The following is a 57,671-nucleotide window of genomic DNA, read 5'->3' on the forward strand; positions in this document are numbered from 1 at the left end:
CAGCTATTTGTTTATATGCTGCCATATACTGACTACGTCTTCCACCAAAGTCATCAAAAGCACCTGCTAAAATCAAACTTTCTACACAGCGTTTATTGACATCTTTTGAATCCATTCGGTTATAGAAATCTGTAAGACTTTTAAATGGGCCATTTTTATCCCGTTCTTCTACTATACGTTCTATCACACTACGTCCTACATTTTTGATAGCTGCTAATCCGTACATGATTTTATTACCTTTTGTACTAAAATAAGCGTACCCTTCATTAATATGAGGCGCTACTACTTCTATGCCTAGTTTTTTACAACTATCAATATACTGTCTTACTTTCGGTGTGACATCCATAATAGATGTCATAAGAGCAGCCATAAATTCTACTTTATAATACGTTTTTAAGTAGGCTGTTTGATAAGCTACTACAGCATAACAAGCCGCATGAGATTTGTTGAAGGCATATTTCGCAAAGTCAATCATATCATCAAAAATTTGATTGGCTACATCTTGTGGAATACCATTTGCAACAGCACCTGGTACCTCCCCCCCATCACCATTCAAGAAGATTTCACGTTCCTTTGCCATCACATCTGTTTTCTTTTTCCCCATAGCACGACGTAGTAAGTCACTTCGTCCTAAGCTATAACCTGCAAGATCTCTTACAATTTGCATTACCTGTTCTTGGTACACAATACAACCATAAGTATTTTCTAAGATTGGTTCTAGAGCTGGATGAGTATAAGTAATACGTTCTTTATCACGTTTTCCTTCTACGTACTTAGGTATAAAGTCCATTGGACCTGGACGGTATAAGGATACCCCCGCAATAATATCTTCTAAGTTCTCTGGACAAAGTTCTTTCATGAAAGACTTCATTCCTGCACTTTCTAACTGGAAGATCCCTTCTGTATTTCCTGAAGCAATCATTTGATATACTTTTGGATCTTCATAGTCTATAGTGTGCACATCGATCTCTACACCATGATTTTGTTTAACAAGCTTAACTGCATTATCAATAACAGTCAGAGTTCTAAGTCCTAAGAAGTCCATCTTCAGTAGGCCAAGCTCTTCTAATGTAGTCATTGGATATTGAGTTGTTACCGCACCATCACTGGCACTGAGTGGTACATACTCTACTACTGGTTTTTTAGAGATTACAACCCCAGCGGCATGAGTTGAAGAGTGACGTGGAAGACCTTCTAGCTTAAGGGCTGTATTAATAAGATAAGCTACTTTTTCATCTGCCTTATAAAGGTCATCTAGCTCATTGTTCATGTCTAGTGCCTTTGTAATGGTCATCTTAAGCTCATTAGGAATCATTTTGGCAATGCGGTCTACTTCTGGATAAGGCATATTAATGGCACGGCCTACATCCCTTATAACCGCTTTAGCAGACATGGTTCCAAAAGTTACAATCTGTGCTACACGTTCTTCACCATACTTACGAATAACATAGTCGATAACTTCTTGACGTCTCTCATAGCAGAAGTCGATATCGATATCAGGCATGCTGACACGTTCTGGATTTAAAAAACGTTCAAAGAGTAAGCTATATTTAATCGGATCAATATCTGTAATTTCTAGTGTATAAGCTACAATGCTTCCTGCTGCTGACCCACGTCCTGGCCCAACTGGAATATCATTTCTTTTTGCATATTTAATAAAGTCACTTACAATAAGGAAATAATCTACAAATCCCATTTGAATAATGACATCTAATTCATATTCTAAGCGCTCGCGAAGTTCATCATTCACTTCTTCATAGCGCTCTTCTAGACCTTCAAAGCAAAGTCTTCTTAAATAGTCCTTTGGTTCTTCATCCGTAGGCACATCAAAGCTTGGTAATTTCAGATCATGGAATTCAAAGCTTACATTACAGCGCTCAGCAATAGCTACTGTATTTTGAAGGGCCTCTTTTGCATATGGGAAGAGGTCATACATTTGCTCAGGGCTCTTTAAGTAATATTGCCCCCCTTCATAAATCATACGATCATCATCCATCATGGTCTTTCCTGTCTGAATACAAAGAAGGACTTCATGTGGGTTCGCATCTTCTTCTAAAATATAGTGAACGTCATTAGTTGCTACCATTGGCAATCCTGTTTCTTCCGCTAAGCACATAGTCAACTGATTGACTTTAGCTTGTTGCTTCATACCATGGTCTTGAAGTTCTAAATAGAAGTTATCTTTACCCATAATTTCACTATAAAGTAAAGCTTGAGATTTTGCCTTTTCATAGTTATCTTCTAAAAGAGGCCTTGAAACGGGTCCAGCTAAACACGCACCGAGTGCAATAAGCCCCTCATTGTGTTCTCTTAAAAGGTCAACATCTATACGTGGCTTACGATAGAATCCTTCCGTAAAGCCTTGTGATACCATTTTAATAAGGTTTTGATATCCGGTATTATTTTTTGCAAGTAACACTAAGTGATTGTATCTTCCATCTTCTTTTTCTTTATCAAATCGTGTTCTAGGAGAAACATACACTTCACAACCAATAATAGGCTTAACCCCTATATCTAACGCTGCTTTATAAAAATCAATAGCACCATACATAACCCCATGGTCTGTAATGGCTAATGACTCCATCCCTAGTTCTTTTGCTTTTTTAAGTAAATCTTTAATTTTTGCCGATCCATCTAACAAACTATATTCAGTATGTACATGGAGATGGGTAAATGGTTGATTCATAAGAGCCTCCTTTCACTTTATAACTCGTGCTCTTTTATATTAAATATATCTTTTAATTTCTTGAATTTAAAGGATAAGCTTATTATAGCATTTTTTATAATATCCTAATAGCAAAGTCCCTTAAAAAGAAGTAAGGATCGTCAAAAAACGATCCTTACTTCTTTATTACTTGATAAATTATTTATTTACTTACCATAATCCAAGTTCCTTCTGCACATATAGGATTTGGAGGTGTACTTAAAATCCCTCTTTGTATACACCCCTCTACAACCCAATCCATCAATCTTAATTGTGTCATTGTTACAAACATCTTATATTCATTCAAAAGATGCTTGGGTACAAGCTTTTTAATAAGTGGATAGAGATCATCTACCGTCTCCTCTACTAAGTCTTTTAGCTCTTCTTGTATTTTATAAGATAGCTCATAAAACTTTTGCTCATCCTTTGTGTTCATCACTAAAACTTTAGGATATAAATACCCTTCCTTAATCTTTAAATAACCCGCTTCAATAGCTTTTGCTGCAACTTCTTGCTCTTGCTTAGATAATTCATCACGCTTTATACCCTCTATTGCCTGTAAAGTTAATAATAATTGCTGATCATTAGCTATATCATGCCCACAAGCAAAATGTTTATCTAGACGTGTTCCATAGATATTTTGGCACTTCACCATCTTATAGCCACATACATTATAAGCCATTATGCCATCTGAGCCATAGAACCCCTCATATATACTCCCCTTACTGTCGCCCACTTCTCCACATGTAATATATTTTTCTTGTCTTTCTTCAATATGACTGAAATATTGTTTTTTTAGGCACTTACTTACTTGTTCCGCATATCTCCAAAACATCATGGAAATAAGAGACCATGCCACAAAAGATAGGTCTACCTGTTTATTTAGGAAAGGAAAATCTAAAATTTCTTTTTCATTCTTCTTTAGATAGGCGCCAATCTTCTCCACAAAATAATCAACTTTTGGTTGGTACATTTGATTAACTTGTTCTATCCCTGTTTTTTCTACCATTATAAAGTTGGCAATATATTTTCCATTCTCTGTTTTTCTTAATAATCCATATTCTCCATTTGCTCCTGCGCATTGAATCTCTAATTCTTCCTCTATAAAAGGCATTGGTACATTTAAAATGTCTGCTAGTTCTTTTGCACTACGTGGTATATCTTTGCAAAGATATATCAAATTTTGTGAGAACATGCGCTCTGCCTTTACTGTTGGATCATTTCCAATAGGACTTCCTGTCCCCATAAAATCAATATGAATAGGTTGTAAAGTTAAATCTCTGCTTTCCATCTTCTCTACCTCTTTCTTAATTGTATTGCGGGCTGAGAACAAACGTTGTTTAACTGTGGTTTCTGTAAGACTAAGTTTGGCTGCAATTTCAGACACTTTCATCTCATCTAGATAATACATAATCATAACATCACGGTACAATTTAGAAAGGAAGCCTATCTCCCTTTTAATCTTTGTATATTGGCTACGATCTTCCTGATTTTCCATATACTCTTCAATAGAATGTGTTAGCATGCTTGTACATTCATTCTCACTGTAGGACTCCATACTTATACGTTCTCTTTGCTTTCTACGTTTTTCACAGTAGTCTGCATAGGTATGGTGAGCTATTGTCCATACATAGCTATTGAAGTTTTCAATTTCGCTTACTTGATTTATACCTTTTAAAATCCTTAGAACAATATCCGAGCATAAGTCTTCTGCTTCTTCTGAATGATTACATCTCTTATAGGCAAATCCGTATAGTTTATCTAGAAAAAGTTTGTCTTCTATTTGTTTTCTTACGTTTTCTGTTCTCATAATTCCCCTCAATTTAATTTTCTTTCACTTGTATAGTCGGTAGAAAATATATCTGGTTAGCACCTTACCCTAAATTTTATTATTTTTTATATGATATTACCTGTATATAAGAAAAAGCCTAGAGCAATAAGTCATCTTATTGTCTAAGCTTTCCCCAAACCGTGTTCCATTAACAGTTCTAATTTGTCCTAGCCTATTATAACCTAAAGTTGTGCCTATGACTATATGTAAAATCATACTTTTTCATTTTCCGACATTTGCGTGGTCCGTATACCTTTTTACAAATATGGTTTATATTAAAGGAAGCTATATTGATCTTTCATTTCATATAAGGAGTTTTTATCATGCATTTTCTTGATTTCATACGTACTAAACTTTGGACTTTACTCATTTATATAGGTCTTATGCTCTTTACAAGTTTATTTTTTGTTGTTATGCATCTACCTTTATATTCCATTATTTTCTTTAATTTAATTTTTCTTGTAGCTTATACTACTTTATTACTTCATGAATTTTCCAAGAAATCTAGTTATTACAATAATGTCCTAGATGAACTAGAGCTTCTTGATCAAAAGTATCTCTTATCAGAAGTTATTTCTGAACCTGACTTTCTAGAAGGTAGATTGCTTTACACTATCTTGAAATCTACAAATAAATCTATGAATGATAGAATTGACTATTATCAAAAACTTCAATCTGAATACGAAGAATACATTGAGCTTTGGATTCATGAAATTAAAACGCCTATTGCTTCTGCTAAACTTATTGCCCAAAATCATAGAACACCTGAAATCCGTAGTATGGATGAAGAAATTGATAAGATTAATAACTTTATAGAACAGGTTCTCTTTTATTCTAGGAGCCATTTAACTGAGAAAGACTATATTATTAAAGCTTTATCTCTAAAAAAAATAATTAATACTGTCATTAAAAAGTATTCTAAGACTTTTATTTCTCTTCCTATTACATTGGAGCTAAATATTCCTGACTATACAATCTATAGTGATTCTAAATGGGTCGAGTTTATGCTGAGCCAAATTATTAGTAACGCTGTTAAATACTTAGATAAGCCTCATAAAATCATCTCTATTTCTGCTATTGAAAAGGAAAACAGTATTCATCTTACTATCCAAGATAACGGGGTAGGTATACCAGAAAGCGACTTGCGTCGTGTCTTTGACAAAGGCTTTACAGGTGAAAATGGGCGTAAATACGGAAAGTCTACAGGTATCGGACTTTATCTGTGTCATACACTTGCCAACAAGCTTGGACTAAGTCTCTCACTTACTTCTACTTTATCACAAGGTACTACTGTCACTCTTATCTTTCCCAAAAGTAAAATGCACCTTCTAGAAAGCTAACTTACAAATTTGTAAGTTAGCTGTTAGTCTAATCTATCGCAACTTCTTTTAGACTTCTGTATGATAAATCTATCTTAACGAACTCATTACGGAGGTATTCAAAATGGATTTTATTAAAAAAGGCCTAACTGGCTTTGATCTTAAATTACTCGCACTTATTTTTATGACATTTGACCACATTCAACAAATGCTTATAGGGATTATCCCTATCCCATTTTGGTTTGGAATTATTGGGCGTATTTCTGCACCTATCTTTATTTTCATGGTTGCTGAAGGTATGTACCACACTCGTAACCGCATGAAATACATGAGCCGCTTATATATAGCCTCTATAGGTATGGCACTCCTTAACAACCTTGCCAACACCTATTTCCCTATGCCAAATGGTGGTATGATTATCAATAATATTTTCGCAACGATGTTCCTTATCACCTTCTTTATCCACTTTGGTGAAAAAACTATTGTTGCTTTTAAAGAACACAAGCTCGGTCAAGGACTTCTTAACCTCCTTGCTATACTCACTCCTATTCTTGCTTCTTTCATTGTTTTGATGAGTATGGAAACTCTACCACTTTGGGTACTTAGGATTGTACTTGTAGCCATTCCTTTACCTTTATTAGTAGAAGGTGGTATTCTTTGGATTGCATTAGGTATTGGTTTCTATTTATGCCATAACAATAAAAAACATATGGGACTTTTCTATACTGTTTTCTGTATCATTACCTTCTATCTGACAACAGGTATGATACTCTCAGTAGAAAACCTATTTTATATTAATTACCAATGGCTTATGATTTTAGCTCTACCTTTTCTTCTTCTTTATAATGGCCAAAAAGGAAAAGGTATGCGTTCTTTCTTCTATATCTACTACCCAGCTCACCTCTATATCTTACTCGGTGTAGCTTATCTTATAAACGGATTCAAATAGGAGGCTTTTATGGAAAAACTATTAAGTGTACAACAAATCCAAAAATATTATGGTTCTCGTGGTAATGTTACCAAAGCTCTAGACCATATTAACCTAGATGTAGACAAAGGAGAATTTGTAGCTATAATGGGGCCTTCAGGGAGTGGTAAAACCACTCTCCTTAACTGTATTTCAACAATCGATACCGTTACAAGCGGACATATCATTATAGACGAACAAGATATTACAACTCTTTCTCAAAAGAAGCTTGCTACCTTTCGTCGTAATCATCTAGGTTTTATCTTCCAAGATTTCAACCTACTTAATACCTTAACTGCATTTGAAAATATTGCACTTGCACTCACTATTCAAAAAGTAAATCCTAAGGAAATTGAAGAGCGTATCCATACATTAGCTACTCAACTAGGTATTACCAATATCCTCTCTAAATATCCTTATGAGCTTTCTGGTGGCCAAAAACAGCGTGTTGCTTGTGCGCGTGCCATCATCACACATCCATCTCTTATTTTAGCTGATGAGCCTACAGGTGCTCTTGATTCAAAATCTTCTAGGCTTCTTCTTGAAAGCTTAGAGTTTTTAAACACCAAACTTAACGCTACTATTATGATGGTTACTCATGATGCTTTTACAGCAAGCTATGCTAAGCGTATTCTCTTTATTAAAGATGGCAAAATCTTTACTGAGCTTATAAGAGGTAATAATAACCGCAAAGACTTCTTTAATCGTATTATAGAGGTCGTAACCCTTCTCGGAGGTGACACCCACAATGTTCTTTAAACTCTCTTTACGTAATGCTAAACGTAGTTTTAAGGATTATATGATTTATTTCCTAACACTAACATTTGGTGTATGCATTTTTTATATGTTTAATGCATTAGATGCTCAACAAGCTATGTTGGAGATTACTACTTCTAAATTAGAAATCATCAAGAATCTCTCACAACTTATGGGGATTATTTCTATATTTGTAGCATTTATCTTAGGCTTTCTCATGATCTATGCTAACCACTTCCTCATTAGACGACGCAAAAAGGAGTTAGGTCTTTACCTGACTTTAGGCATGAATCGTCACACTGTTAACTTCTTACTGGTTATAGAGTCTTTGATTATTGCTATCTTTGCTCTTATAAGTGGGTTAGTTTTAGGTACCTTTTTGTCTCACGGATTATCTATTGTGACAGCACAACTCTTTGCCGTAGACTTAAAGTCTTTTACCTTTATTTTCTCTACCAGTGCTGCTTGCAAGTCTATTGTATTCTTTGCAATACTTTTTGCTATAGTTATTATTTTCAATACTATTAGCATTGCAAAATATAAACTGATTGATCTCTTACAAGGAGAAAAGAAAAATGAAACTTTAAAAATGCTTAATTTCCCCCTAGCATGCTTCTTCTTTATTCTTTCTCTTGTCATTTTAGTAATTGCTTATACCTTGGCAAGCATTAATGGACTTCGCTCTTTTGATACAAGCTTACTTAGTGCCATTCTCCTTGGTTGTATAGGAACTTATTTATTCTTTTATTCTATAGCTGGAATTGCATCTAAGCTCTGTATTAAATACAAAACCTTTTACTATAAAAATATTAATCTTTTTATTGTGAATCAAGTGATGAGTAAAATTAAAACACATCATATTTCCATGAGTGTTATTTGCCTTATGCTTTTCTTTACAATTGGCGTACTCTCTACAGGACTTAGCATGAGCAAAACACTTACTTCTACTCTAGAGGCTACAACACCTTATGATGCCACCTTATATGTGTGGGGTGAGGAAGACCAGGAGTCTCTCATCAAGCAACTTGAAAGCTATAACTTTCCTCTTAATGATGTTGCAAAGGAATATCTAGAGTTTAACCTTTACCAAGCACCCATTCATTATAGCGATCTATTTAATCAAGAAATTATGGCAACCTATAGCCACCTGTATAATTTTAACGAAGACCTTAATCTCACTGCTATTAAGCTTTCAGATTTCAATAAGGTACTTGAGTTACAAGGTGCTACCCCTATTACTTTAAATACCAATGAATATGCGATTTCATCTAATGTAGATACCTATATTAATCTTTGTAAAGAACCCTTAGGACTTCAAAAGAAACTTACTATTGGTGGTCAAGATTTATCTCCAAAATATAGAGACCCACTTAGCTACTCTCTTGAGAGCAGCTACTTTACAAGTAACCAACTCACTTTAGTTTTAAATGATGAGCTTTTAGTCAATGCACCTGTCTCTAGCATGTATTTAAATATTAATTTCTTTAATAACCAAGAAGAATGTGAAGCACTATTCACTCAATCTCTTGAAGATATAGGACATCATAATCCAGGTTTCTTTATACCCTATACAACTAAAATCAGTACCTATGAAACTTCTCTAGGATTATCTACAATCGTTACTTATATAGGTATCTATATCGGTTTTGTATTTTTAATTGCTAGCGCAGCAATTCTTGCTCTCCAACAACTCCTTGAGATTACAGACCATACAGCCCACTACGAAATTCTCCGCAAACTGGGTGTACCTTATGATACCCTTAAACGCTCTCTATTCACTCAGATTGCCCTCTATTTCTTCGCTCCACTAAGTCTAGCCCTTGTACACTCAATAGTTGGACTTAATATTACTAATAACCTTATAGCCCAATTTGGTAGCCTCTCCTTAGGTGTTACAACCTTTATAACAGCCTTCTTCCTTGTTGTTATCTACGGTGGCTACTTCCTTACAACCTATATCACCGCTAAAAATGTTATTTTAAATAATGGCTATGTTAGATAATATTGAGGATATAGCCGCATATCAAATCCCCCTAGCATTTAAATTAAAATGGTAGGGGGATTTGAAGTAAGGAAATAACTATTTGTTTTATTGACATTACTGTTGTAATAGCTTTATAAACTAGAACTTGCTAAATTACATTCGCTTTTGGAACACAAACATTCCCTCCCCTCCATCACCAATAAAATCTTCAGATGTACCTAATGATGGATTATGTTCATTTTGAAATTCCACTATATGAAAACCACATTTATTTATATAAAAATGAATATTTCTTTTGTCAAAATAGGGAGTACTAGTTTCCCATACCTTTGTATTGGGATGCAATTTCTCAATTTCACTCCAAATTGCATAGCCAATTCCTTTTGTTTGAGCGCTAGATTTTACATAGAGCAAATCAAGGTGATTGTTTTGTGTTTCATCATCAATAACTACGACAGCACCCCCACACATTTGGCCGTCAACAATTGCTTTATATGCGATAGCACCTTTCTCCTTCAAGGAACAGTCGATATCTTTTTCAGGAAGAATAATACCTCCAGTCTTACCAAAGACATCTTCAAACCCTTTCTGAAAGGCCTCCTGCATGTCTTTCTTATATTGCATTAAGTCTACATCATTAATCTTCACAAGTGAAAATTCCATTATTGCACCCCTTTTCGTTTTTCAAATATAAACATTCCACATTCCTTTTCTTTATCATATTCATTTCATACCTCCTAAAAATAAAAATACTCGGCTATTACATATATGTAATAACCGAGCTCACTCGACATCTTTTCTAACAGGCGGCCTGCAAGCGGTATGCTTACTATCCCCTACACTATGGTGTACTGTCCTCCGATGACATTATTTACTTTTTTATTAGAATACCATTTGTCTTTAATAATGTCAATTACCTCGCTTCAGAGACTACACCGGTAGAGGCACTAATCAAACTGCATGAGTTATTCTATAAAGTAGCCTTGTCCTCTTTTTGTTTGAATCACATTTTCTACACCAATACTTTCAAATTTTTTACGTAATCTATTGATATTAACAGTCAAAGTATTATCATCTACAAACCATTCACTGTCCCATAAATAGCTGACCAAGTCTTCTCTTGAAACAATACATCCTTTATCTTTTGTAAGGCAGGCAAGAATTTTTATCTCATTTTTCGTAAGTTCTACTTCTTGTCCATCATTTATGAGTATGCCTTTAGAGAAGTTTATTTTAAAATTATTAAATTGTACCACCTCTTGGTACCCTGCATAGGTTCTTTTTAGGAGTACACTTATTCTAGCTAAAAGTATTTGAGTATTATAAGGCTTTGTGACGAAGTCATCTGCTCCTAAATTCATACTCATCAGTTCATCCATATCACTATCCCTACTTGTAACAATAATAATAGGCGTATCTAAAGTTTGCCTTATTTCCTTACAAATATAGTACCCATCATATACTGGTAAGTTTATATCTAATAAAATAAGATGTGCTTCTGCCTTTTTAATATCTTCTAACACATTTTCAAACTCTTCTATTATTACTACTTCATAGCCATATCGTCTTAAAAGTTCACCTAATTCATTACGTATTTTCTCTTGATCCTCTACTATAAGTATTTTATACATTTCTTCCTCCAGTATATATGTAAGTTTTACATCGATTACTCTTAGTCTACCATAATCTTTTCCTTTTATCCCCTCTAGAACTTTTACATAAATAGAAGAGACTATCACCTAACAATTTGCGATAGTCTCTTCTATTTACTTATTTATATTTAAAATATAGTTGTATTTTGTCGCATGTTTGAGCTCATCTGTTAAAATTTCAAAGACTGCATCTCTATAATACTCTGTTGGAAGTCCAGCACGAATGTCACGATATCTTTCTACTGCTGTTAATTCTCCAAATAATGCTTGCTTAACACCATCAATATATGATTTTGGCTTTGTAAATTCTACATCTTTTGGTTCTGGAATTTGCTGTCCTGTAAAGTTTTGATAAATTTGTCTAAGCATTTGATTATGCTTTTTTTCATCATCACGAATTGTAGTAATAATAGCTTTTTCTTCTGGTGTTGGTGCTGCACCAATTAAGTAATTATAGAAGAGTTCATCTTCTTTTTCATCTTGAACGGAATCATATATAGACATAAGTGCTTGATCTAATGATTTATAAGTTGCAGGTACATTCGTTGTATCATTCCGCATTTTGTTAAGTTGTGCTCTATTATAATGAGGGTAAGAATTTCGCATTTTAAAGCTCCTTTATAATCATTCTTCCTTATAGTCTATGGAAAAATTAGGATAAAAGTGCATATTCTCCTCTAGTTAAGCTATAACATAGACATTTTACTTCTTGTTTCTCTAAAAGATTTAATCTCTTATTTTCTGTAAAACTATATTTAAATCCACATCTTTCTATAACATGTTTTGATCTTTCATTAAACTCAAAATGACTACACCATACAACATCCATGTGTAACGCCTCAAATGCATAACTAAGTACTGCCTTTACCCCTTCTGTTATATATCCCATCCCCCAATATTCTGGATGAAGTACATAGCCTACTTCTCTTTGTTCCATCACACCAAATTCATCTTTCTTACTTATCTCATGCAGCCCAATACTCCCTATAACTTTATGATGAGATTTTAATTCTATGGCATAGACATCTCCTGCTTTTATAAAGCTTTCTACTATTTTCTTACTCATCTCTTCATCCTTATGTGGTGGCCATCCTGCATTGGGCCCAACTCTAGGATCTTTTGCATAATCATATAAATCATCTATATCTTCTAATGTCCATGGACGTAATACAAGGCGCTTTGTTTCTAATACTTTCATCTCATTTCCCCTTTCACAGCTTCTATTACCTTAACTTTTTAAATTTTATCATATTTTCACACTCTTCACACCTAATAAAACTATCCTATTAAATATTCGTATGAAGTGTTCTGTTACCTTCTTAATGCTAAATAATAGAACCTCCCTAAAAGCCTCTACCAATAACTCTTAAAATATAGACGTGTATACAAAAAAACTGCTACACCTTAATGTAGCAGTTTCTTCTATATTATTAAATTTCCATGATAATCGGTAAGATAATTGGATTACGTCTTGTTTTTTGCCAAATGAATGTTCTAAGATCATCTTTAACAACACTCTTAATCTCTGACCAACTTACAATGCCTTGATCTTGGCAGTGGTCAAGTGAACGTTGAACAACACGTTTTGCTTCATTCATAAGTGGTTCTGCTTCTCTTACATACACAAATCCACGTGAAATCACATCTGGTCCCGATACAACAGCTTTAGAGTCGCGCTCTAATGTCATAACAACCATGATGAGACCATCTTGTGAAAGAAGTTTACGGTCGCGAAGAACGACATTTCCTACATCACCTACACCAAGTCCATCTACTAGAACTTGCCCTGATGGTACACGTCCTACAACTTTACAACCCTCTGCATTCATCTCAAGCACATCTCCAATAGAGAGAATCATTGTATTTTCTTTTTCCATTCCTAGCTCTACAGCAAGTTCTGTATGTTGTTGTAAGTGTCTATATTCACCATGCACTGGAATAAAGTATTTTGGTCTTACAAGTGCATGAATGAGTTTAAGTTCTTCTTGAGTTGCATGGCCTGATACGTGAGTATCTTCACGTACAATAATAGTTCCTTTTTTCGCTAACTCATTAACAACTTTTGATACAGTTTTTTCATTCCCAGGAATAGGTGTTGAACTAAGTACAATAACATCTCCTGGTTTTAAATCAATTTGTTTATGTTCTGAGAATGCCATTCTAGATAGAGCAGCCATTGGCTCACCTTGGCTTCCTGTCATAATTGTTACAAGTTCTTCATCTTTATAACGATTAATTTGATTTGACTCAATTAAAGTCTTTTCTGGAATATCTAAATATCCTAATTCATTCGCTGTACGTACAATGTTGACCATACTACGACCTAGTACTGCTACTTTACGATTATGTTTGTGTGCTGCAGTAATTACTTGTTGCACACGGTCAATATTCGAAGCAAAAGTAGCAACCATAATACGTCTATCTTTGTATTGGTTAAATACCTTATCTATAGTTTCTCCAACTTTTCTTTCTGATGGGTTATGGCCTAATTTCCCTACATTTGTACTATCTGCAAGTAAGGCTAAAACACCTTGTTTTCCAAGTTCTGCTAAACGATGTAAATCTAATACACTACCTCTAATTGGTGTGTAATCTACTTTAAAGTCACCTGTGTGAATAAGTGTACCTACTGGTGTCCAAATTCCTAGCATAACGGCATCTGCTATACTGTGGTTAGAACGGATAAATTCAATTTTAAAGCTGCTTCCGAGTTTAATTGTATCCCCTTGTTTTACAACAATTCTAGTTGTTGTATTCATCATCTTGTGTTCAATTAATTTATTTTCCACAAGTGCAATAGTAAGTTGTGTTCCATAAACAGGTACATTTAATTCTTTTAAGATATATGGTAATGCACCAATATGATCCTCATGTCCATGTGTTAAAACAATACCCCTAATTCTATCTTTGTTCTGTGTCAAATAAGTAATGTCTGGAATAACTAAATCAATTCCTAGCATATCATCTGTTGGGAATGATAATCCACAGTCAACGATGATCATATCTTCCCCATATTCAAAAACAGTCATGTTTTTTCCGATTTCTCCTAGTCCCCCTAGGGAAATCATTTTAAGTTTTCCTTTTGTGTGTCGTGTTGTCACGCATTTACCTCCATATTTCTCTTTCTTTTTTAATGTATTTATATTTTAGTCTCATTTTTTGCTATACTTATAAATTTGTATCGATTTTTAAGAATATTTCTCTTTCAAAAATACTATTGTTCTCGGTTTTTAAAATTAAATTTACGTTTATTTCATTTTGTCTAATAATAGGTACAATATTCAGGTTAAATCGTTTAATTTGCCGTTCCGATTTCCTTTTTATACCCTTAATATTTACATTTGACCGTTCCATTCAGGTAGCTTTATAAGCTTACTTAACTCTTTTAGTATATAGGTCCACGCCCTAATTGTCAAACCTCCATCTTTTGACAATATAAAAAACTAGATAAAACTTTAATTTTATCTAGTCTCTTTCGTTTTATTCAAACCCTAAGAGTTTGAGAATTAAAACTGCTACATTCCGTTCTTTACCTTTATAAGGGAAAGAATGTATATGGATGGCTGGATTAAAATTGAGTTCAATAATCCCATAACTAGCTTTTACATCTTCTATATTCTCTAGCATCATATCAACGCCACAAATCTTAGCTCCTACTGCCTTAGCGCTTGCTACAGCAATCTTCTTGAAATACTCATGTACTTGATCTGTATAGTCAATGCTATCTCCACCTGTACTAATATTTGAGTTTTCTCTCAAAAAAACTACTTCTTCTAACAAAGGTACTGTTTCAAAATCTTTATTTTGTTGCTTTAGGAAAAGTTTTGCACTTTCATCCAACTGAATCTTTTCCAGCGGTGTTTTATAGCCTTTTCCTCGTAATACATTCTGGTTCTTTATTTCTACTAATTCCCGAATTGTATGTGTACCGTTTCCTATAACATTTGCCGGAACACGATGTAATATACCTACCACTTCATCATTAATCACTAGGAATCGGTACTCTTTTCCAGGAATAAAACGTTCTACTAGCACTGCATCATCATGAGAAAATGCTATTTCTAAAGCTTTTTGCAAGTCTTCCTTACTTGCACCTGTAGGAAAAATACTAATACCTATACCAAAATTTGTTGATTTAGGCTTTATTACAATTGGCTTATTTATATATAAGTCTATTTTATCTTTCGCTTCATCTATATGACTAAAACTTTCACCTTCAGGTACACGTATCCCTTTCTGCTTAAGCAACTTTTTAGTAACAATCTTATTTTCCATCATAAGTGCTGTTATATAGTTGTCTGCGCCTGTCTTAGTCGCCTGTTTGATGTATTCTACATGATTTCTCTTTTTAAGAGCAATAAAGTTTTCCTCTCTATCAAGGATTTCTATTTTAATCCCTCTCTTGACTGCCTCTTTCATTAAAATTTGAGTAGAGAGCTCCATATCTTCATAACCTTCAAACTTGAAACGTTTTTGATAGGCATCATTTTTATAGTTCCTTGCAAGCTCTATACTTGCCTTAAGGTAGCCTTTTTCTTTCACCATTTCTACTATTTGATGGGCATAAGTTAGGGTATAATCTTCAACCTTTTTAATCATTTCGTTTAAGACTTCTTCTTGCCCTAATTCTAGAACATAGTTAATTTCTTGCATGCGTTCTAATATTTCTATACCCCATTCTTCTTTACTAACTAACTTCCCTTCTCTTAAAAGAAGATTCTCTTTTTGACCATACTTCGCTATACAGCGTTGATTCTTAAGTGCTTCTTGTTGCCATTTGGTATAGTCTGATTCTTCTTCTAATAATAAAAACAGATTAAATAGATGCATGAAATATAAATCATCTAACTTAATCCCCGATTTTTCAAAAGGATTAATATCAATACTCCTATATTCTAAATAGGCTATACCTTCTTCTTGTAAAGATTCTAGTAGGCTTTCATTGTCATAAGCTTTTAATCTAATTTGGCTATAGAGTTCTTTAGGGCTTTCAATGAGTCCGTCTGTTACAAACTTCTCTAGACTTTTTGTATAGTCTTCTATAGTTTGATAGTTTGGAAATAGCTCAACCTTATTGGTATAACCATACTCACTATTTCTATAAGAAAGGGCACCATCATTGGTATAACTATCTTCTGCCACTTCCTGTAATTGCTTAACACATTCTTCTACATAACTTTCATGCATAACACTACTACTACCTAATAGGTAAATTAAAAGCCAACGATAACGTAAATAGTTTCTCGCAACCTTTAAATAGAGATAGTCTCTAAATTCTCTATAGCTTTTATCCTTAGGTCCATGTTCATATAACTTTCTAATAAAATCCTCATTAAATGAAAAATTATAATGGATTCCTGAAACAAGCTGGCGCTTGCCTCCATATTTAGCTAATAACTTTCTTCTATAGGCATAAGCTTTTTCTCCTGAAGGACATTTACAAAATTCTGCAAGTGGAATCTGCTGATCATCAGGGATATTACAAGGCATAGATTGAGGCCATAGATACTCATCTCCTAACTCTAATGCTGTAATATCATATAAAGCACATAAAAACTTGTGTGTTTCTTCTATTGTTTCAAAAGCAGGTGTAATAAGCTCTACCTGACTCTCAGAAAAGTCTGTTGTAATATAAGGATTAAAAAGCTTAGCTCCAAATACTTCTGGATGAGGTGTCGTTGCTAAATTTCCATAACTATCACATCTTAAACTTTCACGCTCAATTCCAAAATGTCCTTTAAGAAGTTCTTTTCCTTTAAATAATTGTTTGATTTCATTTAGCATTGTTGCTCCTCTTTCTTCTCATACAATTTAGGTCATTTAATTTTATTGTGTCCTAAACTCAAAAAAACATGAAAAAGCGTCCCTCATTCTATAGAAGGACGCTATACTATTTATTTCATTTTATTATTACTCAAACAATGATAATTGTAAACTCCCATATCCTTTTTTAGCTAAATGTATAATGTCTTGCATCCTATATACTATCCCTCGTGTTTCACATTCTGTACTAAATAGCTTCCACAAGGCCTTGGCATTAGGAGAAGTACACATATAATTTTCACCGTAGTAGGACATATATTTTTCTTTAATGCCTGGAAATTCTTTATCTAAATGCTCATAAAAATACTCTCGTTGCTGTTGCCTAAGTGTAATCCCCATAGCTGGATAAATAAACTTGGCTCCATTCGCATGCGCTTGCTTTACAATTTGATAAATATTTTCTTCAGTATCTTCTATAAAAGGTAAGACTGGCATCATCAATATACCAGTAAAAATACCTTCTTCACTTAATGCCCTAACAGCTTCAAAGCGTTCAGATGAAGGACATACATAAGGCTCTACCTTTTTAGCCAGTCTATCCTCTGCAGCTGTTACTGTAATTTTAGCTATAACAGGTGCGTGTTGTTTGATTACTTTAAGGACATCTATATCTCTTTTTATCAAGCTACTTTTAGTAGCAATGGCTACACCAAAATCATAGGCACTTATAAGTTCTAGTGCATATCTTGTAAGCTGTATTTTTTGTTCAATAGGATTATAAGGGTCTGACATAGAGCCTGTTCCTATAATACCTTTTTGTGTCTTACGCCTTAATTCATTACGAATGAGAGTAAGGGCATCTGCCTTTACTCTCACTTCATCAAAGTTCTCTATTTGATAACAAGCACTTCTACTATCACAGTAAATACATCCGTGACAACATCCTTTATAAATGTTCATATTATAACGTGTACCAAACCAACTTTCATCTTTTGTTCTTGTTATAATGGTTTTTGCCGGTATTTCTTTTATTTCCATCTTTTAAGTGTTGGGAAATAGCCTCTCATTGCTTGCTTAGCTGCTTCTACATCTGGGTAAACCTTCTCTTTTACAACAATAGGTGCACAGAACTCAATCATCTCATCCATTGTCATCTCACCTACAAACTTTCCTTCATTAAAGCAATATTTACAATACGCTTCATTTAGGCTACCATCTGCATTTGTTCCCAGTTCCTCCTCATTTGTTAATGGCATTGCACAAGACTGACATACTTTCATTTCGCTCATTGTATTAAGCTCCCTTCTATTTTTTAAATGACTACCTCATAGTCTATAAGTAGCTTAACATTACAAATACGACAACTGTATGTCATATTTAATAACTATATTTTTTTAATATAGCATGAGCTTGCTGTCTGAGCTGTTCTTTTATCTCTAATGGTTCTATAACTGTGACTTGATCTCCAAAGGACAGAAGATAACTCCATACCCATTCACCTCTTGGATAGCGTACATTGACCTCTAGGCTACCATCTTTAAGAAAGCTGACATCCTCTTCTTCAAATTGATCAAACACTCTAAATGCCATATTAGGGTTAAAATGAAGTTTAAGTTGAATCCACTCTTCAGGTCTTACTTCCTCTACCTGTTTATCTATTGTAGGCGGTAGTATCTGTTTGATTTCAAATTCATCCTCTAATAGCTGAACCTGTCTCATTCTTGTAATTTTAAAAGTACGATAGGCTTCCTTATTCCTACAAAAGGCCTGCACATACCAATTTTGCCCTTTAAAAGTCATTTTTACAGGCTCTACTATCCTCAAAGTCTTTTCCCCATAACTACTTAAATATTCAAACTGTAGGCATTGATTATTTATAATTCCTTTTTTAATGATTGTAAATTTATCCTTTTCCTCTTTTGGACTTCCCCAATGTGAAAAGTCTACCTCTATCCAATCCTCTTGTACCTTATCAAAAAGGCTTCCTAATTTCTCTATAACTTGATGAGCATCAGGGTATCTTGCTCCCTTTAAAGTTTGCAATCCCATTAATACTTCACTTTGCTCTTCCTCCGATAAGATAGATTTATTTAATGTACAGCGTTCTAAAAGTTTGATTCCACCCCCAACGCCCTTAGTCGTATAGACAGGTATGCCTGCACCACTTAATGTATCCAAATCTCTATAGATTGTTCTAGTGGATACTTCAAAACGTTCTGCTAGTTCCTTAGCTGTCACACTTTCTCTATTTAATAAAATATATAATATCTCAAACAAACGATTAACTTGCATAATCTTCTCCCCATTCTTACTTGCTCTTTCTTTTATAGTACCTTATTTTCATTTGCTTTTCCAAGCCAAAACTTCTATACAACAGGGTCTAAAAATAAAAAGGTTGCTACGTTATAAATGTAGCAACCTTTTCTTCTTAATAAGACGTTCTCTTCTATCCCATTAAGAAAGATATTGTTTAAACACTTGTTGTAATACCTTTTTCTCTTCCTCTTTCAGCATTTTAAAAGGTTCTCTACACCCATTATCCTCAAATCCATAGCACCCAAGCAACACCTTAACAGATTGCATAACACCATACTTTACAATGTATTCTATTACATGATTTGCTTTACTTTGCAGTAATTTAGCCTCTTCTATATCCCCTGCTTTAAAATGATCTAACAAATTGATATATAGTTGTGGCATACAATTATAAGTACTTCCTATACCACCATCTGCTCCAGCAATGAGCCCCGAAAGAAGCATTTCATCAAAGCCATTATAAACAACTAAATCACTTCTTCTATTCTTGATACGTTCTAATTGATATAAATCTTGTGATGTATGTTTAAGACCTTTGATTAATGAATGACTTAGTAATCCTTCCAACTGCTCAATACTAAACTGGGTACCAACTAATGATGGAAAGTTATAAACAATCATAGGCAGCTCACATGCATCTGCCACTCGGTCATAATAGCTCTTAATTTCTCCATAGGAAAACTTATAATAAAAAGGTGACACTGAAGAAATTGCATCTACGCCAACTGCCTTCGCATGTAATCCAAGTTCTATTGTCTTTCTAGTTCCTATATTCCCTATATGTGCTACTACTGGTACCCTACCAGCTACTTGATTCACTACTACTTCTACGATTTTCTTACGTTCCTCATCTGTTAATAAGAATGCTTCACCTGTACTACCACAAACATAAAACCCATTCATTCCTTGACGAATTAGAAACTCTACAATCTCTCTTAGTTGTTTATAATCTATTTCACCACTAGGTGTATAAGGCGTAGTTAGTGCTGCTAGTAATCCCTTTATATCTTTACCCATTGTTATTAATCTCCTTCTCCTTTATTAAAATCACTCTACTTATTCTTTAACGCCACCTACTAAAAAGCCTTTAGCAAAATATTTCTGTACAAAAGGATAGATACACAAAATAGGTATTGTACTAATCACAATAACCGCACACTTAATCGACTCTGTTGGTGCACTCATTGCAACCTCTGCAATATTCAAATCTGATGCACTTGCCTGTATCATAATACCTCTCATTATATTTTGCACCGGTAATTTAGATGGTGTATTAATAAAGATAGAAGCATTAAACCATTCATTCCAATGCCACACAGCATACATCATTCCAACAGTTGCAATAGAAGGGACACTGAGTGGTAAAATAATTTTACTAAAGAGTTGGAATTGATTGCATCCATCTATTGTTGCTGCTTCTTCTATACTTTCAGGTAACTGTTGAAAAAATGCCTTCATAATAAATAGATAAACAGAGTTAATCGTAAACGGAATAATCATTGCCCACAATGTATCCATCATTCCCATTGATCTTACAAGTAAGAATAGAGGCACTAAAGGTGCTGGGAATACAATTGCTAAGTTAACAAGAGCAATAACAAACTTTCTCCCTGGTAAATGCTTTTTAGATATGGCATAAGCCATAGAGCATGTAAATATAAGTTGTATCAATGTTCCTACGACTACACGAATGATTGTTACAACATAAGCACCATAAATACGAGACCCCGAAGCAAGAATCATCTTATATGCAGATAAATCAAACTGTTCTGGGATTAAAATAAATCCTCCCCTTCTAATAGCCTCTTCTTCTGATACAAAAGATGTCATAAGCACAATAAATAATGGTAATATAAAGAATAATGAAATAATCACTAACATAGTGTTATTAACTGCATCAAGTGTTTTCTCACCTTTAGTTCTTGCTATCATCTTAGTTCCCCCCTCTATGAATACATATTTTCATGACCTAGTTTTTTGGCCACTATATTTGTAATCCACACTAACATTAATCCTATTAGAGACTTAAATAAGTTGACGGCTGTAGCAAACGAGTACCTTAAGTCTTCAAGGCCTGCTCTATATACATAGGTATCAATAATATCTGCTACGTTATAAACTGCTGGTGAATAAAGTAAAAGTGTTTCCTCCCACCCTTCATTCATGATGACACCAATTCTTAAGATAAACATAATCATAATAGCAAAACCAATGCTTGGTAATGTAATCTTCCATATTTGTTGCCATTTACTCGCTCCATCTATACTTGCAGCCTCATATAGTTGTGGATCTATCCCTGACATGGCAGCAATATAAATAATGGAGCACCATCCTATATTCTTCCATGCAATTGAAGTTAATAATATCCCTCTAAACCATCCTGGGTCTGTTACATAATATCCTGGTTCTCCTCCAAAAAAGGATACAATACTAGGTATAATCCCTCCGCTGGTTGAAAAAAGCATAAATACTATTCCGGCAAGTACTACGTTAGAAATGAAATATGGCATATAGGAAATTGTTTGTACAACCTTTTTAAATTTAGTATGTATAACTTCATTAATCATAATGGCTAGAATAATAGGTAATGTAAATTCTATAAGTAATCTCCATAAAGCTAAAATAACTGTGTTGTTAAAAATGTTCCAAAAATAATAAGAGCTTGTAAAATCTTTAAAATGCCTTAATCCAACAAATGGTGAAGTAAACATCGCCTCTAATCCCTCAAAAGGAGCTAAATCTTTAAATGCTATAACATATCCTAGTATAGGGATAATTCTAAATATCAAATAATATATCAGACCTGGTAATAACAATAAATAGAGCAATTTATTATCCCATATTCTTTTTCCTAAACTAGATTTTATACTTTTTTCAAGTCCTATAGATGTATTATTTCGTTTTACACGTATCACTTAAATCCCCCCCAACTTATTAATTAAGGCTACTGCATATAAAGCAGCAGCCTTAAACTCTACCTATTTCTTTTGGTCAAGATACATTTGTGTATAACACTCAATCCATTTATCTAATCCTGCTTGATATAATTGATCTACGAATTGGTCAAATTCATCTATCGGACGTTTTCCCATAACAAATTTAATCGTTTCTTCATCTATCATTCTTTGAATATCAGATGCACCCGGCACTTTTTCTTTAATAATTGCTGGGTCATATACTATACCTGCATCTACTGGCATTTTAGCTCTTACTAAATCAGTACCATCATTCTTAAGGTAATCTTGGTGAATGGCTTGTTGTGGATTATTACCTACAACTGCTGTTTCCATAGGTAAACCAATGGCGAAGGCATACTCTGCATAATACCCTTGCTTTTCACCTATTGTTTCATATACATATTGATCTTTATCTTCCCATTTCCAGAACATATCTTCTGGCCCATACCATGAAACCATATGATTTTCTGGATTTGCATAGATGAAGTTAAGCATTTCTATAGCTGCTTTTGGGTCGTTACAATTAGCAGAAATCATAGCACCTTGTGTATCTGCACCTTGTGCTGTCTCTGCTTTACCTTTAGGACCTTCTAAGCCACCTAATGGAAAAGCATAAGTTGCTGTTGGAATATTTTTTTGTAAATCATAAGCTGATAAAGTAATATTTGAATACCATACCGCTGCTGACCCTGCTCTACCTTGTTTAATGATTTCACGAATCTTATCTTTGCTAAGTGCAGCAAATTCTGGGAACATATACCCTTCTGTATACCATCTATTCATGGTAGTGAGGAAGTCTTTAAAGCCAGGTTGTAATTCAGCTGGTTTCACTTTTCCATCTGTTTCATCGTACCAATTACTATATCCATATTCTGTAAAGGCACCTAAGAATGTATTATGTAGCCCCTTAGATGAATGTTTTCCTGCTATATCTGCAAGAAGTGGTATTGTACCTTCCCCACCTGGTTTTTGTTCTTTAAAAGCTTTAAGCACTTGTTCATACTCATCTATTGTCTTTGGCATTGGAAGTCCTACTGCTTCTAACCAATCTTCACGTATCCAAATAGGATTCCCTAAGAATGGTGTCATACGAGGTATCCCCCATATATTTCCGTCTTTGTCTGTCATACAATCCCATGACTCTTGTGGCCATGCAGCTTTAATATCTTGACCTACAGTATCTAAATATTCATTAAGAGGTATAATCATCTTCTTAGATGCATACTCTGGCCACTTACCCCAAAATACATCTATTTGTTCATTAGCTGCAAGTAAAAGATTAAGCTTTTTCTCTTCTTCTCCTGCCGGTGGAACAACAACATCTACTTCATGCCCTGTACCTTCTTTAAACCATTCTTTAACTTGTGCCATAATTTTAGGATCTGCACCAGATTCTGAACCCGGTCCTGCAATTGAGCCACTATTGTTATAAACAACTAGCTGACTTGCAACATCTTCTTTCTTTTGTGCACTTTCCTCTGCCTTAGGCTTACTTTCTGTTTGTGGAGTAGTTGTAGTTGGTGTACTTCCTGTACTACATCCTGCTAATGATCCTGCACATAGAGCAACACACAATCCTTTTAGAGCTAACTTTTTAAACATAACATTCCCCCTATTATATTTTTTCAAGTTAAAGCTTCGCTAAGCTTCTATCTCCTTTTTAACATAGTAAATACTCCTACGTAAATGCTATATTCTCCACACTAATATAACACTTTTTACCCAGCCTTCATTTTACAACGCTCAAGAGTATGTATATTTTCAACATCTACACCAACTATCTACTCTCTATTTTTATTATTTTTATACTATATATCATTTTTGTTCTATTCTATTTTTTTATTTCCATTTATTTTTCTGTATTCTCCAGGTGTAATAGAGTAATACTCTTTAAATACTTTAATAAAATAATTTGTATTAGGATAACCTACTTCCATAGCAATATCTTTGATTTTGTACTTTTCATCTGCTAATAGTTGAATGCTATGGTCTATTCTAACTTTAGTTAGATAATCAATAAACTTCTTACCTGTTACTTCTTTAAACACTCTACTAATATAAGTTGGATTAAGTCCTAAATCCTCTGCAAATTTATCTAAGGATATTGCACTACCACAACTTTCTTCTATTTCTTTAATAATATAAGAGACATACTTATTTTTATGGTCTATAATTCCTTCATCAATATAGTTAGTTGCTACTTGAAAAATTTCATTGAACCAACAATTTATCGCACCTGTATTATAGTGATCGATTAGCTCCTGATATAAGTTTCTATTCACTCCATACACTTGTGATATTTCTAACCCCATCGATGTAACTGTATTAAAAACTTGGCTCAATACTTCAAAATAGATAAGCTGAGCTTGTTCATAACTTATCTTTTCTTGCTCTAATGTTCCTTCTGCAAGAATTTGCTCAAATGTACGCTTAGTAGAATCAAGATCCCCATTTCGTAAATATCCACCTAATATATCTAACTTTTCCTTTGGATAAATAATATTTTTGCTTGTACTTAGTTGACTCTCTCGTAAACCACTTACCCCTACTTTATTATTGACTACTAAGTATTTAAAGAACTGGCTCACTTCTTCAAATTCTTCTTGTACCTCTGTAATACAAGTTAGACATCTACTCACTGCAATAATAGGTTGAATCATTAATTCAGCTTCTAAATGTTTACTTAAGCATTCTAATCTTTTAAATACTTCATGTTCTGGTCTATTATCTAAGTTAATCAGTAATACCCATTTATCATTTTCTACTTCTAGGTTTTCATAACGTATATCATTTAAAGTATCCTGAATGATTTCACCAACAAGTATCTTTCTTGTACCTAATACATTTAACTCTACTAACTCCTTCGATGTTTGTGCTGAAAGTATGATAATTACAATACCTTCTATATCTAACTTAATGTCTAAAAGTTGTAATTGCTTACTAATCTCTTCTTTTGTTGTATGCTTATATTTTAAAAGTGATAATAAGAACTTCTCCTTACAAGCGGGTAAAGTATAATCCAGCTTCTGTTTAAGTACATCTGTTTCACCTTGTATAGTTATAAAGCTATTTTGTATACTATCAAACTCATTATCTTTTGATTCTTTTCGATAATGACCTATATATTGTAAAACTTTCTTTACAGGTTTATATAACTTATTGGCAAAAATAACTGCTGCAACCAAAATAATAGCAATACATATACTACTTAATACGATAATTAAGAATGCGAGTTTAAAGATATATCTTAAATATTTTTCTAAGTTAACTGCATTAACAAAGCGCCAGTTTGTATAGCCTGAATCCTGTACTGTAATGATATAAGGTACATTATCTATTTTTTGCACTTTTATCATATGATTCTCTAGATTATCTATATTAATCTCTTCTAACACTTTTTGATACCTTTCATCTTGCAGTAAAACTTCTCCATTAGGTGCCAAAACAAATAATAAATCATTATCACCATTATTGATGCTTCTAATTTTATAATAAAGTTTTTGTGCATCTAAATTTACAGCTATAATATTATTTGATTCATAATAAGAATGCATAACTAATGTAATGATTGCTTTACTTGTCCCATCTGATTGTTTAGCAATCCTTGTATTCATAAACTCAGGTGCTACAAAATCTTCTTTTTCATACTTCAGCCACATAGGGTCTATAAATTCTTCTTTATCATATTGAGTACCTACATCTGTATAGACAATACCTTTTCTTCCATCTAACAAATAGACAGACTCTACAAATTCATTAGATAATCTAAGAGCACTCATCCGTTTAAATATTTTGCTTCTAGATTCTACATAACTATTAATGCCATCTAAGTCTTCTGTAATGTTCATTGTTCGAATAAGCTCTTCGTAGTATCCACCTCTATAAAAGTTTTCAAAATCCCCAAAAGTATCATCTATAGTCATCTGTTTACAACTATCACTTACTTGTTTAAAGACTATATCAACCGCAGTAATTGCTTGTTTTAAATAAGTTTTACTGAACTCCTCTACCTGACTTAATATAATTTTCTTAGTACCTATAAAGGTACTACCACTAACAATAGCTAATGGTACCGCTGCAATAATAATGAGATAAATCAGGAGTTGAATAATATATTTATTATAGTGAAATGATAATCTTCTTCCCTTCATCCTATCCCCCATTTATTAATTTTCTATATCTTAACCTAAAAATCCCCTTATAAAGTTGCTTAAAACACCTCTATAAGGGGATTCCTATTCTTTAAGCTAAGTTTCGCTTAAGAAACTAACATCCTTTCTATTATAAATTGCCCACATTCTTGGTTAAGCCTATGTAAGCTCCCTGCTACCGCATGTCTACCTTGTTTGGTAAACGGTGTTGGCTCTTTTCCTAGTAATTCTTTAATCTTAGAAAAAATAGGTTTAACAGATAACTTGCTTTCTAACCATTCATATTGTACATCAAGTGTACTCGGCTCCTTGCTTGGATAAGCTCCTTTAACGACTGTTCCCACTGATACGATGGTCCCACCTATGTAAGTAAAAATCATATCTCCTTCTAAAACGCCTTCTAAATCAGGTTCTACTTCAAAAGATTTGTTTTGGAATACAATATAATAATTCATAGCTTATCCCCCTTATAATTAGAAAATAGATGCTATCTTTATTTTACTACAAAATCCAACTAAAAAGGGAGATTTGATAAGAATTTTCTAATTAATTCTTATCAAATCTCCCTTTTCCTTTTCTACTTAAGTAATGGCTCAATATTTACCATGTCTCTTGTTATATTCATACATCCAATGGTTTGGTCTAAAGTTTTTGCTTCTTTTCCAAACTCTCCATGTTCATCACTTCCTGTTGTAATAAGCATATTGTGCTTTTTACAGAAGTCTAAACAGGTCTTAGTCATCATTTCACTATGTGTTGGGTAGTAACATTCAACACCTTGTAATCCCATTTTTCTAAGAGTTTCTAATTCTTCTTCTAAAGCTTCTTGTGAGAGTTCTTTGAAGTAAGACATTGGATGAGCAAGCACGCTATATCCGCCTGCTTCTTTTATTGCATCACACAGCTCTTCAAGACTTGGAAAATCATATTCTGTGAAATCACAGCCATATTCTCTATAATATCTAAATCCCTCAAATAATCTTGAGCTTAGTCCTTTATCAAATAAATAATGCAGACCTTTCCATCCACCTTTACGTCTATCATAAGTATAGGCTTCAAAATCAGCTACTGAAACACGTGAATCTACCTTTTCTAAGTTTACAACAAGATCATCACTCATACGATTCATTTCACGGTCTGCTAAGTCAATTAGCTCAAAAAGACGTTTAGAATCTTCAAATCCATAGGCAAGAAGATGTACTACTTTATCTTTATAGCTGGCATTAATCTCTACTCCACGAATAGGGATAATACCTGCTTTACGTGCTGCTTCTTGCAATCCTTCCCAGGATTCTAATTTATTATGATCTGTAATAGCCAAAATCTTTACATTTCTATCTACTGCTTTATCTACAATTTCTTGTGGCGACATGGTTCCATCAGAAAAATAAGTATGCATGTGTAAATCTACTTTCATTTTTTCTCCTCCTCTAAGTCTTTTCTTTGTTATAACCATTATACCTAAAAGCGCACCTTTACTAAAGCGTAAACTCATTTTCCAAAAATTGTATAATTTTCTTTACCAAACTCTCTTGACTTCTCTTTTTATTAAGTATATACTATTTTTATCACATTGACGCGGAGTGGAGCAGTTGGCAGCTCGTCGGGCTCATAACCCGAAGGTCTCAGGTTCAAGTCCTGACTCCGCAATTTAAAAAGCCTAAATCTTACGATTTAGGCTTTTTTTGTTTTGTTTTTTAATCGTTCTCTTACTGGTCTTTCATCTTTCTTCCAAAATGTAAAGCACATGCCTACACATATAGTTAAATAGAAAGTAATCATTCTCCATATCAATATGGAGACATTTAAAAGATTTGGCGGGAAGAATAGCCTAAAGAAAGTAAAGAAACTTACCTCTGCCCCTCCAGCTGCGCCTGGTAATGGAATAAAACTTGAAATCATAAGCACAAAAGCTTGTGCTGAAATGATTGATATTACTGATCCATTTAGATTAAAAGCCCTTAGTATAAAATAAGGTACTAAAAAATACACTGTAAGCTGAATGACTGAACAAATCATCATTGCTAAAATCATTTCTTTATTCTGTTTCATCCATTTAAAGCTTTTATAAAAGCTATCAAATTCTTTTCTAATATAGTGCTTTTTTCTTTCTACATCCTTGACCCATCCAAGCTTCCCTAGCCCATCTATTACTTTGCATGTCCATTTAACAGTCCCATTTTTAAAGTAACCGATAGAAAGTAAGCCAAGAACAACGGCTGTATTCACCGCAAATCCAAACCACACCATATAAGTAAAGCCACTTACGGTCTGTGAGAATTCTTCTAGCTTAAAATATAAAACCACCAAGGAGTATAGCGTAAGTACAACTTGATAGACTATAAATTTAGTAAGTAGACAGCTACTGGCTATTCCAAAAGGTACACCTGTTTTGACCATATGCAATGCTTGCATCGGCTGACCTCCACTAGAAAAAGGTGTAATGCAGTTAAAAAACTGCCCGATCATTGTGGTCTGAACCGTAGACTTAAACTTCTGCCTAGGATGAAGCTTTGCAGTCACTAAGTGTAAAATAAAGCTTTCTAGTGCCCAGTACACCACCATGAGTAGTAGTGTACCTAGAATCCATTCTATCTTTGCCTTACTAAAAATGGTTAATAGATTATTCTGTTCTTTATAACTTACATAACTAATGATTCCTATAAGAGACATTAAGATAATAACTAAATTTCTTTTTTTAATCTTCATTATCCTACAAACCTATTCAGCAAGGTTTTAATCTTTACTGGCTTTGTTTCATTTAAGATTTGATTGTAGAATTCATCCCACATGCTTAATACATGGTCTCTATGATAAAATTCATGCCCTTTCCAAGAGGAAGCACATGCCTTTTGATAGTAGAGTTCATCTTGTGATAGACGCTCTAAAATATTTTTAAATTCTTCTATATTATTTCCTCTTAAATAGAAATCAAATAGTATATTTTTATAAATATCAATGTCTCTTAATAAAATAGGTATTTTGCAATTCATAGATTCTAAAATAGTCATTGGGAATAACTCTTCAAAAGATGGTAAGAACATCACATCTCCTAAGTTATAGACTTCATTCATCAGTTCTCTATCGATAATTCCTAAGAACTTAAGATTGTCTGGTGGATTTTCCACTACTTCTTTAATTTCTTTATAGCCATCTGTCATTTTGCCAAATGAGAAGCCTCCTGCCCATACAAATTGCATATGAGGCATTTCTTTAGCTATTTGTATAAAGTCAAATATACCTTTTCTCGTTTGGAGCTGTCCTACACATAATACCGTAAATTTATCCGTATCTAAGTTATATTTCTCTCTTAAATTCTTCTTATTAGACTTTTCCATTGGATAGAATTGTTTATCACAAACAAAGTTAGGAATATAAGTTACCTTTTCTGGGTCTACCCCATAAGCTGCTAATCTATCAATAAAATATGGATTAACTGTTACAAGATGATCCATACTTTTATAAAACTGTATAAGATACTTATAAAAAACCGCCTTGCATACCTTCGGTAACTGTAAACTGCTATCTACTGTTTCTGGCAAGAAGTGCACATATCCTACTGTTACCCCGTTAAATTTTGCAAATGGGATAGATAAGAAATATCTAAAATTGACAGTATGATAATGAGTAATGTCTGCATCTGGCCATTTATTTTCAGTTACTACAAATTGGTCCTTTAACCCCTCTTTTACAAGGTTTACTTGTTCATCATAAGCAGAAAGTACACCTTGCCCTTTTACTTTTGCTGCCTGTGAGAGCATATCAATTTTATAAATCATAATAATCCCCCGTTCATTTTATAAGCTATACCATGCTGTTTATATTACTATATTATCAAGCAATTATTAAAAACCATGATTCTATTTCTTAAGTTTTCTTAAAGTTATTCTGGGTTATTCTTAATTATAACAAAATTTTTAAATAATTCAACTTTAGCAGACCTTATAGGACTTTCTTCATGAATAGATCACAGCGACTACATACTTCTATTCCTTTTTCTTGTCTAAAGCCAAAACGCTCATAAAGAGGCAATGCCTTAACGAGTACTGAATTGGTTTGAAGTGTTATTGTTTTATAGCCTAACGCTTTAGCTGCTTCTAAAGCATTTTCCATAAGCTTCTTACCTAAACCTTTTCCTTGATAACTTGGTAATAGATACATTTTCCTAAGTTCACAAGTCGTTTCATCTACTTTAAATATTCCTGTAGATCCAATAATTCTATCGTCTTCGAGGATAACTTGAAACCATCCCTTATTATTCATATAGTATTTTTTCAAATTGGTGACATCTAAATCCTCCTCTTCTGGATTAAATTCTAATCCATATCCACTAAGCACTTCTCTAACAACCTTAAGAACACCTTCTTCATCTCCTTGTTGGGCTTCTCTAAAATTAATCATAATTTCTTATTCTCTCTCCAATCTTATCATTTATTTTCCGTTATTTCTTCTATCTTTATTATAGGCTATAAATGTAAATTTTTAATAAGTTCTTACACTTAAGATAAAAGATAAAAAATTAAAGGCCCTCTAACTACTATGCACACACAGTTAGAGAAGCCTCTATTCTTTATTTTGTATTTATTATTTTAATGCTTTTAAGCGTTTAATTGCTTCTTCTACGTCTTCTCTTTCACCAAATGCTGTAAGTCTGAAGTATCCTTCTCCATTCTTACCAAATCCACTACCTGGTGTACCAACGATATGAGCCTCCTGAAGAAGGTATTCGAAGTACTCCCATGAAGTCATACCAGATTTACACATCAGCCAAATATAGGGTGAATGCTCTCCACCAATAAAAGACATACCTAACTCTGTTAATGCTTCTGTAAGTAAAGCAGCATTTTGCTTATAGTACTCAATGTTTTCTTTGATCTGCTGTTGCCCTTCTGGTGTGAATATAGCCGAAGCAGCTTTTTGGATAATATAAGGTACACCATTAAATTTAGTGGTTTGTCTTCTAAGCCATAATGAATGTAGGGCTACATCACCACATTTTAATTCAAAAGGTACCACTGTATAACCACATCTTGTTCCTGTAAATCCTGCTGTCTTAGAAAGAGAACAAAATTCGATAGCACATTTTTTTGCACCTTCAATTTGATAAATACTTCTTGGTAATGTTTCATCACCAATGAATGCTTCATAAGCAGCATCAAATAAAATAATAGCATTCTTAGCTAATGCATAGTCCACCCACTCTTTAAGCTGGTCTTTTGAGTAGACAGCACCTGTTGGGTTGTTTGGTGAACATAGGTAAATAATATCTGCATCAACTGTATAGTCTGGCATAGGTAAGAAGTTATTGTCTTTGTTTGCTTCCATATAACAAATTGTTCTGTTTGCCATAATATTTGTATCTACATATACTGGGTACACTGGATCTGGAATAAGTACAGTATTATCTGCATCAAAAATATCTAAGATATTTCCTAAATCACTTTTAGCACCATCACTTACAAAGATTTCATCTTCACTTACCTCTGTATGATGCCCCTTGTAGTACTCACTGATTGCTTGACGTAAAAAAGCATAACCTTGTTCTGGTCCATATCCTTTAAATGTTTCTTTAATCCCCATTTCATCTGTAGCTTCATGTAATGCTTTTGTAACCGCTGGACATAATGGCCTTGTTACATCACCTATCCCTAATCTAATCACACGTACATCTGGATTTTGTTTTGTAAACTCTGCTACTTTCTTAGCAATAGTAGAGAACAAATAACTTTGTTCTAACTTTAAATAGTTCTCATTAATTTTCATTCTATCACTCCTTTATAGATCTAACATATACTTGCTGCAATGAAAGCTTTAAAAAGAGGATGTGCTTTGTTTGGACGACTTTTGAACTCTGGATGGAACTGTACACCTACATAGAAATCATTCTCTGTGTATTCTACAGCTTCTACTAAGTAACCATCTGGTGATGTTCCTGTTATAGATAAACCACCCTCTTCTAATTGCTCTCTATAAGTATTATTGAATTCATAACGATGTCTATGTCTTTCTGAAATCATTGTTTCTTCGTAAGCTCTTGCCATCATAGAACCTTCTTGTATTTTACAAGGATATGCACCAAGTCTCATTGTGCCACCTTTAGCATGGCGTTCATATTGATCTTCCATTAAATCAATAACTGGGTACTTAGCCTCTGCATCAAACTCACTAGATGTTGCCCCTTCATATCCTAATACATTTCTAGCATATTCCATTACTGCGATTTGCATACCTAAACAAATACCTAGGTAAGGAATATTATGTACTCTTGCGTAGTTAGCTGTTATAACTTTTCCTTCTACACCACGATTTCCAAATCCTCCTGGAATGAGGATACCATCGCAACCTTCTAATACTTCTCTTACATTTTGTTCAGTAATGGTTTCTGAATCAATCCATTTAATTTGAACTTTTGCACTATTTGCATAGCCTGCATGATAGAGTGCTTCTGCAACAGAAAGATAAGCATCATGTAATTTTACATATTTACCGACTAAGGCTATCGTTGTTTCTTTTGTACTTCCTTTAATTGTTTCTATCAGTTGTTCCCACTCTGTAAGGTCTGGCAGTGGACATTCTAAGTGTAGTTCACGACATACAATACTTGAGAAGTTTTGTTCTTCTAACATCATAGGTGCCTCATATAGTACTGGCAACGTAATATTTTCAACAACACAATCCATTTTTACATTACAGAATAAGGCAATTTTTTGTTTGATTATTTGATCAATAGGCTCATCACTACGTGTCACAATAATATCTGGCATAATCCCTAATGATTGAAGTTCTTTAACTGAATGTTGAGTTGGTTTTGATTTATGCTCATTAGATCCTTTAATATAAGGTACATAAGTGACATGAATAAAGAGGCAATTCTCTCGTCCGACTTCATGTGAAAGTTGACGAATTGCCTCCAAGAAAGGTAGACTTTCTATATCTCCAGTTGTTCCTCCTACTTCTGTAATGACAATATCGGCATCAGTTTTTTGCCCTACAGCATAAATAAATTCTCTTATTTCATTAGTAACATGAGGAATAACCTGTACTGTCTCTCCTAAGTAGTCTCCATTACGTTCTTTATTTAATACACTCCAATAGACTTTACCTGTAGTTAAGTTAGAGTATTTATTTAAGTTTTCATCTATAAATCTTTCATAGTGACCTAAATCTAAGTCTGCTTCTGCTCCATCTTCTGTGACATAGACTTCACCATGTTGATACGGACTCATTGTTCCTGGATCAATATTAATATAGGGATCTAGCTTTTGTGCTGCTACCTTTAATCCTCTGGCTTTTAATAAGCGACCTAATGATGCTGCTGTGATACCTTTACCAAGTCCTGATACAACACCACCTGTTACGAAAATAAATTTTGTCATAGTTCTACTACCCCCTCGAAAGTCTTTCGTGCTGCGCCAGTCATATAAACTGTTTCATCTGAATAGGTGATTTTAAGTTCTCCACCACGTAATTTTACTGTTACTTCTTCATTTTGTTTACAAATGCCATTTAGTACAGCCCCTACTACAGTCGCACAAGCCCCTGTACCACATGCCAATGTTTCTCCACTTCCTCTTTCCCATACACGCATTTCTAAAGTATGTTCATCAATAACTCTTACGAATTCAGTATTTACTTGTTCTGGGAATATCTCTGCATGCTCAAAGAGTGGCCCTATTTTTTCAAGTTCCATAGAAGCTACTTCTTCTACAAAAATAATGCAGTGAGGGTTCCCCATAGATACACATGTTATAGGATAACTATTTCTTCCTATTTGAATATCTTGATGTACAATCTGCGTACCTTCAAGATTGACTGGAATAGCTTTAGGTTCAAGTATTGGTGCCCCCATGTCTACGCACACAGATTGTACTTGCCCATTCTCGGCATTTAATTTCAAATGTTTGATACCGCTTAATGTTTCAATATCTATAGACTCTTTTGTAACTATCTTATGATCATATAAATACTTTCCAACACATCTAATGGCATTGCCACACATTTTACCTTCACTGCCATCTGTATTAAACATACGCATTTTTGCATCTGCTACATCTGAAGTACAAATAAGTACAATACCATCTCCACCTATTCCAAAGTGTCTATCGGATACTGTGATACTTACTTGTTCTGGATGTGGCAAATCCTCATTTAGGCAATCAAAATAAATATAATCATTGCCACAGCCTTCCATCTTAATAAATTTTCTTAGCATGTTCTCACTTCCTGTTAATTCATTCTATTTTAAAAGGCATGGCCTTTAACTTTCATAAACCTTTAATATACTCTCTGCAACATTTTTTCTAGTTGTTCGTCTATCCATGGCTTGCTTTTCTATATATTTATGTGCCTGTTCTTCACTCATATTTAAATATTGTATAAGTGTACATTTTGCACGATCTACTAATCTAATTTCTTCAATCTTACTTTGTAATTTTAAGTTTTCCTTTTTAAGCCCCAACATACGTCGTCTAGAGGCTGTTACTAATTTTATTGCTTGGTAAAACAATGCTTTTCCAATAGGTTTTTCAACTATAAATACACCATAGTCTTCTACCTTTAATGCGATATCATCTACTAGCTCATTCTTGACTAACATAATCACTCCAGCTGAAGTACGGTCAGTCACAAAGAATGCCAATTCATCTCCAAATTCATCTGTAAGTGGTGTATTAATAATAACCATTTCAAACTCACTTTGAGCCACTCTTCTCCTAGCTTCACTACCACTCCCGGCTGAAGTAATGTTATTCATTTGCCCAGCTTTAAGCAATTCCTCTAAAAGGGCTACTCCCTTTGGAGAACTTGACACAATGAGTACGTCTCCCATCACTCACCATCCTTTCAACCTAGTCTATACTAAACACGAGTAAAATAAGCCTCTTCCTCAGCCTGAAGCTGGTCCTTAGCACTTATAACTTGGTTATATTCCTCTTCTTTGATGGCGAGATATTTCTTTAAAGTAATCGGAGCTAAAACCTGTTTAACAAAATCACTTTTCTTGGCATACTCTAAAGCCTCTTTTAATGTACTTGGTAATTGTTTAATGCCTTCTATTTTAGAAGGGTCCACTTCATAAAGATTATAATTTGTTGCGGGTTCTAGTGTTTTTTGTGCTTCCATACCTTCTAATCCAGCATGGATAATTAAAGCAAATGCTATATAAGGATTACATGCTCCGTCTGCTGAACGTAATTCCATTCGTACGTATTCTCCTTGAGCTGCTGGAATACGAATAAGTTGAGAACGATTTTGATGAGACCATGTAACATACTTTGGTGCTTCATCTAGTCCTAGTCGTCTATAAGAATTGGTTAGTGGATTTAAGAATGCTGTAATCTCTACAATTCTATCTAGTACACCTTGTATAAAACTTTCAGCTTCTTTAGAATGATTATTTTCATTATTTCTAAAGATATTTACACCATTTTTTGAAAGTGAAAGATTAATATGAAGCCCATTTCCACTTTTGTCTTCAAATGGCTTTGGCATAAATGAAGCAAATAATCCATTTTGTGCTGCCACACTCTTAACAACAGATTTAAATGTAATCAGGTTATCTGCTGCTTGCAATGCATCACTATATTTAAAATCAATTTCATTTTGACCTGGCCCCTGCTCATGATGAGAACTCTCTGGTTGAATGCCCATCTCCTCTAATGTTAGACAAATCTCACGTCTCACATTTTCTCCACGATCAAAAGGTGCAATATCAAAGTATCCAGCTCGGTCATGTGGTTCTTTAGTTGGATAGCCTTTATCATTTAATTCAAAGAGATAAAATTCACATTCTGGACCAATCTTACATTGATACCCCATCGTTTCTGCTCTTTGTATTGCTTGCTTTAAGATGTTTCTTCCATCACCTTCAAAAGGCGTCCCATCAGGTTTCTTAATATCACAAAAAATTCTTATGACTCTTCCTTGTTGAGGACGCCAAGGTAAAATTGAAACAGTGGAAGCGTCAGGGAATAAAAATAAATCAGATTCCTCTACATTCATAAACCCTTTTACTGCTGAAGCATCAAAAGATATCCCACTTTGAAAAGCACGTGGCAATTCACTGGCCATAATCGATACATTTTTTTGGTTACCTAATATATCACAAAAGGCTAACTTTACAAACTTCACATCATTTTCTTCAACAAATTGCAATACTTCATTTATTGTATATTCCACTTTTATCGCCTCCACTTATATGCATTCTTTTTATTATATTCCTAATGCTTATTAGTTATGGGTATAGAGTTGTCTGTAAGGATTTTTTGTATCTGGTTCTAGTACATAGAAGTTCTTTGACCATACTTTTTCTTTATCTACATTAAATGTCTCACAAAATGTTTCAACATCTTGCCTAATACCTTCTACGTCTTCTTCTGTCATCACTCTTGCTACAACTTGTTTTGGAAGGTCGGCTGGGAGCTTATCACAACGTAAGTAGATTTTGCCACCATGCATTCCTGTTCCACAAAAGTGTCCTACTGGAACTTCATCTTCACAGTTTAGCCCAAGCACTACAATGTTTCCTCCTGCTTGGTATTCACCTAAGAAACTTCCTGCTTTTCCTCCTATTATAAGAAGAGGTTGTTTCTCCTTATAGGCTTTCATATGTATGCCCGCTCTATAACCAGCATTATCCCTTACATAAATTTTGCCACCACGCATAGCATATCCTGTGGCATCTCCAGCCGATCCATGAATACAAATAAGTCCTTCATTCATTGTATCTCCTGTAGCCTCTTGTGTATTTCCATATACCTCTATCACACAACCATCTAAATAGCTACCAAGTGCATTTCCTGGTGTACCTTTAATAATCAGATGTTTACCTGATAACCCACTTGCTATATAACGCTGTCCTATACAATTATCTAATGCAATTGTATCTTCTTTATAATTCCTAATTTTATTATTTAAAGTTTGGAAGTGCATTGTTCCTACATTAATGTTCATTTTTTCTTCCTCCTAACTTGTCATCTCTATAATTTCTTGAGAAGGCTATAAGCCCTGGTCTCTCTTTAAGAAGTTCAAAGTTAAGACTACTAAGTGGAATTTGCTCTCTTATAATTGATGTATAAATTCCTGCACCTTCAACATCACCTAGCATCATAAAGCCCTTAAGTAAATCATCTTTTACAATAAGCTTTTTGTAGTTATTTTCATCTTGGGTAATTATTTCTTCCCCTTCATAACTACCTGCACTTATTAAGTGTAATCCAAAAAATCCAATGGCATTCATAGGAATAGCTTTATCAAACTTTTGCTTACCTAATGCCATATTAATCCCGGCACATTCACCTTGTCTATAGGCATTGGGTAAAATAGCCAGAATTTTTTGGTTACCATCTGTCAGATCTACACTCTCAGTACAATCCCCAGCAGCATAGATATTTTCTAAACTTGTTTGGCAGTATTCATCGAGGATAATCCCTCTATTTACTCTGCCACCAGCTTGTTGTACAAGCTCTACATTGGGTCTTACCCCAACAGCTAAAACGAGAATATCAAATTCAACTGTTGTACCATCTTGGAAATAGGCTGTATGAGCATCTAACTTTTGAACTCCTGTACCTAATTTAAATTGTATATTATAATTCTCTAAATGCTTTTTTAAGCGTGCCCCACACTCCATATCAACAATACTAGAAAGTACATGAGGTGCAATATCACATACGGTTAGGCTAGCTACCTTTTTTGAGATTGCTTCTGCACATTTAAGACCAATTAATCCAGCACCTACAATGAGCACTTTACTTTTTTCGTTAATCTTTTCGCCTAAGGCTTTTGCAGAATCTAATGTCATAAATGTAAATTGATTTTCTACTTTTTCTAGTCCTTCAATAGTTGGAACAAATGGTCTTGATCCTGTTGCTACTAGTAACTTGTCATAGCCTATAACTTCTCCAGTTTGTGTAACAATTTCTTTCTTATCTGGATGAATTTCTGTAACATAAGTTTCTAATTTTAATTGACAGTTCATTTCCTTATAGAAGTTATCATCTCGATACTTCATACGTTCTAAATCTGTTTTTCCTTGCAATAGATAGGAAATGAGTGGTCTTGAATAAGTGTGATAAGCTTCATTTGATAAGACTACAATCTCACTGTTAGTATCTTGACTACGGATTCCCTCTATCCCTCCAATAGCAGCTGTAGAGTTTCCAATAATAACATATTTCATTCTACTCACCTCTCTTCATATACAATCGCTTGATTAGGGCATCCTTTAACACATGCCGGTTCCCCACTTTGATTACCCATGCATAGTTCACACTTTTGAACAATCCCCTCTGCTGCCATCTTAACCGCGCCATATGGGCAAGATAAAATACATGTACAGCAACCAACACATTTGTTTTTGTCAACTGCAATAAGTCCATCTTTTTTTGTAAGCGCTCCCGTGATACACCCTTTTACGCAAAGTGGTTCCTCACAATGTCTACAAGATACTGCAAAGCAAACTTGATCTTTTTCTTCTATTTGAATGCGTGGTTGAACCGTTTTATTTTTAAGTGCTTTAACCATATCTTTTTCTACTGAGTTTGCAAAAGCACAGTAGTATTCACATAGATGACACCCTAAGCACCACTTTTCATTGACATAAACCCTTTTCATCGTTCTCCCCCTATTCTCCTGCATGTTGAATGCCTAAGATCTCTAATTCTTTCTCTGTTAAGCCAATTCCACGTAGCATTAAGCGGTTACCTTTTAGCGCTTCAATAGAGTTAATTCCCATACCGCCCATCATTTCTTTAATTTCATGTTCCCATGCTGAAACTAAGTTGACTAAACGTTTATATCCGATTTCTGGATTAAGTCGTTTAACTAATTCTGGTACTTGTGTTGCAATACCCCAGTTACATTTACCGCCATGGCAACTTCTACATAAGTGGCACCCCAGTGCTAAAAGTGCACTTGTTGCAATATAAACAGCATCTGCTCCTAAAGCTATTGCCTTAACGATATCTGCACTATTTCTAATGCTTCCACCAACTACGATAGATACTTCATTACGAATGCCTTCTTCTCTAAGTCTTGCATCTACACTTGCTAAAGCAAGTTCAATAGGAATACCTACGTTGTCACGAATACGAGTAGGTGCTGCTCCTGTACCACCTTTAAATCCATCAATTGCAATAATATCTGCACCACTTCGTGCGACACCACTTGCAATAGCTGCTACATTGTGTACAGCTGCAATCTTAACTATAACTGGCTTTGTATAGTTTGAAGCTTCTTTTAAGGAATACACTAACTGTCTTAAATCTTCTATTGAGTAGATATCATGATGTGGTGCTGGTGATATGGCATCTGATCCTTCTGGGATCATACGTGTTTTAGAAATATCCCCCACGATTTTAGCCCCTGGCAAGTGACCACCGATACCTGGTTTTGCACCTTGACCCATTTTGATTTCTATTGCAGCGCCTGCTTCTAAGTAATCTTTGTGTACGCCAAAACGTCCTGATGCTACCTGTACAATGGTATTAGGTCCGTATTGATAGAAATCTTCATGTAACCCACCTTCACCAGTGTTATAAAGTATTCCAAGTTCTGTTGCTGCACGTGCAAGACTTTCGTGAGCATTGTAGCTAATTGAACCATATGACATAGCTGAAAACATAATAGGCACTGAAAGTTCTATTTGAGGTGGCAAGTTATTTTTAATCTCACCGTTTTCATCTCTTTCAATAGTTGTTGGCTTTTTACCTAAAAATACTTTTGTCTCCATTGGCTCTCTTAATGGGTCAATGGAAGGGTTAGTAACCTGTGAAGCATTGATAAGCATTTTATCCCAGTAAATTGGATAAGGCTTTGGATTTCCCATAGAAGAAAGAAGTACGCCGCCTGTATCTGCCTGACGATAAACCTCATTAATTGTTTCTCCAGTCCAATGGGCATTATGTTTAAAGGTATGATCTGTTTTAACGATTTTAAGTGCTTTAGTTGGGCAAAGACATACGCAACGATGACAGTTCACACACTTTGCATCATCGGCCATAAGACATTGATTTTCTTCATCATAGCTGTGTACACCATTTGCACATTGTCTTACGCAAACTTTACAACCGATACAACGTTTCTCATTTCTTACGACTTCATATTCAGGATATATATAATTAATAGCCATTAAGCTTCACTCCCTTCTAGTGTTACAATAACTGGCTCTCCACCTTTTGGTGTCCATACTTTGTCTAATTCTGGCTCTATAACGCGGATTGCACATTCTTCACTGGCAAAATAAACTTTATCATCCTTTTCACCAATAACCATAGAGCGAAGTTTAAGCCTGTCATTAATAGCCATTAAGCCGCCTTCAAATCCTACTAAAAGTGAAAATGGACCTGTAATTAATAAACTTGAAAATACATTTCTTAAGTATGTAAGTCTTTCTTTTTCTGTAGAACTTTGGCTATCTATTGTGCTCCAAAATGGTGCTGCAATAACCTCTGCAACCTCTTCAAGCTTAAGACCTTGCTTACGACTTAAGAAGTCAATAATATAGGTAATAACTTCAGTATCTGTTAAGAGATTACACTTATAGCCAAACATCTCTATAAAGCGTCTATTCGCATCATAAGATGAGATTTCACCGTTATGCACTACTGATAAATCAAGCATTGCAAATGGATGGGCTCCTCCCCACCAACCTGGTGTATTGGTTGGATATCTACCATGTGCAGTCCAAGAATACCCTTCGTATTCTTCTAATCTGAAGAATCTTCCCACATCTTCTGGGAATCCTACTGCCTTAAATACGCCCATATTCTTACCACTTGAAAATACGTACGCTCCTTCTATTTCTGTGTTAATTTTAATTACACAGCGTACTACAAATTCTTGTTCATCAAGCTGACTATCTTTAAGTTTTGTTGGTAATGGATTCACAAAATATCTCCACATAAGAGGCTCATTTGTAATTTTAGGTGTTTTGTGAATCGGAATTTTTGATAAGTTCACAAGGTCAAAATGTCTTTCCAAAAATCTTTCGCACTCTACCCTTGCATTTTGATCTTCATAGAACAAATGGAAAGCATAGAGGTCCTTGTATTCAGGGTAAATTCCATATCCTGCAAACCCTCCTCCTAAACCATTAGAACGATCATGCATAGTTTCTATTGATTTTATAATAGCTTCTCCACTCATTAACTTCCCGCTTTTAGAAAAAATACCAGATATGGCACAACCTGAAGGTATTCTAATTTCACCCTCTTTTTTCATTTCCAATCCCTCCTTCGATAAAATGCAAAAAAGGCGCTCATCAAAGTCAAAAACCCCTGTGGTTTTTTCATTTGATGAACGCCTTTGTTCATATCTAAATTGTATTTTATTGACCTAAAATTGTCAAGATAATTTTCCTTTAAAATGATTTTATAAGTTGTACAACTTGCATTTTCATTTCAAGAACAAGTTTAAATCCCTACTTATACTTATCTAAAGATATTTTTAAAAATTAAATTGCATTTTTCCAAAAATTATAGTTGACTTTTGATTTGGTTCGGTCATATACTGTTATTAACATCAGCAAAGGCGCTGTAGGTTATTTATTGACCTACAGCGCCTTTTTTTATTTTCCAAATCGAAAGGGGTATGTCTATGAGTAAAATTTTTGTTCCAAAAGGTTATAGTCCACAATTATCACTTTATGAAACCCAAACGGCTATTGGGTTCATCAAAAGAACTTTTGAAGATCGTTTAACTAAGGCTTTAAATTTAAAACGTGTCTCTGCACCTTTATTTGTTGATCCAAACACTGGTATTAATGATGACTTAAATGGTGTTGAACGTCCGGTTGCATTTGATATTGCTGAAACAGGCACAACTGCTCAAGTGGTACATTCTCTTGCAAAATGGAAACGCTATGCACTTCATCAATATGGTTTTAGTGCTGGAGAAGGTCTCTATACAGATATGAATGCTATTAGACGTGATGAAGAAATGTCAAATTTACATTCCATCTATGTCGATCAATGGGATTGGGAAAAAATCATTACTGCTGCTACGCGTAACGAAGCTTACTTAAAAGAAACAGTTACTGCTATTGTAGGTGCAATGTGTGATACTTTAGACGCTCTCAAAACATCTTATCCAAGTATTACAACAACACTTAGTAGAGATATTACTTTCGTTACAACACAAGAATTAGAAGATTTATATCCTAACCTCACTCCTAAAGAAAGAGAAAATGCTTTTGTTAAAGAGCACCCTACTACTTTTGTTATGCAAGTTGGTGACCTCTTAGCCTCTGGTGAAAAACATGATGGTAGAGCCCCTGATTATGATGATTGGAAATTAAATGGAGATATCGTATTCTGGAATGATGTATTAGAAATGGCATTTGAAGTTTCTTCTATGGGAATCCGTGTAGATGCTGAAAGCTTAGATAGCCAACTTATCAAAGCTGGTTGTGATGACCGTCGTAAATTCCTCTTCCATCAAATGCTTCTTAACAATGAATTACCACTTACTATGGGTGGTGGTATTGGCCAATCTCGCCTTTGTATGCTTCTTTTAGGTAAAGCGCATATTGGAGAAGTTCAATCTTCTATTTGGGATGATGCTACAAAAGTTTTCTGTAATGCGAACGATATTGTATTGCTTTAATCAATAAACACTTTGACAAGATGATTACTATATACCTCACATATTTCACACAACTGTGTACTTAACTTAATTTTATAAGGGAGGATTTATTTATGAAAAATGTAACAGAACTTTTTGGAAGTATGGTATTCAATGACCATGTAATGCGTGAGCGACTTCCAAAGTCTACCTATAAAGCTTTAAAAAATTGTATCAATCAAGGTATTAGCTTAGATTTATCTATTGCCAATATTGTCGCTAACGCTATGAAAGATTGGGCTATCGAAAAAGGTGCTACACACTTTACACACTGGTTCCAACCTATGACAGGTATCACTGCTGAAAAACATGATAGTTTTATTTCACCTACTTCAGATGGTTCTATTATCATGGAGTTCTCTGGTAAAGAACTGATTAAAGGTGAGCCCGATGCCTCAAGTTTCCCATCAGGTGGTTTAAGAGCTACTTTCGAAGCACGTGGTTATACAGCTTGGGATCCTACTTCATTTGCCTTTATCAAAGATAATACACTATGTATTCCTACTGCTTTTTGCTCATATGGCGGAGAAGCGCTTGATAAAAAAACACCTCTTCTTCGTTCTATGTCAGCACTTAATAAAGAAGCCATTCGTATTCTTAAACTTTTTGGTCATGAAGATGTAGAAAAAGTGCTTACTACAGTAGGTCCAGAACAAGAATACTTCCTCGTTGATAAAGACCTTTTTGCAAAACGTAAAGATCTTATTTTCTGTGGACGTACTCTATTTGGTGCTAAGCCTCCAAAAGGTCAAGAATTAGATGATCACTACTTTGGTACGATCAAACCAAAAGTTGCTGCATTTATGGAAGAACTAGATGAAGAGCTTTGGAAATTAGGTATTTTAGCAAAAACTGAGCATAATGAAGTTGCACCTGGTCAACATGAACTTGCTCCTATCTTCACAACTTCTAATATCTCTACCGATCACAATCAGCTTACAATGGAAATCATGCAAAAAGTTGCAAAACGTCATGGTCTTGTTTGCCTTCTTCATGAAAAACCATTTGCAGGTGTAAACGGTAGTGGTAAACACAACAACTGGTCTTTAAGTACAGATACGGGTATCAATCTTCTTGAACCTGGCAAATCACCTGAAGAAAATGCCCAGTTCCTTCTCTTCTTAGCAGCTGTTGTTAAAGCTGTAGATGAGTACCAAGACCTTCTTCGCCTTTCCGTAGCAAGTGCTGGTAACGATCATAGACTTGGTGCAAATGAAGCACCTCCTGCTATCGTTTCTATGTTCTTAGGTGAAGAGCTTACTGCTATTTTAGAATCCATTGAAAAAGATAGTAGCTATGACAAAAAAGCTGCTGCTTATATGGAAATTGGTGTAGACGTTCTACCTCGTTTCAAGAAGGATACCACTGACCGTAACCGTACTTCACCATTTGCTTTTACTGGTAACAAGTTTGAATTCCGTATGCTTGGTTCAGCGCTTTCTATCTCTGGCCCTAACGTTATTCTTAATACAATTGTTGCCGAAGCGTTATCTTGTTTTGCTGACCAACTTGAAAGTTGCGATAACTTCCAAGCTACTATTCAATCTATCATCAAATCAACACTTCAAGAACACAAACGTATTATCTTCAATGGTAACAACTATGCGGATGCATGGGTTAAAGAAGCTGAGCATCGTGGTTTACTCAACCTTAAGTCTACTCCAGATGCACTTCCTTATTTCATTGCTCCTAAAAACATTGAGCTCTTTACAAAACATAAGATTTTCACAGAGTCAGAAATTTACTCTCGTTACGAAATCTTATTAGAAGGCTATTCTAAAGTGCTTCATATCGAATCACTTACTATGATAGAGATGGTTAAGAAAGATATTATTCCTGCTGTAGTAAGCTATGTTGATCATCTTACTCAAGCTGCACTACACAAACGTGCACTTCTATCTACAACATGTTCATGTGACTTAGAAGAGGGACTTATCAATGAACTTTCTTCTTTATCTGGATGCCTTTACAAAAAGCTCAATGCTTTAGATGAATGCTTAATTTCATCAACTTTTGCTAATGAGCAAGAAAAAGCTAACTACTACAAAGATTCTGTTTTCCCAGCTATGCAAGAATTACGTGCTGTAGCTGATGAAATCGAAACCTTAGTAGGACGCACCTACTGGCCATACCCAACTTATGGCGATTTATTATTCAGTCTTTAATAGTAATAATTTAGCAGTCTAATCATTTTACTTTTTGTATTTTTTGTTTTACTTTTTTTGTATATCACTTAACTTAATTAACAATTTCAAAAATAAAGGAGTGACGGAACTACCCCACTAGTTCTATCACTCCTCTATTTTTATTTATAAACTCTTAATAAGGAAGTAAATAAATCTTATCTCCTGCCTCATGTAACTTACCTTGAATCTGATAAACTTCTTCTATAAGCTTTTCATTAATAACCTGCTTTGGCTCTCCTATTTGTACAACCTTACCTTGATGCATAACAATAATATGATCACTAAAGTTAATGGCTTGGTTTAAATCATGAAGTACCATGACAATTGTCATTTGATAACGGGTATTCAACATTTGCACCAGCTCCAACAATTGAATCTGATAGTACATATCTAAATAGGAAGTTGGCTCGTCTAAAAAGAGTACATCAGGTTGTTGGCAAAGTGCCATAGCCAGCCATACACGTTGTCTTTGACCACCGGATAAGGCATCTACCTCTTTATCTTGTATATCGATTAACTGCGTACATTCTAGTGCCCACTGTATAACCTCTTCTGCTTTTTCATCTTTTTCTTTCCAAAGGTTTTGATACGGCATACGTCCTTGTGACACCAGTTCTCTAACAGTCATATGAACCTTCTCTTCATTATGCTGATGTAAAACAGATACATGCTGTGCAAATTCCTTTTGTTTAATATGTTGGACACATCTATCACCGAGATAAACCTCACCTTTTTGAGGTGCATAAGCTTTAGTTAATAAACCTAATAGAGTAGATTTCCCACACCCGTTAGGTCCTATAATCGTTGTTATTTTGCCTCTTGGAATTTCTACATTTAATCCATTAAATAGACTATGTGTTTGGCTGTATGTAAAGTGAATGTTTTTAGCCTTCATATTAAGATGCCCTCCTTCTTAGCATATATAAAAAGAATGGTGCACCTATCAGTGACATCATAATACTAATAGGGATCTCAAAAGGATAAATGAGTACGCGACCTAATAAATCTGCACCTAATAGCAACGTTCCTCCAAGTAATGCTGAAAATGGAATCAGCTGTTTATGGTTATGTCCTATAATAATGCGACTTAAATGAGGTACAACCAACCCAACGAAGCTAATGACACCTACTTCTACTGTTGGAATAATAGCCAGTAATACTGCAACAAGACATATAAAAATCCTATCTTTATTTACTTGCATCCCTAAGCTTCTTGCATTACGTTCTCCTAGTGCCAATGTATTACACTTCTTATATAAAATAAAGCTTAGGGCTAAACCTATCGTTCCATATAAAACAATAAATCTAACAGAGTCCCATCCCTTACCTAGGCTTTGTGCCTGACTGATCAAACTCCCTCCTATACTTGAAGAGGTCATATAGGAAATCACTTCTCCAAGTGCTCCAAAGAGGGCATTGATAGCGATCCCTGCTAGAATAATTCTTTGGGGTTTAAAACCATTTTCCCATGCAAAAGCATACACCAATGCACATGCTAATACACCACCTAGAAGACCTGCAATGGGTGATGATACAACCAACCCTGGGGCTATTGCTAACATCAATGTATTCATGCAGGTAGCCCCTGCTGATATCCCTATAATTCCTGGATCTGCCAAAGGATTACGCATAACGGCTTGTAACAGTACACCTGCTACAGACAACATGCCACCTGTAAAGAGAGCAATAAATATACGTGGTAATCTTACAGCCTTAATAATCTCTATTTCACTACTGCCACCATGTATAAGCCCTACTACAATTTCCTTTAAGCTAAGGTCAATGGAACCGACACGCATACATAGAAGTGCTAGTACTAATGCTCCCATTATTGTTACAATAAACTTTGTTTTAATATACTTCTTATTCATTCTTGTTGTCTCTATTCATACAAAATTTTCGCTAATACCTTTAGTGCATCTGCTGTTTCTAAACTAGCACTTACATTAAAAAGGCTATCATCCAAATCATAAACTGCGCCTTCTTGTACGGCTTTAAATTGCTTCCATAATGGATTCTCATTAAATTCTTTTGCAAACATCTCTAATACTTCTTCTTTCATTCCATGTGTCATGCGTAAGATGATATCTGGTTCTGATGTTAATAATGCTTCTAAATTCACATTAGCAAATGCCATACTAGCATCTGGAACAACATTAATCCCACCTAACATTTCAACCATTTGCCCTACAAAAGATGTGCCTGTTGCTGCTAAGTAATTTCCTGGGAATCCAAATAATACAAGTACTTTAGGTGATTCTTTTCCTGCTACACTTGCGATCGTAGCATTAATTTCTGTTCTAAAATCTTCAATCAGCTTGGTAGCTTCTTCTTCTTTTTCAAAAAGCTTACCTATTTCTTCTATAGATTGTTCAAGGGTATCTATATTATCTAGATTTAAGAAGGTCCCTTCTACACCGATTTGCTGAAGTTTTGGCTCTATGGTGGATTTTAACGTTGTAACACCAAGTACATGTGTAGGTTTTAACATGGCAATACGTTCTAAGTCTGGTGACATAGGTAACCCTACTTCTTCTACCCCTTTAGCATTTTCATGTAAGTTATATTGCGTCTTTGGTACACCAACCATTCCTATCCCTAATTCACCTAGAATATCTACAAGAGATACAGAAAGTGCAATAATACGATTTTCATGTTCTATTTTTTGTTCTTCTTTTGGTACTTCATTTACAATCACTTCTTGCTTACTGCATCCACTTACTCCTAGAACACCTATCAGTGCTACAGCTACCAATTTACCTATGTATTTTAATTTTTTCACTTTCTACTTTCTCCTATATTATTTTCTTTTGAAGAAATAGATGGAACTTACTCCTGCGGCTAATACCACAATAACTATAACAAGAATTGTCATATGTTTATTTGTTTGCTCTACCTCTACAGATTGTGACTCCGTTTCCTTTGTCTCTTCTATCTCACTTGTCGCTAAGGCATCCTCTTCATTCAACGTCTCTGCTACTATTTCTTCTAGTTTACCTTTATCTTTATCTGCTTCTATTTCACTCTCTTTTGGCTCATGTTCTTCTAATTTATCTTCTTTTAATTCGTCCTCTTTTAATTTATCTACTTTTGATTCATCCTCTACCTGAGAGGCTTCATTTATTTGCTTTACTGGAACAACTGGTTTTTCCATTTTCTCTGGTTCAGCAGCTTTATTAGTAGATTCAGCTTGCTTAACTGGTTCTGGTTTTGATGTTTCTGATTTTGTTCCTTCCACTTTTGTAGATTCTGTTTGAGTCGATTCTGGCTTAGTTACCTGTGTTTTATTTCCCTCTGTTTGACTTACTTCTGATTGCATAGGTTGTTCTGCTTCCTTTACTACTTCTTTTTCAATAAGCTTTAAACTTCCTTTATCAAAAGTTAATTCATAAGATACCTCTGTACTCATAGGAATAACATATAAACCTATTGTTACTTTTGTATCTACAGAAGGAATAGGGAATTGTATCTTTTTGATATTTGTTGCTGAGTCATTTGAAACTAATTCATAACTAACAGATTTAGAATTAATTGTAACTTTAAAATCTCCCATAAACTGAGTATTATTAAATCCAACCGTTACAAAAAGGCCATCAGAACTCATTTTGAGTTCTGATTCCTCTTCAGTATATGACCTAGCCATACCTTGGCCTATTTGACTCTCATGATAAATTTGATTTTTGATCGTATATGTTCCATTTTCTAACTTGCTAGAGGCGTAAACTTGCCCACCTAATCCACCACCTCCTACAACTACTACCATAAGGAGTACCATCAGAAGTTGTTTTACTTGATTCCATCGGTATTTCATTTATGTGTACCTACTCTTTCTATTACTCTATAGCTTTTAGAATATCCTCATAAGCCCAATGACTTTCACTAAGATCCTTAAAGGTATTTTCTTTTTCTTCTAACTCTACTTGATCATGCCCCATAACTTTATTGATAACTTTTACGACTTGTGCTCTTGTTAAGTTTTTTTCTGGTTTAAATTCTCCATCGTCATATCCGTTGATATAACCAGCCTCAGTTGCTGCAATAATGTAGTTTTTGTAAATAGAATCTTCAATGTCTTTAAAAGGTAATGCCTCTACTTCTTCTACATTTAATCTTGTAATTTGTGCAATAATCTTAACAAATTCTCCTCTTGTAATAGCCGCATTTGGATTAAATAAAGTAGCCTTTTCTTCACCGATTAAACCAAGTTGTTCAAATAAGGTAATCTCCTCTTTTGCCCACATATCAATATCTTCATACTGACTTCTATATTCACTGTCTCTAAGTGTCTTTTGATCAATTACAATTCTAAGTTCTGGAGCCATATCTCCCATAGGTGCAATGCCTGTTTTTAAAGTGATTGGATCTTTTAAGCTATCTGTTTTTATTACAACATAAGCTTTCTTAAGATCTGCTGATTTTTCTACTACTAATGGCTCATAGCTTTTTCCTACTTGTTGCCAAACACCTGTAATAATGTTAGTAAATCCAAGTCCTTCATTCTCAATTTCTAAATGAACTTCATAAGATTGGCCTACTTTTTCAATCATAATATCATCTGTTTTAAAGAATTGTTTTGCCATAGATGCTTCATTTTTATCCTTATGTAGAACATCTATAGATGCTGTTTGATAATCTTTTTCTGGTGCATCAATAAATTTAGCTAACATAGCAATCGTTTCTGCTTTTGTCACTTTTTCATTCGGTCTAAATGTATGATCTTCATACCCTTTTATGTAACGAATGTTTTGCGCATCCTCTTTAATCTCAAATCCAAGTTTGACCTCTACCTTAAGTCCTGAAATAACAAAAACATTTGAACTTATTTCTTCTTGATTAAATGTAATACCTATTTGAACTTTTTGTTCTTTATCTTTTGCTTCTATTTCATCATAAGTAAAACTTACTTGTGTTCCTTCCATTTTGAAGTCTTTCAATGTTAAAAGGGTTCCTTCTTTACTACCATCTAGGTATACACGTCCAATAAAGTCATTTGCTGTTAAACTTTTATCTTCCGCAGTAAGTGTTATGGTCACTTTTCCATTTTCTGCTACCACACTTTGTATAGCTGTTTTTTCATTGGCTACAAGACTTGTATCAATTTGTCCTGCCCCTGGTTTAATACTACTTTCTACAAGACGAAGACGTAAAACTGGTTTCATTGGTAGCATTGGTGCAATACCACATCTGAGATACACAATATCATCAATAAATTCAAACTCTACTTCTGTTGTAATATAACGTTTTTGTGCATCATCAAGATGTGATAAGTGAAGACTTTGATAGTTTCCACCTACTTTTTGTTCTAAAGATGTTATGACATCTTTCATGCCCATTCCATCTTTTTTCACTTGAATGGTTAAATAAGGTTTGCCATTTACTATAGCTAACGGTAAATTCGTTTGAGTAAAGAATTGTGCTGCCATAGATGTCTCGTTATTGGTTTCATGAAGAACTTCAATATCTACAGAATAGTCTCCATCTACTAAGCCTTCTATTACACCTTGTGACTTTTCTTGAATCACAACTTCTTCCAATGAGGATTTTACATTATTATTTGCTTGATCTCTTGCCCCTACTGAGTAAGTCCCTGGCTTAAGTCCTTCAAATGTAGGCTCAGCTTGCCAATTTGCTCCACCATCTATTGTGTATTCATATGCTCCACTTCCCCCTTGAACTTGAAGCGTAATCGTTCCATCTTCTGCTCCAAAAGCAGTTTCATGAGTCGCAGTATAATTCATTTTTAAACTTTGAGTTACTTCCCCTATTTCTGCTTTAAGCTTTTGTATGGTTTCATCTGTTAAACGAATACGTAACACATGGGCCATTTGTCCCATTGGGGTCATATAGTGACATTTTACATAAGCCGCTTCTTCTACATTTTCTAAATTAATTTTTCCTATTACATATCTAATACTTTCATCGTCTAAGTGTTCTAGTGGAACATTTACAAATTCTTCGCCTACTTTTTGTTCTATCACTTTAATAGCATCAGTCTGTCCCATTCCATCTTTTTTGATGTTTAGTGCCAGTATCACTTGCTTTTCTTCTACAACCATCTCTATTGCTTCTTGATCAAAAAATGCTGCTGCCATTGAAGGTTTATTTGCAGTTTCATGTAATACATCAATATCAACAGTATAAGTACCTTTTGGTAACACTAAATTGCCTTTTGCCTCTATTGTCACTTCTTGATAAACAGTCTCCAGATCTGTCTTATCTATATCTTTAACACCTACTTTATAATTACCAGGTGCTAGGTTTTCAAATGTAGACTCTGTACTCCATGTTGTTCCACCATCTATTGTGTACTCGTAATTTCCACTTCCACCTGCTGCTTCGATAATAATTTTCCCATCATTAGCTTTATAAGCTGTTTCATTAGTAGGCGTAACTGTCACTTCTAAGCCTTCTGGCTTTGTCAAACCTAATAATGGTTTAAAGTATTCAATACTTTCTGCTGAAAGTTGAATTCTTAATGCTGGTTGCATAGAAGCAAATGGTAATTCTAATTTACACTGCATATATGTATCTTCTTGAATATCTTCAAGCATTACTTCTGTTGTAATATATCTTATCTCATCGTTATCTAAGTAATTGACTTCAAGTGGTTCGTATACACCATCTCTAAGAATATTGAACCCTTTAACAACATTTTTAAATCCTAGCCCATCTTTATCTATTTTTAAAGTGAGATAGACTTTACCATTTCTAATCTTTGCTGGTACCACACCTTTTTCAAAGAAGTCTGCTGCCATTGAATTTTCATCTTTTGTTTCATGTAAAACATTGATACTTGCTGTATGTGTTGCACTAGACACAATATCTACCCATGGGTCTACCAAGTTTTCTCGCGCTTGAATTGTAATATCTTGATAAATAACTTCAGCATCTAAATTTGTTCTATCTTTAGCACCTACTTTATAAATACCTGGCTCAAGATTTTCAAATGTAGACTCTTCGTTCCAATTTTCTCCTCCATCTATTGTGTACTCATATTTTCCACTTCCACCTACTACTTGAATAGCAATTCTGCCATCTTCAGCTTTATATATGGTTTCATCAACATGTGTAACTGTCATTTTTAAAGGGTCAATTCTTTCTTGATCTAATAATTCTTTAAAATATTTTTTGCTCTCCTCTGTTAGCTGAATTCTTAATTTAGGCTGCATAGAACCCATAAATGGTATTTCTAACTTACACTGTATATATGTATCCTCTTCAATATCTTCAAGTATAACTTCTGTTGTTATGTATCTTATCTTGTTATCCTCTAAATAGTCTAGTTCCAATGCCTGACATCCATTTTCATTACATAGATTGAGCCCCTTAATAACGTTGCTAAAAAATGTACTGTCTTTATAAACTTTTAAAGTAAGGTGTACTTTACCATTTTCAATTCTTGCTGGTATATTACTTTTCTCAAAATATGAAGCTGACATGGAACTTTTATTTTGTGTTTCATGTAAGATATTGATACTCGCCTTATGAGTTACACTAGAGACAATGCTTTCCCATGGGTCTTGTGCTACTGGTTGTATATCTAATGCTGCACTTGTGGTCTTTTGTGCAACCTCAAGTGCTGAACCTGTTGTTGTACTGATTTGATCATTGTCTGTATAAAGTGTCTCATGTTGTATTTTATTTTCGTTCGCAAGTACTGTTACACTTTGACTTATTGTCCCTGTTATTACTGTACAGCACAATGCCATATTCGCTAATTTATATCTCAATGATTTTGCCATTATTATTCCAACTCCTTATTTGTTAATTTTCTGTAATCTGAACTTCACAAACTATAGCATCTAATTTTTTGTGATGTCAATCCACTCAGACAGAGTTGGTATTCATAGATACATAATTGATAACAATTTTCATTTATCCTTTACTTTTTCCTTTTTTTAATATATCCTATTACAGTAATCTATATTTTTGAGATTAAATCTCAATATCAAGGAGGCATTTAAACTGTTTGCATCATATATAAATACCTTAAAAAAGATTTCTTTATTCAAAAATATGACTCCTAAAGAAATTAACGCTTTGCTTCTAGAACTTTCTACAACTATCAAACACTATGAGCAAGGTTCATATATTTGTACCCAAAATCAAGATTTCAATAAGATCGGCATAGTATTAAAAGGTAAAGTAATGTGCAGCCGTACTTGCCTATGCCACAATGCAACATTTTCTCATATTTTAAAAATATATGAGAGTTTTGGCGAAGACCTTGTCTGCGCAGGCCATGATAGTCTTCCCTACGATGTCATTGCCTTAGAAAATACAACATTGTTGTTTATTAAAGTGAAGGATTTACTTTTACTTGGGCACCCTTATAGCCCTTACATAAATAAGTTTCTTATCAATTTACTATCGCTTATTGCTAATCGTCATTTAATTTCAACTGAACAGATAGAATACACACGTATTCCCTCTCTTAAAAGGCGTGTTGCTGCTTTCTTACTCAACCAATATGAACAGACAGGGCAATTACTCTTTACTACTTCATTAAGTCGTTGTGAAATGGCTAGTTATTTAAGTGTGACACGCCCTGCCCTTTCAAAGGTTTTATCAGAACTAAAAAAAGAAGAGATTATTGACTACTACAAGGATTCTTTCAAAATTCAAAATCTCGATAAATTAATGCAATTATAGAAAGGATAATCATATCTATGTCTAAAATTTTTTATATTACTGTAGGATTTATTTCTTTAATTCTCGGTGTAATTGGTGTTATATTACCTATTTTACCTACTACCCCATTCCTCTTGCTTACTTCTGTTTGTTTCGCAAAAGGATCAACAAGATTTCATAACTGGTTTACACATACCAAACTTTATGAAAAACATCTTGATAGCTTTGTTACAGAGCGATCAATGCTCCTAAAAACTAAAATATGTACATTAGCTTTTGCTTCTATCATGCTACTCTTCCCTCTTATTTTTGTAGACAATATTTTTGTAAAAGTATTTATCATATTCCTATATATCTTTAAGTATTATTATTTTATATTTAAGATAAAAACCATCAAAACAGTATAAACAAAGAGAGGTTCTTACATGGGACGTATAGAAACAGAAAAACAAGTTGTAACCCATATGATTGAAATTTACTGTCACAAACATCATCATGCATCTGATCTTTGTACAGAATGTGCTAACTTACAAGCTTATGCTCTTAAACGTCTTTCTCATTGTAGATATGCTGAAAACAAAACCTTTTGTAGCCAATGCCAAACCCATTGCTATGCGCCTAAGTACAAAGAAGAAATCAAAAAGGTTATGAAATTTAGCGGTCCTCGAATATTCTTCAAACATCCTATTCTCGTTACAAAACACATGCTTAATCTCAATTAAGTGAAAGACTGCATATCATTATTAATAATCAAAATAAATAAAAGGGCTATAAAACTAGAAATTTGATTAGTTTTATAGCCCTTTTATATTGTTAAAGTTGACCATTTATTTTTTAACGCTTTATACCTTTTCTGGGTACCTTCGTCTTCTCATTTAAAGTTTAAATAACATCCTGCTACGTTTCCCATTGTATCTATTATAATTGTATATCTACATTATAATTGACTAACCAATAATCAAGTTGTAATAACCAAGCAAGAAGCTGTGGTTTTGACATCAATTGACCAAACCAAGTTACATTCTGTGTAGCTAAAATATCTTCTAATGCTACTTTATTAATGAGCTCTTTGATTCTACAATCACTGTCGTTTAATCTTGACTCTAAAAGTTTGATAACCTTTGCTTCATATGCTGGATTATGGGTTTTTGGATAAGGACTCTTCTTACGATTGAGGATTTTATCTGGTAAATAGTCTTGCATTGCTTCTCTTAAGAGCGCCTTTTCTACTTGATTTTTGAACTTAATTTCCCAAGGTACATTATAAATAAATTCTAATATACGATGGTCTGCAAAAGGTACCCTTACCTCTACACCACTAGCCATACTCATACGGTCTTTTCTTTCTAACAATGATGTCATAAAGTAGTGTACGGATAAGCATGTCGCAATTCTGCTTTGTCTCATGCTTGCATTATCAGAGTCAAGCACTGGACATTCTGCTACACTCTTTTGATATACAGATTGTGCAAATGCAAGACCTTCATCTGGTTTGACCCATTTATCTTGGAAAAGGCTAGCCCTCTTCGTTGCATCATGAATCCATGGGAAGAAGCCACTTTGAAGCATTTCTGGACGATAAAACCAAGGATATCCACCAAAGATTTCATCTGCACATTCTCCTGATAATACTACTGTGTGTTCTTTTTTAACTTGGCTACAATAGTAGAGTAAAGAAGAATCTATATCTGCCATACCTGGTAAGTCACGATATAATGTGGCATCATATAGTAATTTAATTAAGCTATCAATATCAGCCGTTAGCACTTGATGATGTGTTCCTAATTCATGAGCCAGATAACGTGCATACTCATCATCACTTTGTGGTTGGAACAAGGTTGCATGGAAGTTCTCTTTATTTCCAGCATACTCAAAAGAATACGTTCCAAGCTGTCTACCTTCTGCTGCATATTTTCTAGCTGCTACACTACTTATAATAGAAGAATCTAATCCACCGGAAAGTAAAGTAGCAAGGGGTACGTCTGATACAAGTTGCCTTGTAATAGCATCTGTTACTAATCTTTTTGTTTCTTCTACTGCATCTTGTTCAGTTCCCTCAAATGCCTTCGCTTCTAATTCCCAATACTTTGTAAGCTTCAATCCTGATTTGTTGTAAACACCATAATAGCCTGTAGGAATTTCTAAAATATCTTTAAATACACTTGTTCCACCTATTTTAGTAGGCGCTAAGTAAAGAAGTTGCCATAAACCTTCTTGATCTAAGACACTTTTAACCTGGTCATGAGCAAGTAACCCCTTTACTTCAGATGCAAACAATAAGGTACTACCAACTTGTGTATAGAAGAAAGGTTTAATACCAAATCGATCACGTGCTAAATAAACCTCATGTTTGCTTTCATCCCATACTGCAAAGGCAAAGATTCCGTTTAAGTAATTTGCACATTGTTCCTTAAGTAAAATATAAAGATACAAAACAACTTCTGTATCACATGTCGTTTGTAACTTCACACCTGCCTTTTCAATCATCTTAGTCAGTTCAGGTGTATTATAAATTTCACCATTATAAACAATGGTATACTTCCTACCTTCATAAACTCTTGTCATAGGTTGAAGACCTCTTTCAACATCCATAATTGCTAAACGGTTATGCTGAAAAGCTACACCTTTTGCTACATACACCCCTTGTTGGTCTGGCCCCCTGTGAGCAAGAGCTTCTCCCATTTTTCTAACGCACCCCTCATTTGCTCTTTCTTCATGTATAAAATCAACGATACCACATATTGAACACATATAATTTCCCTCCTGTACAAGCACAAAAATAAAAAGACCCCTTAAGTGTTTTCATTCATGGATACACTTAAGACGCCTTTGTCTTCTGTACTATTCTATTCGTCTATTTAAAATTGTTGCCTGTCTTATACCACTTTGGTACAATTTTAGCAAAATACTCATAGTCTTCTATTGCCTCGTAGCATCGTCTTTTCATACCTTCTACTTCTTCGTCCCCAAACTTTTCAGCCCATACAATAGAATATAAGGCTGCATGTGCTACATATACAGAAAGTACCCTCCAAAATATTTCTGGTGGCTCGTAGTCAAAGTATCCATCTATTTGTCCTTTTGAAAAAGGTATGCTAATCTCTTTAGCAAAGCTCTGTATCTTATAAAATTCCTCGTATTGATCCCCATATTTCCACCTATTAAAATCGATAATACCTAGCTTTCCATCTGGTGTTAAAATCATATTTCCTGGATGGAAGTCCCCGTGCAAATAAACTGCTGGATAAGGATTTAGTAGATGAATATTTTCTTCTACATATGTAATGATCCCTTCATCATTTGGGATCCGATTACTACTCAATTTATACTTTTCTATCCCACCAAGCTTTCTTTGTTTTCTATCTTGTAGATGCCTATCTTCTTTAGCCACTTTAATTTGATGAATAGCTTTTAGTATTCTCCCCGCTTCTAATCCCAAAGCATATTGCTCTTCAATAGGTAACCGATCTAAGCACTCATTAAGTGGGGTTCCTTCTACCCATGTTAAAATCATATAAACGGATTGCTCTTCATTACATGTTCCAAACTCAACTGCTTGCGACATCACTGCATCAATCTTATTCGCCTTTTGTAAAAATTGATATTCCTTTTGTTTTTCTTCATATAGTGAACCATCTGCTATACGTATAAGAAATTTATTTTTTTCTTTATCTTCAACGTAATATTTTTTGTCCATGGACCAACCTTCATTAATTTGTTTAATCACTTGCCATGTTGAATAATGAGGTATGCCTTCTACTGGATATATTAGTAATGGCTTTGCCATCTTCTCACCCCCACTTGCTAGCATATGGTAACCCAATTACACCCCAA

47 protein-coding genes and 1 tRNA gene (1 of these 48 cut by a window edge) are annotated in these 57,671 nt (G+C 34.3%); 10 read left to right on the top strand and 38 right to left on the bottom strand.

The annotated features are described in order from the left end of the window. Positions 1 to 2,686, bottom strand: the 5' portion of a protein-coding gene (locus tag BN2390_RS20580) for a DNA polymerase III subunit alpha (RefSeq protein WP_053986159.1). The gene continues 806 nt to the left of window position 1, outside the view; 2,686 of the gene's 3,492 nt are visible here — the first part of the coding sequence; the start codon lies at positions 2,684 to 2,686; its stop codon lies off the left edge, out of view. 181 nt (positions 2,687 to 2,867) lie between these two features. Continuing rightward, on the bottom strand, positions 2,868 to 4,514 hold the full coding sequence (locus BN2390_RS20585; RefSeq protein WP_053986160.1) for an RNA polymerase sigma factor: 1,647 nt from the start codon (positions 4,512 to 4,514) through the stop codon (positions 2,868 to 2,870). A gap of 344 nt (positions 4,515 to 4,858) precedes the next feature. Here BN2390_RS20585 and BN2390_RS20590 point away from each other — a divergent pair, with 344 nt between their 5' ends. The 4 genes from BN2390_RS20590 to BN2390_RS20605 all read left to right on the top strand — a co-directional run bounded on the left by BN2390_RS20590 (position 4,859) and on the right by BN2390_RS20605 (position 9,579). After that, positions 4,859 to 5,875, top strand: coding sequence for a sensor histidine kinase (locus BN2390_RS20590; RefSeq protein WP_053986161.1), 1,017 nt, complete (start codon positions 4,859 to 4,861; stop codon positions 5,873 to 5,875). Between the two features lie 103 nt (positions 5,876 to 5,978). Next, positions 5,979 to 6,803, top strand: a complete 825-nt coding sequence (locus BN2390_RS20595; RefSeq protein ID WP_053986162.1) for a TraX family protein — start codon at positions 5,979 to 5,981, stop codon at positions 6,801 to 6,803. A 9-nt stretch (positions 6,804 to 6,812) separates the two neighbouring features. Beyond that, positions 6,813 to 7,580, top strand: coding sequence for an ABC transporter ATP-binding protein (locus tag BN2390_RS20600; protein ID WP_053986163.1), 768 nt, complete (start codon positions 6,813 to 6,815; stop codon positions 7,578 to 7,580). Further along, positions 7,570 to 9,579, top strand: a complete 2,010-nt coding sequence (locus BN2390_RS20605) for an ABC transporter permease (protein ID WP_053986164.1) — start codon at positions 7,570 to 7,572, stop codon at positions 9,577 to 9,579. Before BN2390_RS20600 ends, BN2390_RS20605 begins: the two co-directional genes overlap by 11 nt. A 135-nt stretch (positions 9,580 to 9,714) precedes the next feature. Here BN2390_RS20605 and BN2390_RS20610 read toward each other — a convergent pair whose 3' ends face one another. The 16 genes from BN2390_RS20610 to BN2390_RS20685 form a co-directional block, all read right to left on the bottom strand. Next, entirely contained in the window at positions 9,715 to 10,224 is a 510-nt protein-coding gene (locus BN2390_RS20610; protein WP_053986165.1) for a GNAT family N-acetyltransferase, read from the bottom strand. Between the two features lie 302 nt (positions 10,225 to 10,526). After that, positions 10,527 to 11,192, bottom strand: coding sequence for a response regulator transcription factor (locus BN2390_RS20615; protein ID WP_053986166.1), 666 nt, complete (start codon positions 11,190 to 11,192; stop codon positions 10,527 to 10,529). A 135-nt stretch (positions 11,193 to 11,327) separates the two neighbouring features. Continuing rightward, positions 11,328 to 11,819, bottom strand: coding sequence for a ferritin-like domain-containing protein (locus BN2390_RS20620; RefSeq protein ID WP_242847703.1), 492 nt, complete (start codon positions 11,817 to 11,819; stop codon positions 11,328 to 11,330). Between the two features lie 46 nt (positions 11,820 to 11,865). After that, on the bottom strand, positions 11,866 to 12,411 hold the full coding sequence (locus BN2390_RS20625) for a GNAT family N-acetyltransferase (protein ID WP_053986167.1): 546 nt from the start codon (positions 12,409 to 12,411) through the stop codon (positions 11,866 to 11,868). Between the two features lie 232 nt (positions 12,412 to 12,643). Continuing rightward, positions 12,644 to 14,281, bottom strand: coding sequence for a ribonuclease J (locus BN2390_RS20630; protein ID WP_053986388.1), 1,638 nt, complete (start codon positions 14,279 to 14,281; stop codon positions 12,644 to 12,646). A gap of 412 nt (positions 14,282 to 14,693) precedes the next feature. After that, a complete protein-coding gene (gene gshAB, locus BN2390_RS20635) occupies positions 14,694 to 16,997 on the bottom strand; it encodes a bifunctional glutamate--cysteine ligase GshA/glutathione synthetase GshB (RefSeq protein WP_053986168.1) in 2,304 nt (767 codons plus the stop codon). 126 nt (positions 16,998 to 17,123) lie between these two features. Further along, complete coding sequence (locus BN2390_RS20640; protein ID WP_053986389.1) at positions 17,124 to 18,008, bottom strand: SPL family radical SAM protein; 885 nt, start codon at positions 18,006 to 18,008, stop codon at positions 17,124 to 17,126. Then, complete coding sequence (locus tag BN2390_RS20645) at positions 18,005 to 18,265, bottom strand: zinc ribbon domain-containing protein (RefSeq protein WP_053986169.1); 261 nt, start codon at positions 18,263 to 18,265, stop codon at positions 18,005 to 18,007. The genes BN2390_RS20640 and BN2390_RS20645 overlap by 4 nt, the downstream gene beginning before the upstream one ends. 88 nt (positions 18,266 to 18,353) lie before the next feature. Continuing rightward, complete coding sequence (locus BN2390_RS20650; protein WP_053986170.1) at positions 18,354 to 19,268, bottom strand: helix-turn-helix transcriptional regulator; 915 nt, start codon at positions 19,266 to 19,268, stop codon at positions 18,354 to 18,356. A 162-nt stretch (positions 19,269 to 19,430) separates the two neighbouring features. Further along, on the bottom strand, positions 19,431 to 20,309 hold the full coding sequence (locus tag BN2390_RS20655) for an N-acetylneuraminate lyase (RefSeq protein ID WP_053986171.1): 879 nt from the start codon (positions 20,307 to 20,309) through the stop codon (positions 19,431 to 19,433). Positions 20,310 to 20,348: 39 nt separating this feature from the next. After that, positions 20,349 to 21,224 carry a carbohydrate ABC transporter permease gene (locus BN2390_RS20660; protein WP_053986172.1) on the bottom strand — a complete coding sequence of 292 codons (876 nt, stop codon included), beginning with the start codon at positions 21,222 to 21,224 and terminating at the stop codon, positions 20,349 to 20,351. 14 nt (positions 21,225 to 21,238) lie between these two features. Beyond that, positions 21,239 to 22,207, bottom strand: coding sequence for an ABC transporter permease (locus BN2390_RS20665; RefSeq protein WP_053986173.1), 969 nt, complete (start codon positions 22,205 to 22,207; stop codon positions 21,239 to 21,241). 63 nt (positions 22,208 to 22,270) lie between these two features. Continuing rightward, positions 22,271 to 23,851 carry an extracellular solute-binding protein gene (locus BN2390_RS20670; protein ID WP_053986174.1) on the bottom strand — a complete coding sequence of 527 codons (1,581 nt, stop codon included), beginning with the start codon at positions 23,849 to 23,851 and terminating at the stop codon, positions 22,271 to 22,273. A gap of 224 nt (positions 23,852 to 24,075) precedes the next feature. Beyond that, a complete protein-coding gene (locus BN2390_RS20675) occupies positions 24,076 to 26,400 on the bottom strand; it encodes an AraC family transcriptional regulator (RefSeq protein ID WP_053986175.1) in 2,325 nt (774 codons plus the stop codon). A gap of 107 nt (positions 26,401 to 26,507) precedes the next feature. Then, entirely contained in the window at positions 26,508 to 26,855 is a 348-nt protein-coding gene (locus BN2390_RS20680) for a hypothetical protein (RefSeq protein ID WP_053986176.1), read from the bottom strand. Positions 26,856 to 26,977: 122 nt separating this feature from the next. After that, positions 26,978 to 27,817 (bottom strand): PHP domain-containing protein, encoded by an 840-nt coding sequence (locus BN2390_RS20685; protein WP_053986177.1) that lies wholly within the window; start codon positions 27,815 to 27,817, stop codon positions 26,978 to 26,980. 160 nt (positions 27,818 to 27,977) lie between these two features. Between BN2390_RS20685 and BN2390_RS20690 the strand changes: the two genes are divergently transcribed. After that, positions 27,978 to 28,050 (top strand) — tRNA-Met (locus BN2390_RS20690). Between the two features lie 24 nt (positions 28,051 to 28,074). Here BN2390_RS20690 and BN2390_RS20695 read toward each other — a convergent pair. From BN2390_RS20695 to BN2390_RS20755, 13 genes are all read right to left on the bottom strand, one after another. Beyond that, positions 28,075 to 29,109: a lysylphosphatidylglycerol synthase transmembrane domain-containing protein gene (locus BN2390_RS20695; protein WP_053986178.1), complete on the bottom strand. Its 1,035-nt coding sequence runs from the start codon at positions 29,107 to 29,109 to the stop codon at positions 28,075 to 28,077. Next, entirely contained in the window at positions 29,109 to 30,179 is a 1,071-nt protein-coding gene (locus BN2390_RS20700) for a glycosyltransferase family 4 protein (RefSeq protein ID WP_330373854.1), read from the bottom strand. The genes BN2390_RS20695 and BN2390_RS20700 overlap by 1 nt, the downstream gene beginning before the upstream one ends. Before the next feature lie 163 nt (positions 30,180 to 30,342). Beyond that, positions 30,343 to 30,801: a GNAT family N-acetyltransferase gene (locus tag BN2390_RS20705; RefSeq protein WP_053986179.1), complete on the bottom strand. Its 459-nt coding sequence runs from the start codon at positions 30,799 to 30,801 to the stop codon at positions 30,343 to 30,345. A gap of 183 nt (positions 30,802 to 30,984) precedes the next feature. Next, on the bottom strand, positions 30,985 to 32,163 hold the full coding sequence (locus tag BN2390_RS20710) for an LL-diaminopimelate aminotransferase (protein WP_053986180.1): 1,179 nt from the start codon (positions 32,161 to 32,163) through the stop codon (positions 30,985 to 30,987). A gap of 20 nt (positions 32,164 to 32,183) precedes the next feature. Next, positions 32,184 to 33,776: a CTP synthase gene (locus BN2390_RS20715; RefSeq protein ID WP_053986181.1), complete on the bottom strand. Its 1,593-nt coding sequence runs from the start codon at positions 33,774 to 33,776 to the stop codon at positions 32,184 to 32,186. Beyond that, positions 33,773 to 34,612, bottom strand: a complete 840-nt coding sequence (gene dapF / locus BN2390_RS20720; RefSeq protein ID WP_053986182.1) for a diaminopimelate epimerase — start codon at positions 34,610 to 34,612, stop codon at positions 33,773 to 33,775. The genes BN2390_RS20715 and dapF overlap by 4 nt, the downstream gene beginning before the upstream one ends. Positions 34,613 to 34,657: 45 nt before the next feature. Then, positions 34,658 to 35,227 (bottom strand): ANTAR domain-containing response regulator, encoded by a 570-nt coding sequence (locus BN2390_RS20725; protein ID WP_053986183.1) that lies wholly within the window; start codon positions 35,225 to 35,227, stop codon positions 34,658 to 34,660. 29 nt (positions 35,228 to 35,256) lie between these two features. Further along, positions 35,257 to 36,576 (bottom strand): glutamine synthetase family protein, encoded by a 1,320-nt coding sequence (locus BN2390_RS20730; protein ID WP_053986184.1) that lies wholly within the window; start codon positions 36,574 to 36,576, stop codon positions 35,257 to 35,259. 51 nt (positions 36,577 to 36,627) lie between these two features. Beyond that, on the bottom strand, positions 36,628 to 37,350 hold the full coding sequence (locus BN2390_RS20735) for a GltB/FmdC/FwdC-like GXGXG domain-containing protein (protein ID WP_053986185.1): 723 nt from the start codon (positions 37,348 to 37,350) through the stop codon (positions 36,628 to 36,630). Next, positions 37,340 to 38,578, bottom strand: a complete 1,239-nt coding sequence (locus BN2390_RS20740; protein WP_053986186.1) for an NAD(P)/FAD-dependent oxidoreductase — start codon at positions 38,576 to 38,578, stop codon at positions 37,340 to 37,342. Before BN2390_RS20740 ends, BN2390_RS20735 begins: the two co-directional genes overlap by 11 nt. A gap of 5 nt (positions 38,579 to 38,583) precedes the next feature. Continuing rightward, on the bottom strand, positions 38,584 to 39,012 hold the full coding sequence (locus BN2390_RS20745; protein ID WP_053986187.1) for a 4Fe-4S dicluster domain-containing protein: 429 nt from the start codon (positions 39,010 to 39,012) through the stop codon (positions 38,584 to 38,586). Between the two features lie 10 nt (positions 39,013 to 39,022). Further along, positions 39,023 to 40,528, bottom strand: a complete 1,506-nt coding sequence (locus BN2390_RS20750; protein WP_053986188.1) for a glutamate synthase-related protein — start codon at positions 40,526 to 40,528, stop codon at positions 39,023 to 39,025. After that, positions 40,528 to 41,619 (bottom strand): class II glutamine amidotransferase, encoded by a 1,092-nt coding sequence (locus tag BN2390_RS20755; RefSeq protein WP_053986189.1) that lies wholly within the window; start codon positions 41,617 to 41,619, stop codon positions 40,528 to 40,530. Before BN2390_RS20755 ends, BN2390_RS20750 begins: the two co-directional genes overlap by 1 nt. Before the next feature lie 375 nt (positions 41,620 to 41,994). On the opposite strand from BN2390_RS20755, the gene asnA reads away from it, so the two are divergent. Together asnA and BN2390_RS20765 are read left to right on the top strand one after the other, a co-directional pair. Next, complete coding sequence (asnA, locus tag BN2390_RS20760; RefSeq protein ID WP_053986190.1) at positions 41,995 to 43,002, top strand: aspartate--ammonia ligase; 1,008 nt, start codon at positions 41,995 to 41,997, stop codon at positions 43,000 to 43,002. A gap of 92 nt (positions 43,003 to 43,094) precedes the next feature. Beyond that, the gene (locus BN2390_RS20765; RefSeq protein WP_053986191.1) at positions 43,095 to 45,185 is read left to right on the top strand and encodes a glutamine synthetase III family protein; all 2,091 of its coding nucleotides are present in this window, start codon (positions 43,095 to 43,097) and stop codon (positions 45,183 to 45,185) included. A gap of 154 nt (positions 45,186 to 45,339) precedes the next feature. On the opposite strand, the gene BN2390_RS20770 is transcribed toward BN2390_RS20765, so the two are convergent. From BN2390_RS20770 to BN2390_RS20790, 5 genes are read right to left on the bottom strand one after another with little or no spacing between them, the layout of a single operon-like run. Continuing rightward, positions 45,340 to 46,101 carry an ABC transporter ATP-binding protein gene (locus BN2390_RS20770; RefSeq protein ID WP_053986192.1) on the bottom strand — a complete coding sequence of 254 codons (762 nt, stop codon included), beginning with the start codon at positions 46,099 to 46,101 and terminating at the stop codon, positions 45,340 to 45,342. 1 nt (position 46,102) lies between these two features. Beyond that, the gene (locus BN2390_RS20775; protein WP_053986193.1) at positions 46,103 to 47,077 is read right to left on the bottom strand and encodes a FecCD family ABC transporter permease; all 975 of its coding nucleotides are present in this window, start codon (positions 47,075 to 47,077) and stop codon (positions 46,103 to 46,105) included. An 11-nt stretch (positions 47,078 to 47,088) separates the two neighbouring features. Further along, positions 47,089 to 47,988: a heme ABC transporter substrate-binding protein IsdE gene (isdE, locus tag BN2390_RS20780; RefSeq protein WP_053986194.1), complete on the bottom strand. Its 900-nt coding sequence runs from the start codon at positions 47,986 to 47,988 to the stop codon at positions 47,089 to 47,091. 18 nt (positions 47,989 to 48,006) lie between these two features. Then, positions 48,007 to 49,017, bottom strand: a complete 1,011-nt coding sequence (locus BN2390_RS20785; RefSeq protein ID WP_053986195.1) for an NEAT domain-containing protein — start codon at positions 49,015 to 49,017, stop codon at positions 48,007 to 48,009. A gap of 22 nt (positions 49,018 to 49,039) precedes the next feature. Beyond that, positions 49,040 to 52,948, bottom strand: coding sequence for an NEAT domain-containing protein (locus BN2390_RS20790; protein WP_053986196.1), 3,909 nt, complete (start codon positions 52,946 to 52,948; stop codon positions 49,040 to 49,042). A gap of 274 nt (positions 52,949 to 53,222) precedes the next feature. Here BN2390_RS20790 and BN2390_RS20795 point away from each other — a divergent pair, with 274 nt between their 5' ends. Genes BN2390_RS20795 through BN2390_RS20805 form a run of 3 tightly spaced genes read left to right on the top strand, consistent with a single transcriptional unit; the run spans position 53,223 to position 54,559 of the window. Continuing rightward, a complete protein-coding gene (locus BN2390_RS20795) occupies positions 53,223 to 53,858 on the top strand; it encodes a Crp/Fnr family transcriptional regulator (RefSeq protein WP_053986197.1) in 636 nt (211 codons plus the stop codon). A gap of 17 nt (positions 53,859 to 53,875) precedes the next feature. Beyond that, positions 53,876 to 54,244: a YbaN family protein gene (locus tag BN2390_RS20800; protein WP_154668866.1), complete on the top strand. Its 369-nt coding sequence runs from the start codon at positions 53,876 to 53,878 to the stop codon at positions 54,242 to 54,244. An 18-nt stretch (positions 54,245 to 54,262) separates the two neighbouring features. Then, positions 54,263 to 54,559, top strand: coding sequence for a nitrous oxide-stimulated promoter family protein (locus BN2390_RS20805; RefSeq protein WP_053986199.1), 297 nt, complete (start codon positions 54,263 to 54,265; stop codon positions 54,557 to 54,559). Positions 54,560 to 54,755: 196 nt separating this feature from the next. Here BN2390_RS20805 and asnB read toward each other — a convergent pair whose 3' ends face one another. Continuing rightward, a complete protein-coding gene (gene asnB, locus BN2390_RS20810) occupies positions 54,756 to 56,588 on the bottom strand; it encodes an asparagine synthase (glutamine-hydrolyzing) (protein WP_053986200.1) in 1,833 nt (610 codons plus the stop codon). A 103-nt stretch (positions 56,589 to 56,691) separates the two neighbouring features. Further along, positions 56,692 to 57,624 (bottom strand): aminoglycoside phosphotransferase family protein, encoded by a 933-nt coding sequence (locus BN2390_RS20815; protein ID WP_053986201.1) that lies wholly within the window; start codon positions 57,622 to 57,624, stop codon positions 56,692 to 56,694. Positions 57,625 to 57,671 lie beyond the last annotated feature (47 nt).

The organism is Niameybacter massiliensis (genome assembly GCF_001282685.1).
Taxonomy (GTDB): domain Bacteria; phylum Bacillota; class Clostridia; order Lachnospirales; family Cellulosilyticaceae; genus Holtiella; species Holtiella tumoricola.

Excerpts from the sequence above, each read along its gene's own strand:
- BN2390_RS20755 (WP_053986189.1), bottom strand. The coding sequence starts at position 41,619 with ATGAAAAAAGAGGGTGAAATTAGAATACCTTCAGGTTGTGCCATATCT.
- BN2390_RS20625 (WP_053986167.1), bottom strand. The coding sequence starts at position 12,411 with ATGAAAGTATTAGAAACAAAGCGCCTTGTATTACGTCCATGGACATTA.
- BN2390_RS20700 (WP_330373854.1), bottom strand. The coding sequence starts at position 30,179 with ATGATTTATAAAATTGATATGCTCTCACAGGCAGCAAAAGTAAAAGGG.
- BN2390_RS20775 (WP_053986193.1), bottom strand. The coding sequence starts at position 47,077 with ATGAATAAGAAGTATATTAAAACAAAGTTTATTGTAACAATAATGGGA.
- BN2390_RS20795 (WP_053986197.1), top strand. The coding sequence starts at position 53,223 with ATGACTCCTAAAGAAATTAACGCTTTGCTTCTAGAACTTTCTACAACT.
- BN2390_RS20725 (WP_053986183.1), bottom strand. The coding sequence starts at position 35,227 with ATGGGAGACGTACTCATTGTGTCAAGTTCTCCAAAGGGAGTAGCCCTT.
- BN2390_RS20765 (WP_053986191.1), top strand. The coding sequence starts at position 43,095 with ATGAAAAATGTAACAGAACTTTTTGGAAGTATGGTATTCAATGACCAT.
- BN2390_RS20675 (WP_053986175.1), bottom strand. The coding sequence starts at position 26,400 with ATGAAGGGAAGAAGATTATCATTTCACTATAATAAATATATTATTCAA.
- BN2390_RS20660 (WP_053986172.1), bottom strand. The coding sequence starts at position 21,224 with ATGATAGCAAGAACTAAAGGTGAGAAAACACTTGATGCAGTTAATAAC.
- gshAB (WP_053986168.1), bottom strand. The coding sequence starts at position 16,997 with ATGCTAAATGAAATCAAACAATTATTTAAAGGAAAAGAACTTCTTAAA.
- BN2390_RS20735 (WP_053986185.1), bottom strand. The coding sequence starts at position 37,350 with ATGAACATTAATGTAGGAACAATGCACTTCCAAACTTTAAATAATAAA.
- BN2390_RS20770 (WP_053986192.1), bottom strand. The coding sequence starts at position 46,101 with ATGAAGGCTAAAAACATTCACTTTACATACAGCCAAACACATAGTCTA.
- BN2390_RS20715 (WP_053986181.1), bottom strand. The coding sequence starts at position 33,776 with ATGACAAAATTTATTTTCGTAACAGGTGGTGTTGTATCAGGACTTGGT.
- BN2390_RS20745 (WP_053986187.1), bottom strand. The coding sequence starts at position 39,012 with ATGAAAAGGGTTTATGTCAATGAAAAGTGGTGCTTAGGGTGTCATCTA.
- BN2390_RS20605 (WP_053986164.1), top strand. The coding sequence starts at position 7,570 with ATGTTCTTTAAACTCTCTTTACGTAATGCTAAACGTAGTTTTAAGGAT.
- BN2390_RS20750 (WP_053986188.1), bottom strand. The coding sequence starts at position 40,528 with ATGGCTATTAATTATATATATCCTGAATATGAAGTCGTAAGAAATGAG.
- BN2390_RS20710 (WP_053986180.1), bottom strand. The coding sequence starts at position 32,163 with ATGAAAATTAATGAGAACTATTTAAAGTTAGAACAAAGTTATTTGTTC.
- BN2390_RS20785 (WP_053986195.1), bottom strand. The coding sequence starts at position 49,017 with ATGAAATACCGATGGAATCAAGTAAAACAACTTCTGATGGTACTCCTT.
- BN2390_RS20650 (WP_053986170.1), bottom strand. The coding sequence starts at position 19,268 with ATGCAAGTTAATCGTTTGTTTGAGATATTATATATTTTATTAAATAGA.
- asnB (WP_053986200.1), bottom strand. The coding sequence starts at position 56,588 with ATGTGTTCAATATGTGGTATCGTTGATTTTATACATGAAGAAAGAGCA.
- BN2390_RS20670 (WP_053986174.1), bottom strand. The coding sequence starts at position 23,851 with ATGTTTAAAAAGTTAGCTCTAAAAGGATTGTGTGTTGCTCTATGTGCA.
- BN2390_RS20630 (WP_053986388.1), bottom strand. The coding sequence starts at position 14,281 with ATGATTTCCCTAGGGGGACTAGGAGAAATCGGAAAAAACATGACTGTT.
- BN2390_RS20600 (WP_053986163.1), top strand. The coding sequence starts at position 6,813 with ATGGAAAAACTATTAAGTGTACAACAAATCCAAAAATATTATGGTTCT.
- BN2390_RS20645 (WP_053986169.1), bottom strand. The coding sequence starts at position 18,265 with ATGAGCGAAATGAAAGTATGTCAGTCTTGTGCAATGCCATTAACAAAT.
- asnA (WP_053986190.1), top strand. The coding sequence starts at position 41,995 with ATGAGTAAAATTTTTGTTCCAAAAGGTTATAGTCCACAATTATCACTT.
- BN2390_RS20615 (WP_053986166.1), bottom strand. The coding sequence starts at position 11,192 with ATGTATAAAATACTTATAGTAGAGGATCAAGAGAAAATACGTAATGAA.
- BN2390_RS20610 (WP_053986165.1), bottom strand. The coding sequence starts at position 10,224 with ATGGAATTTTCACTTGTGAAGATTAATGATGTAGACTTAATGCAATAT.
- BN2390_RS20740 (WP_053986186.1), bottom strand. The coding sequence starts at position 38,578 with ATGAAATATGTTATTATTGGAAACTCTACAGCTGCTATTGGAGGGATA.
- BN2390_RS20815 (WP_053986201.1), bottom strand. The coding sequence starts at position 57,624 with ATGGCAAAGCCATTACTAATATATCCAGTAGAAGGCATACCTCATTAT.
- BN2390_RS20800 (WP_154668866.1), top strand. The coding sequence starts at position 53,876 with ATGTCTAAAATTTTTTATATTACTGTAGGATTTATTTCTTTAATTCTC.
- dapF (WP_053986182.1), bottom strand. The coding sequence starts at position 34,612 with ATGCTAAGAAAATTTATTAAGATGGAAGGCTGTGGCAATGATTATATT.
- BN2390_RS20705 (WP_053986179.1), bottom strand. The coding sequence starts at position 30,801 with ATGATTAATTTTAGAGAAGCCCAACAAGGAGATGAAGAAGGTGTTCTT.
- BN2390_RS20805 (WP_053986199.1), top strand. The coding sequence starts at position 54,263 with ATGGGACGTATAGAAACAGAAAAACAAGTTGTAACCCATATGATTGAA.
- BN2390_RS20585 (WP_053986160.1), bottom strand. The coding sequence starts at position 4,514 with ATGAGAACAGAAAACGTAAGAAAACAAATAGAAGACAAACTTTTTCTA.
- BN2390_RS20695 (WP_053986178.1), bottom strand. The coding sequence starts at position 29,109 with ATGAAGATTAAAAAAAGAAATTTAGTTATTATCTTAATGTCTCTTATA.
- BN2390_RS20590 (WP_053986161.1), top strand. The coding sequence starts at position 4,859 with ATGCATTTTCTTGATTTCATACGTACTAAACTTTGGACTTTACTCATT.
- BN2390_RS20685 (WP_053986177.1), bottom strand. The coding sequence starts at position 27,817 with ATGAAAGTAGATTTACACATGCATACTTATTTTTCTGATGGAACCATG.
- BN2390_RS20680 (WP_053986176.1), bottom strand. The coding sequence starts at position 26,855 with ATGAATTATTATATTGTATTCCAAAACAAATCTTTTGAAGTAGAACCT.
- BN2390_RS20620 (WP_242847703.1), bottom strand. The coding sequence starts at position 11,819 with ATGCGAAATTCTTACCCTCATTATAATAGAGCACAACTTAACAAAATG.
- BN2390_RS20595 (WP_053986162.1), top strand. The coding sequence starts at position 5,979 with ATGGATTTTATTAAAAAAGGCCTAACTGGCTTTGATCTTAAATTACTC.
- BN2390_RS20790 (WP_053986196.1), bottom strand. The coding sequence starts at position 52,948 with ATGGCAAAATCATTGAGATATAAATTAGCGAATATGGCATTGTGCTGT.
- BN2390_RS20655 (WP_053986171.1), bottom strand. The coding sequence starts at position 20,309 with ATGGGTAAAGATATAAAGGGATTACTAGCAGCACTAACTACGCCTTAT.